Genomic DNA, 57,671 nt, shown 5'->3' with positions numbered 1-57,671 from the left:
TAAAAATATCTGACCAACTAAATTAGAAACCTCAAAAGTTGAAACTTTTTTTGGGTCGTTACTTTTAATAAAAACCATATCGTCTTGAACAGGGTTAGGGTATACCTTATAATAATCGTCTGTTATTGCAACATCAATGGTTTTAATGAAAATATTATCAATAGCTATATCGCCATCCCAACTAGAACCTCTTATAGCTCTAAAACGGACTTTTATAGTTTGATTTGTGTACCCAGATAAATTTATGGATTTAGTTAAAAAAGGATCATCTTGATTATCCTGTTGACTACCATAAAACGCTGGAATAAAATCATTTATATAGCCATCCTCCGTTTTAAGATCTATATGTAATTCGCCAATATGCTTACCGAACATATGATATGAAAACTCTAATTCACTATTCTCATTATTAACAGTAAAACATGGTGAGATAAATTCTGCTACATCGCCAGGATTTGCTCCAGAAGCTTCTGCGTACATATATGTGTTTAATGAGTTTTCAGCATTTCTATAATCTGATGGCCCCGTAGTTTCAGATTGTGTATCACCGATATTAGTATACCAAAGGTAGCCACTACCAGAAGCATCGTTACTTGTCCAACCATGGTCTCCTAACATTTCAAAATCTTCAAAATTTTCATCTAAAGGAGCAGTTTGTGTACCTACTTTAATAAAATTAGTAAAGGTTTTTTTTATGGTCTTAGATTTGTTTGAAACCTTAAGTATAACACTATAGATACCATTTTCATAGGTGTGTGAAGGATTTTTTGAAGTATAATCAATAATGCCATCAGCATCTATATCCCATTCCCAATTAGTAATGTTTTCACTTAAGCCCTCAAAATTTACAGTTAGAGTTTCTTCGCAGGTTTCGCTTTCATTTACTGAAATATTAGCATTGAAGGTAGGACACGCCAAATAATTTTTTGTTGTCATATAAAACGCGTACATACGTGCTAATTGCTGCTGCGAAAATTGTGTTCTACAGTTTTTATCTGAATAAGACATCATGTTGCTGGTGTCCGGTTGAAATAGGTCGCCATTAGCATCAGTTTGAGTACCCATATAATTGCACAAATCATCAATTTTTGAATTTGTCAATTTTGGATCAGCAGGTGTATCGCAAATACTATCTCCATCGGTATCACAATTACTACCATCAACTAGTTCAGTAGTTAATTTGTCGTTATCAGGACCATGAGTATGTAATAAAGAGAAAAAATGACCTAATTCATGTGCTAATGAAGAATCATTAGTGGCACAGCTATTATTCATAACAACAATATCATTTCGCCCTATATTATCACTGTAGCCACAAATGCTTTGTTCAGATTCATTTTCAATATAATCTGTAAAATAAATATTTATTAAACCAGAAACGTAGTTTGCTTCGGTTAATGTGTTTTCATCTCCTTTTTTAAAATTATTTAAACCGTCATCGTCTATATAATCAATGCCATCACACAAGAAGAACTCTAGATAGGCCTCAGCATATAAGGTGTTTAGGTTTGTAATAGCGTTGTTTAAACTAGCTTGACTAAGCCCGCCAGAACCGTCTGAACGTCTAATGATATGTGCTTTAACCGGTATAGAGTTTATGGTTGTAGAAGGTATTGATCCTTTGTTATATCTATAACTAAAAAACTCTTGCTCGTATTTTTTTAAATCAGGCTTTAGGCTTTTGTAATACGCAATAGTTTCAGAGGAAGTAATATTGCCACAACTAGCCTTAATTTTGTTTTGAGAAAACATGCAAGCGCTTAACGATAAAAATATCGAAAAGATTATATGGTTAAGTCTTGAAGTTAAAATATTCATTTGGGGTAAAACATTTTATGTTTCAAATGTATACCTAAATGAATATGCGCTATAATAAAGACGTTATAATGTTAAAATTTTCGATTATTTAACAATTTGGAGATGAATTTTTGTAATTAGTATGAATATAATGCCTTACAGTTAGAATCTTTTACTTACTTGATTACAAGTTTTTGAGTTTTACTAGCACCATCAATAGCTTTAATTTGTACCAAATAAATACCTTTATTTAAGCTGGTTAAATCCATAGTTACTTTAGTAAATCCCGATTTAATAGACCTTTCTTTTACCAATCTTCCTAAAACATTAAAGATTTCAATAGCATTTAATTCATTGTTTTTAATATTTGAAATGCTAATTTGCCCATTGGTAGGATTAGGGTATAGTTTTATGTTTTCAAGCGTATCAATTTGGTTGGTACTTAAGGTAGAAGTATTCAGTGTGAAAGTAATAGTTCCCATTTTGTTTCCATTAATAGGAAAACCTGTTATCATAGATATGGGTTGTCTTGGAGAACTTGCTGAATTTCCAGATCCATAATCTGTACCATCATCTGTACCTGCATCATACGCGAAAACATCAATAGTAAAAGTCTTTTCCCATCCGTTAAAATCAGGGTCATTTCCAGATCTTAAGTCTAAATTATTAACAGCAATAAACCAATCCGGACTAGGGGCAACCATAGATACAAGTGTAATTAATGGAAAATTTTCACTTACAGTAACATTATTAATGGTTGCGTTACTGTTATTACCCGCAAAAGGAGAAAACCCTTGTTGTAAATATTGGTCAGCATTACCTGCGGTAATAATATCATTTATTTCATTGTTAAAATTTGTCGTATTACCTGTTTCTGCAATATCTTTAATGCCATTGGTCATTGGGGCTGTTGCACCAAATACAAGAATATCATTAAGGTTCTTATGTGTAGCACCAGCTAAAGGAGACCAGTGCGCATTGCTAGGAAGAGATGAATGATCAGTTGTATTCCAAATAGTGGTTAATGATATGTTATAATTAGCAAGGCTTTGGCTAAAAGCTATATTTGATGCCAACAGGACAAATAAACAAAGCGCTAGAGTAATTTTTTTCATAGTAAAAAAATCTTAAATTATTATTGTTTTTCATGTGTCGTTTTGGATTATTAAAACTTACTCGGATATTGTAATTTTTATAAAATGTTATATTTAGGTATTTTCTAAGTTCAAGTAATAAGTGCAACACGAATATTGAAAATGATATTCAATTATAGCCATACTTTCGTTAAACATAATAGTGGTAAGCTTTTCAGAAAAATAGTAGTATTTTTATCATCTTAAATTTTGATTAAATAATGTCAAAACCAATAAAAATTATTGAATGCCCACGAGATGCTATGCAAGGTATAAAACAGTTTATTCCAACAGAGCAGAAAGTGCAATATATACAGTCGTTATTGCGAGTTGGGTTTGATACTATTGATTTTGGCAGTTTTGTGTCGCCAAAAGCCATTCCGCAAATGATTGATACGGCTGAGGTTTTAGCACAACTGGATTTAAGTAAGACTACAAGTAAACTTTTAGCAATTGTAGCTAACACTAGAGGTGCCAACAATGCCTCTAAACACAAAGATATAAACTATTTAGGCTACCCGTTTTCTATTTCAGAGAACTTTCAAATGCGTAATACACACAAAACTATTGCGCAATCTGTGGTTACGCTTTCTGAGATATTAGAAATTGCAAATAAATCAAATAAAGAAGTCGTTGTTTATATTTCTATGGGATTTGGGAATCCTTATGGCGACCCATGGAATGTCGATATTGTAGGCGAGTGGACAGAAAAACTTGCTAATATGGGTGTGAAGATTTTATCGCTTAGCGATACCGTTGGGACTTCAAACCCAGAAAGTATTGATTATTTATTTTCGAATTTAATTCCTAAATATCCAAATATAGAATTCGGCGCACATTTACATACCACACCAGCATCTTGGTTCGAAAAAGTTGACGCTGCTTTTAAGGCTGGCTGTAATCGCTTTGATGGGGCCATTCAAGGGTTTGGTGGCTGTCCTATGGCAAAAGACGAATTAATTGGAAATATGCCTACTGAAAAACTATTATCTTATTTCACTTCAAACAAAAATAATAGTTTAAATGCGCTTAGTTTTGAGAGCGCTTATAACGAAGCCTCTAAAATTTTCAAGAATTACCATTAATTTTTTTTAGCTTAAAATGCTGGTTTTATTTTGATTACATCTTAGATAAAAAGTTAATTTAAAATTAATCTAAATAAACTTTGCGTAAGTTATTATGAGTTTTATATTTGCTGCTTCAATTGAAATGTTATTTATAATAAGTCTAAATAAAAACAGTTAACCAATAATAAAATGAGAAAACTAGCCTTAATTTTTTCAATCTTAGGAGCATCAATCTTAGGTGCGCAAACCTCACAAGATTCAATCACTTTTAACCCTCAAAAGCAATTAAACGCAGCACAACGTATACTGTCTGGTAATTATGGAGAAGCTGTTACTGTAGGCGCTTATGGTGAGCTAACCTATAACCAGCCAGAAGGTGATAATGGCGAATTAGACGTGCAACGGTTAGTTTTACTCTTTGGTTACAAATTCAACGATAAAACACAATTTGTAACAGAGGTAGAATTCGAGCATGTAGAAGAAGTGTTTATAGAACAAGCCTTTGTAAATTATAATGTGGCACCTAATGTTAGTTTACGTGGTGGTTTAATGCTGGTGCCAATGGGGATTATAAATGAATTTCATGAGCCAACTACATTTAATGGTGTAGAAAGACCAAATGTAGATAATGCTATTGTACCAACTACCTGGCGTGAAATTGGGGTAGGTGTTACCGGTAGGTTTAATGAAATTTCCTTAGGCTATCAAGCTTATATTTTTAACGGGTTTCAATCAGTTAATGGAACAAAAAGATTAGGCGGGAGTAGCGGATTGAGAAACGGAAGACAAAAAGGAATTAAGTCAACCATAAACTCTCCTAATTTTTCTACTAAATTAGACTATTATGGAATTTCTGGATTACGATTAGGCTTGTCTGGTTATTTTGGCCGTACACAAGCCGAAGATGATGTAGATATGTTAGAAGGTGCAGATGTTGGGATTTCTATGATTGGTTTAGATGCGCGTTATGCATACAAACGTTTTACGGCACGAGGGCAGTTTATTCATGCAAGTCTTAGTGATACAGAAGACTATAATAATTTATATTACGACCTAGTAGCAAATCCAAATCAAGGTTTGGGGAGTGCATTACAGGGTTGGTACGTGGAAACTGCTTATAACTTGTTGCCACAAAATAAAGCACAGCGTTTATTCGCTTTTGCTAGATACGAGCAGTACGATACGCATGCCAGTACAGATGGAGCGCTATTACAAAACGATGCTTATAACAGAAACGATTTTACAACAGGATTAAGTTATCATATTGCTCCAGGAGTAGTATTAAAAGGAGATTATCAGTTTAGAGATAATGCGCAATCCGGTTCAGATGTAGCCAATAGACTTAACTTCGGAATTGGGGTTTGGTTTTAATGGGACTTTTTTATTTCCTTGAAGAAGGAAATCTGAAATAATTTGGGCGTTACCACAAGGGTCGGGCTTTCGGCAGTCGCTCTCTTCGAGGAGCTCCAACAATGCCTCAATCCCTAACGCAAAACTAGCCAAAGGCAATTATCAAAAATTAAGTTTGGTAATTGCCTAATTGGTATTACTTGTAAGAACAATAAAAAACAATACTTTTGCACTATGCATTTTAAACACCTTTTAATATTATTTATAGCTTTAGTCTTGATGTCTTTCGGCTTGCCAAAAAACATTCAGAAAAAAGTAGATAAAGAAATTCAAAAGAGTTTTAATATCGAAACGTTTAATTTTACAGAAGTTACTATCGCTTCAGAAATCACAAAAGACTTACCTTCAAAATTTGAAGCTAACAACCTTTTCAAAATAGAAGCTAACGATTCCCTTTTAGGTTATGCCTATCTTTCTAAAGCCCCTAGTAAAACAGCTCAGTTTGATTATTTGGTATTATTAGATAAGGATTTAATAGTTCTAAAATCAAAAGTTTTAATTTACAGAGAAGAATACGGTGGCGAAATTGGGAGTACACGTTGGTTAAAACAATTTATTGGTAAAAAAGGTGGTGACGAGCTTAAATATGGCGACAATATTATAGCTATTTCTGGAGCAACCATTTCTGTGCGTTCTATGACCAATGCCATGAACGATTTGTTAAAATCATTAAAAATCCTTCACAGTAAAAATATCTTATAAATGCAACTAAACGGATTAATATTTACGCTTCCCAAAGAAATTAAACTATTAATCGGGGCATTTGTAATTGTATTAAGTATAGGCTTTTATACAGGTTTACTATTTGTTGGCGAAACCTCTTCAGCAAATCCAAACGGTATTGAAGAACAGTATTTAGGAAACGAAGACGATGATGCTGCTGCTGTTATGCGCTTCAAAAAAAGCCCTCAAGAAATGCTCACTTTGGTGCATAACCATATACTGTCTATGTCTATTATTTTCTTTTTGGTAGGTTTGTTGGTTTCAATAACCAAACTCTCTAAGGGCGTTAAAACATTTTTAATAGTAGAACCATTTGTTTCAGTAATCCTAACATTTGGAGGGTTGTATTTACTCTGGACAGGATTACTATGGATGAAGTATATTGTTATGCTTTCAGGCATATTAATGGCACTTACTTTTGTAGCTTCAACAGGTATTATTTTTAAACAATTACTTCAAAAAAAATAATTGACAAATTACTAAACAAGCTCTTATAATTTAGTCGTATATTTGCACGCAATTATAACTATAATTGCATCATGACTGCACACGAAAACAAAATAGTAGGAGAAGGTTTAACCTATGACGACGTTCTATTAGTCCCAGCTTTTTCTGAAGTTCTTCCTCGCGAAGTAAGTATTCAAACAAAATTCACAAGAAACATCACTATAAACGTGCCTATAATTTCGGCTGCCATGGATACGGTTACCGAAAGTAAAATGGCTATTGCCATGGCGCAAGAAGGTGGTATTGGGGTGTTACATAAAAACATGTCTATTGAGGCGCAAGCTACGAAAGTTAGAAAGGTAAAGCGAGCAGAAAGCGGGATGATTATTGATCCTGTTACTTTACCACTTACGGCCAAAGTTAAGCATGCCAAAAAATATATGGCCGAATATGGCATTGGCGGTATTCCTATTGTTGATGATGAAGGGACTTTAAAGGGAATCGTTACAAATCGTGATTTGCGTTTTGAACATGATAATAAAAGGCCAATTACTGAAGTTATGACGAGTGAAAACTTAGTAACAGCAGCAGTTGGAACCTCTTTACAAGATGCTGAAAAAATTCTTCAACAGCATAAAATTGAAAAATTATTAATTGTTGATGATAACTTTAAATTATCAGGTTTAATAACCTTTAGAGATATTACAAAACTGAGTCAAAAACCTAATGCCAATAAGGATAAATACGGTCGCTTACGAGTTGCAGCAGCATTAGGAGTTACAGCTGATGCAGTTCAAAGAGCAGAGGCTTTAGTAAAAGCAGGTGTTGATGCTGTTATTATTGATACTGCACATGGGCATACTAAAGGTGTGGTTGGAGTCTTAAAAGAAATTAAATCAAAGTTCCAAGAACTAGATGTTGTTGTTGGTAATATAGCCACTGGTGCAGCTGCTAAATATTTAGTTGAAGCTGGTGCTGATGCTGTAAAAGTTGGTATTGGACCTGGTTCTATTTGTACTACGCGAGTGGTTGCTGGTGTAGGTTTTCCACAGTTTTCTGCGGTATTAGAAGTTGCTGCTGCTATAAAAGGCACAGGAGTTCCTGTAATTGCAGATGGTGGTATTCGTTATACAGGCGATATTCCTAAAGCTATTGCAGCGGGTGCAGATACCGTAATGTTAGGTTCGCTTTTAGCAGGAACTAAAGAGTCTCCAGGAGAAACTATTATTTACGAAGGAAGAAAGTTTAAATCGTATCGTGGTATGGGTTCTGTTGAAGCTATGAAAGAAGGTAGTAAAGACCGTTATTTCCAAGATGTAGAAGACGATATTAAAAAACTAGTACCCGAAGGTATTGTAGGTCGTGTGCCTTATAAAGGCGATTTGTACGAAAGTATTCACCAATTTATCGGTGGTTTACGTGCGGGAATGGGCTACTGTGGTGCTAAGGATATTGAAGCCTTAAAAGAAAACGGACAATTTGTTAAAATTACGGCAAGTGGTATTAATGAAAGTCATCCGCATGATGTAACCATTACTAAAGAATCTCCTAACTATTCTAGGTAGGTTTATATTATACTTTAAAAACACAAAAGCTATACTTTATAAAGTATAGCTTTTGTGTTTTTCGGGAAGTTCGTTTAACGGTTATGAGTAACTTAAGTCAGGGATCAATCTCAAAAGTTGTGTGTGAATCGAAATAAGATTACGATTTTTGTTTAAAAAAGAACCTTGGACAATTATCTAGACTTACTCAAACTCATCTTACCTGAATTTCTAATCAATCACTTTGATTTAGTTAAAAATGGACTTACTATATTAGACTGGACATTATGTTGCGAGATTTAGAGTTACATAAATTAACTTTGAATCATGATAAGGCAATAGAAGCTTTTAAAAAATTAGTTTTAAATAGAAGAAATCCAGATTTAGATGAATACGAAGTTTTAGATAATTTGAGAAAAAATGGTTTAATCGATTCGGCTAATTATCTACATTCGTTGATTTAGAAAACCAGCCTACCAGCAGTTAGGTGTAAACTGAATAGAAAATCCATTAGGATTTCGGAGATTTATTTACATTTTATTTGTTTTATACGCATGTTGGCTGTAGTTTTTTATATTTCAAAATATTCAATTTGGGTGGTCTCTTGAACTTTTTTTGTTCCATTTAAACTTTGGTCTCTTGTTACCCAATTTTGGTGTTTATCGTAGCTGTAAAGATAATTTGTTGTCGATTTTAAATTCATAAATTTCACATATTTTTCTACTTGAATAGGATTGTTATGTAAATCTAGAGTACACTTTTTAGAGGAAAGAAGTTCATTATCTTCCGAGAAATACTTTTCTAGAGTTAAAAACTCCCTAAATTTATACTTAAATCTTCCGATAAAATTGCGTGAGGATTTGTCAAAAATATAGTGGTCTGTTATTTGATATTTTGAATTGTATTTGAATGTTTCAACATCATCATTATAATTAACATATTGTCTAATTATGGCTGTTGTATTGCCTCTTCTATCATATTCATAGTATTCATCATAATTTTTTTGTAGGTTATTATGATATCCGACTATTTTTTCTTCCAATACTCCTAAATTGTTGTAGTGGAAATATTCGGTGCATAAGTTTTTATCATTGCTATCAAAAACTCTTTTTTCTTTTATTAAACCGTTATCATAAAATTCATTCATATAATACTCTTTGGGATTAAATTCTAAAACTATAAAGCCTAATTCATTGAATTCATATTCTTGAATTATTGTGTTGTCACATATAATTTTATAATTTTTAATTTTTCCATTTAAGTTTAATCTCTTTATATCATTTTGTTCTTTTCTTTTTGAACCAAATTTGTATTTGTTGAATAAGTATTCGAGTGTTTTCCTTTGATATAATGAGTAATACATTCTAATTTAGTTTTGTCATAAGGTTCGAGTGTCAAATTACAGCCAACGTGTTTGTGTATGATTTCGTTGCGTGTTTCAGCAACTAATTTAGCAAATACAAACCGAATAGAAAATCCGCGATGATTTTCGTAAGTAGGCGAGTACTAGCAATGAATTATACACGTCTTGTAAACAGTTTTTATTCTCTGATTTTAGTCGGTTCGTATCTTTCATAAAATATCAAATATTCATCTAAATTCCTGCCAATTCTTTGAGCAATTTTATCAAACGTTTTAAAGTCAAGTTTATTTACTTTATCTCGTTTTAAATTTCGCAATGGATTTGATTTTTTTTTCGAATTCTCATTGAACATAAACAAACAATAATCTTTAGATAAAGGCAAATATATTTCTGATTCTATTGGTAAAATCCAATCTTCTTCGCTATTCTGAAAATCAATAAATACTGGATTGTCAGATGTTAGCCAACCATAGTCATTTGGGCATTTAAGAATAACTTTTTTAAAGCTTCTAAAAATATACACCAAATGATTCATTAATGTTCCAATCACAACATTTAGATGAGTTTCAGGTTTTAAAATTTCTAATAGCGTTTCAGTTGTATTGTCCTCTTGGAAAAGTGTGATTTCTTCAAAAAGCTTTTTTCTGACTTTAAGGTCGTGAATTAAAGATTCCAAAAAATTTCGAAAATGACTTGTTCTACATAAAATATTTGGAACAAAATTATTCAGCAAGTCCTTGTCTTTTGGTGTAAGTTGTTTTTGGTTATTAATGTTATTTATTAAGCGATTATAGTCATTTTCGATAATTCCACTTAATGTCTCAAAATGACGTCGAGTTTCAAAGTCTTTGAATGGTAAATCGAAAATATTTACTTCAGCTGTGAATTCTGATACTTTCACATTTTCGGTCTTTTCAGAACCCAATTTCATAACGGAAACCATCCATTCTCCCTCGTGTTGGTGTCCAAATTTTTTTAGATAAACTTGAGATAATCTATGTTGCTTTTGTATTTCGGGATGTTCTTTCAAATTGTTTACAACTCATTATATAGCAACCTTCATCACTCATATCTCATAAATAAGTAAGGATATGGTAAGTTTTTTGTTAACGTTATCCGGTAATGATAAAGTTTCAATTCAGAGGGTTTTATCAATTACCAAACGAATATAGCTGAAATTATTTACAAAACTATATTTAAAACTCATATATCACAAAGTATTTTCTCTCAAATCATTGTTAACAACTCCCTTTTAAATAACTAAAAAACAATTCTGAAAAGACTATTTTAATTTTGTAAATTTGCCTGCGTTTATAAGCGCAACATGACAACTACAACAAAATACATTTTCGTAACCGGTGGGGTTACATCGTCCTTAGGAAAAGGCATCATAGCAGCATCTCTTGCTAAACTTTTACAAGCCCAGGGCTATCGAGTTACTATTCAAAAATTAGATCCTTATATCAATGTCGATCCAGGAACTTTAAATCCTTACGAGCATGGCGAATGTTATGTTACTGAAGATGGTGCAGAAACAGATTTAGATTTAGGGCACTACGAGCGTTTTTTAAACCGACCAACAAGTCAAGCAAATAATGTTACCACAGGGCGTATCTACCAAAGTGTGATTCAAAAAGAACGCCGTGGCGAATTTTTAGGAAAAACGGTTCAGGTTGTACCTCATATTACAGACGAGATTAAAGAACGCGTTCAGATTTTAGGCAAATCTGGCGATTACGATATCGTGATTACCGAGATTGGCGGAACGGTTGGCGATATAGAATCCTTACCGTATATAGAAGCCGTGCGTCAATTACGTTGGGACTTAGGTAAAGACAACGGTATTGTTATTCATTTAACTTTAGTACCATATTTATCTGCTGCTGGCGAATTAAAAACAAAGCCTACACAACATAGTGTAAAAACACTTATGGAAAGTGGGATACAAGCAGATATTTTAGTTTGCAGAACGGAATATGATTTACCTAAAGAATTACGCCGAAAACTAGCCTTATTTTGTAATGTTAAGGAAGAGGCCGTAATTCAGTCTATTGATGCTTCTACCATTTACGATGTGCCTAATTTAATGTTAGAAGAAGGTTTAGACAAGGTGGTCTTGGAAAAGTTAAACCTAAAAAGTACAAAGCCAAATATAGATATATGGAATAAGTTTGTACATCGTCATAAAAACCCTAAAACCGAAATTACTATTGGTTTAATTGGTAAGTATGTTGAATTACAGGATTCTTATAAATCTATTCTAGAATCTTTTATTCATGCAGGTGCAGAAAATGAAGTAAAAGTTAATGTTGAGTCAGTACATTCAGAATATATAAACTGTGATAACGCAAAATTAAAGTTAGGGCATTTAGATGGTGTTTTGGTGGCACCAGGTTTTGGAGAGCGTGGTATTGATGGTAAGATTGATGCGGTTAAGTATGTACGTGAAAACAATGTGCCTTTTTTAGGGATTTGTTTGGGTATGCAAATGGCAGTTATTGAGTTTTCTCGAAATGTATTAGGACTTACTGATGCAGATTCTACAGAAATGAAAGCAGATACCAGTAATCCTGTAATTGATTTAATGGAAGACCAAAAAACCATTACCGATAAAGGCGGCACCATGCGTTTGGGAGCTTGGGCATGCGATTTAAAAATAGGGTCTAAAGTTCGCGATATATATAAAGCTGAAAGTATTACCGAACGTCACAGACACCGGTACGAATTTAACAGTAAATATAAAGCACAAATTGAGGCTGCTGGTATGAAAGCTACAGGTTTAAACCCAGATACTGGCTTGGTAGAGATTGTTGAAATTCCGGAGCACCCTTGGTTTGTAGGGGTGCAATATCATCCAGAATATAAAAGTACAGTTGCAAATCCACACCCTTTGTTTGTGGCATTTGTAAAAGCAGCTTTTACTTATAAGAAAAAAAAGAAAAGTGCCACTATGGCATAATATAAACAGTGGATAGCTTATTGATAAGCTATTGTCATTCCAGCGTAAGCAGGAATCTTTTTAACCGATACGGAAAGAATACATGGAAGAAAAAAAATTAGATATTAATTCGATTATAGGGTTTGTACTTATATTCGGAATATTAGCTTATATGCTCTGGCAAAACCAACCAACGCCAGAAGAACTTGAAGCTCAGGAAAAAGCAAAACAAGAGCAGGTTGAAGCTGAACAAAAAGCCAAAGCGCAAGAACAAACGCTTGTTACAACTGCTGAGGATTATACTGTAGGTACATCGGTTGATTCTCTTCAGCAAATTCAATTAAAAAATAAGTTAGGTGCTTTTGCGTATTCTGCAATACATACTTCAAATGAAGAAACGGTTGTTGAAAGCGATTTATTAGCTTTAAAGTTTAGCAATAAAGGAGGGTATCTTTCTGAAGTTAAATTAAAGCAGTTCGTGGATTATGATTCCATTCCAATTTATATGATTAAGGATAAAAATGCATCCTTCAATATTAATTTTGGAACGACAGATAGTAGAATCTTAAATACTAAAGATTTGCCATTCATCCCTACAGTTACTAAAACGGGTGATGTAACGGTTATTTCTATGAAACTCAAGGTGTCTGAAAGTCAATTTTTAGAATACCGTTATGAGTTGAAACAAGGTGATTACATGATGGGTTTTGCTATTCGCTCGCAAGGATTGAGTCATATTATTAATAGTTCTCAAGCCATTAATTTAGATTGGAAGCTTAAAGGGTATCGTCATGCAAAGAGTATTTCTTATGAAAATAGATATACCGATATCCATTATGATTATGAGGATGGAAAAAGCGATTATACCAGAGATGGCGAAGATGACATAGAGGATGTTTCTTGGATAGGTTATAAGCAACATTTCTTTTCTTCAGTGTTATTAACAGACACACGTTTTAAAAACATTAAGGTAAAAACCGAAAATTTAGTTCAAGATGAAGAAATAGACACGGTTTATACTAAAAGTTTTGCTACAACAATTCCTTTAGAATTACAAGGTGGCGAAATCAATCAAAGTATGGATTGGTATTATGGGCCAAGTGATTTTAAAGTACTTAATAAGTATGATCGAAATTTAGATGAATTAGTACCCTTTGGTTGGGGACTTTTCGGATGGATAAACCGCTATATTTTTATGCCACTATTTGGCTTTTTAGGTGGGTTTATGTCTTATGGTATTGCTATTGTGGTAATGACTATTTTGGTGAAATTTTTATTGTCTTTTGTACAATACAAGCAGTTTTTATCGCAAGCAAAGATGAAAATTCTAAAGCCTGAATTGGATGCCATTAGAGAGAAGCATAAGGATAATAAAATGAAAGCACAACAAGAAACAATGGCGTTACAGAATAAGGCAGGAGCAAGTCCCATGGCGGGTTGTTTACCGGCTTTAATACAGCTGCCTGTGTTTTATGCACTGTTTCAATTTTTTCCATCGGCGTTCGATTTAAGACAAAAATCGTTCCTTTGGGCAGATGATTTATCATCTTACGATGTTATTGCCAACTTACCTTTCAATATTCCCTTTTATGGTAATCACGTGAGTTTGTTCCCAATATTAGCGTCTGTTGCTATCTTCTTTTACATGAGGTTGACTACAGGACAGAATATGGCAACACAGCCACAGCAAGAGGGTATGCCAGATATGGGGAAAATGATGAAGTACATGATGTATTTCTCTCCTATAATGATGTTGTTTTTCTTTAATAACTACGCCTCTGGTTTGAGTTTGTATTATTTCATTTCTAATCTAATTAGTATTGGAATTATATTGATTATTAAGAACTATATTCTAGATGAAGATAAAATCCATGCCGAAATGCAGGAGAAGAAAAAGAAGCCTAAAAAACAAGGGCGTTTTCAAAAGAAAATGGCAGATATGATGGAACAGGCAGAAAAGCAAAAGCAAGCTCAACAAAAACGTAAATAGATTTTGTCATGCTGAACTTGTTTCAGTATCTCATAAAAATTTTAAAGCTGTCAAAAAATAATTTGGCAGCTTTTTTGTTAATTACAATTACAATTTGAAATTGATTTTACCGTTTCAATTTTGTCATTCCTGCCTTTTCGTCTTCGCTCAAGATAGACTCCAGCAGGAATCTACTTTTAAATTTAGATTATGAAATGTTTTAAAATAAGCCTGGTTTTATTCTTAATGGCCAATTTGTTTATTTCTGCTCAGGAAGTCAACCAATTTGATGCTAACGGAAAGCGCCAAGGCACCTGGAAAAAGAATTTTGAAGGGACTAACCTTATTAGATATGAAGGTCAGTTTTCTCACGGAAAGGAAATAGGGCTATTTAAGTTTTATAAAAATTATAAGAAAAAAGCAATTCTGTCTGCTACTAAACAATTTAACGAAAAAGATAATATTGCTGATGTTAAGTTTTTAGCTTCCAGCGGTAAACTTATTAGCGAGGGACAAATGCATGGCAAAACATATATTGGTACTTGGAAATATTATCAAAAAAACTCTGATGAACTTCTAGCTTTAGAACATTATGATGACTCAGGTAAATTATCGGGAGAGCGTTTTGTGTATTATCCTAATGGTCAAATAGCGGAAAAGCAAAACTATAAAGCTGGCAAATTAGATGGTGCTTCTTTCTGGTATTCTGAAAAACATGTGGTTTTAAAAGAATTTATTTATGTGAATGGTGAATTACATGGCTATTCAAAATTTTATAATCCTAGAGGAGAATTAATTTCCGAAGGCACTTATAAAAATGGTAAGAAACATGGCGTCTGGAACTACTATGAAAACGGTAAGTTAGTTGATGAAAAAGATTTCACTTATAAACCTAAGCACATAAAAAAAACTCCTTAATTTCTTAAGGAGTCCTCTTTTTCATAGACAATTTTTAGTGGGAATTTACTAAATGACTGCCTACAATCAACAAACCAAACTAATTTTTCTTTTTCGATAGTTAAATATCATTTGTTTGACATTTGTTATAATTATTGTTTTTTTAAGGAAGTAGTACTTTGTCAATAACGTGTATAACGCCATTAGTTGCATGTACATCAAGTAAGCTAGGTATTAATTTTGCTGCAGGTGCATTTTCTCCTCCATCTAGTATAGTTAAACCACTTATAGTAACGCTTGTTCCATTCATCATTGGTACAGCACCATCAGCCACATCACTAGAGAATACGTATACACTTGGATCTACTACATGGTGTAATAAAATAGGTTGTAACTCAGCAGGAGTTGCAGCATCAATATAATCTTGATTTACTCCAGCGGCAAGGAAAGCTGTATCTGTAGGGGCAAATACTGTAAATGGTCCATCGCCTTGTAAAGCGCCAATTAATCCTGCTTTTGTTAATGCAGCTGCAAGTAATGTAAACTCTGGGTTACTAGCTGTTGCAAAGTCACTTACGATTTCTACTATATCTTTAGATGGTGGAATTAAGGTTCTGTTTATAACGTGAACCACACCGTTTGATGCCGGGATGTTAGCTGCATCCAAAACTACTTGAGTTTTACCATTTATACTAACGCTATCACCATCTTCTTTATTAGTTAAATAAAAGCTAAAACCTTCTAATAAAGTTGGAATTCCTTCGGATGCTATAGTAGTAGTAGGTAAATCAGTAGAAAGAATAGTACCATTTACTACGTGATAAGCTAAAACTTCATTTACAACATCTGCTACGGCTGCCAAATCTGTTATGCCAGCAGCTACAAAAGCATCGTTAGTTGGAGCGAACAAAGTTAATCCTTCGTCAGTTGGTCCGTTGCCTAATAGAAGTGCTAATATACTTGGGTCAGCAGCTTGAACTGCATCTATTAAAGTTGAAAAGTTTTTATTAAAATAAGCAGGAGCCACAATAGTTCCTACTATAGGCAGGATTGACGGTGGAACCATCACATTATCTATAATATGTACAACACCGTTGGTTGCAATACCATCAATCGCAATTACGGTTGCATTTGCAATTGTAACGCTATTGCTATTAGCAACAACATCTGCATCTTCTCCACTAGCCATAGTAATAGTTCCAGATGTTACTTGACTTGCTTCTAATGCGGCTGCAGTGTAAACATGATATTGTAGAACACTTTTTAAAACATCTTCAGGTATGTCATTAATAGAAGCTTGACCTATTGCATTAAGTAAGGCATCGAATGCATCGTCGTTAGGAGCAAAAACAGTAAATGTCCCATCACTACTTAATAAATCTACTAAGTCTGGATATTTTGTAAGCGCTAAAACTAATTGAGATAATTGATTTGTTGACGAAGCAATTTCTACAATGCTTTGAGTTGGAACAAATTCGATGATATCATTATCATCATCGCTACATGAAAAGGTTAATAATGTGAATACAAGTAATGCTGAAAACAGTTTTAAACTTTTTAAATTTTTCATTTTTTTAATTTTAAATGGTTTGTAAATATTTTGTTCACCAAATATAACATAACATTAAACAAAAAACCAAATTTTGTTTCATCTTTTTTTAAAAAAAATAAACAAAAGTGTATTTCATCGATCATCCAGTAGCTGATAATGGGCATTACATATAACAATTATATGTATCTTTGTACACTAATTTTTAAAAATGAAACGAGTAGTTATTGGGCTTTCGGGTGGTGTTGATTCTAGTGTTGCAGCATACGTCTTGCAGCAACAAGGGTACGAGGTTATTGGCTTGTTTATGAAAAACTGGCATGATGATTCGGTTACTATATCTAATGAATGTCCTTGGTTAGATGATAGTAACGATGCTATGTTGGTCGCCGAAAAATTAGGTATTCCGTTTCAAACCGTTGATTTAAGTGAACAATATAAAGAGCGTATAGTAGATTATATGTTCCATGAATATAAAAAAGGAAGAACCCCAAACCCAGATGTGCTTTGCAATAGGGAAATAAAGTTTGACGTTTTTATGAAAATTGCTTTAGAACTTGGTGCCGATTTTGTGGCAACTGGACATTATTGCAGAAAAGGAACCATTCAAAAAGAAGGAAAAGATATTTATCAATTATTATCAGGTGTTGATGGTAATAAAGATCAATCCTATTTTTTATGTCAGTTATCGCAAGAACAATTAGCAAAATCTCTATTTCCAATTGGGGAGTTAACAAAACCACAAGTCCGTGAGATTGCTTCCGAATTAGATTTAGTAACCGCGGAAAAGAAAGATTCGCAAGGCCTTTGCTTTATAGGTAAGGTAAAGCTGCCCGATTTTCTTCAGCAACAGCTAAAACCTAAAGAAGGCGTTATTGTCGAAATTCCAAGAGAACAAGATATATTCAATCAAGTTAAAACAGAATTTAATTCTGAAGAAGACAAACTAGCTTATTTATCTCGAAAAATTGATTACCAAATTGATTATGGTAAAATCGTAGGTAAGCACCAAGGTGCACATTACTTCACTAAAGGACAGCGAAAAGGACTAGCCGTTGGAGGTACCATTGAGCCTTTGTTTGTTATAGATACCGATGTTTCGGCCAATGTAATCTATACAGGCCAAGGAAAAGAACATCCTGGATTATATAAAAAGGCCTTATTTGTTACTAATGAAGAATTGCATTGGGTTCGTGAAGACTTAGCCTTAAATGTTGGTGAAACCATGAATGTAAAGGCTCGGATTCGTTATCGTCAAGCATTGGAAAGCGCCATATTACATAAAGTAGATTCAGGCTTGTATGTTGAGTTTGAAAACCCGCAATCGGCAATTACCGAAGGGCAATTTGTAGCATGGTATATTGGTGACGAATTACTAGGTTCGGGAGTTATTTCTTAACTTAGTTGTTCCAAATCGTTAAATCATGAATTTAAAAGTATTGGTTCTCATCTTTATTAGTTTACCTCTATCGATGCTTGCTCAAGAAGATGCATGGGTGTATTTGTCTGATAAGGAAAATGTATCGGCATCAATAGCAAACCCGATAAGCATCCTTACTCAAAAGGCCATTAATAGAAAAAATAATCACGGTGTCGTTATAGACGAACGCGATATTCCAGTAAATGAAGCGTACATTACTGCGCTCAAAAATAGTACAGGTATAACTGTCATGGCAAAATCCAAATGGTTTAATGCGGTGCATGTTAGAGGAAGTCAGACAGATATTCAAGCATTAACAAGTTTAACTTTTGTAAATACAATTCATTTTGCTGACAAAAGCTTAAACGCCAAAACCACAAAAGCAAAACACAAGCAAAGCCAACCATCTAAATTAGAAAGCACTTTTACAATATTTAACTACGGAAGTGCGGCAAACCAAATAGAGATGTTTAATGGCGATGATTTGCACCTTGCCAATTACACAGGAACAGGAATGACAGTGGCTGTTTTAGATTCTGGTTTCCCTAATGTACATATAATGACATCATTTCAAAGATTACGAGATGCTGGTCATGTATTGGGGAGTTATGATTTTGTGAATAGAGATACTGATGTTTATACCAGCACAACAAGCAGTCATGGTACTTGGGTTTTAAGTGTTATGGCTGGCTATATTGAAAATGAATTTGTGGGTACTGCACCAGATGCATCGTATTATTTATTTATTACTGAGGATGCTCCTAATGAAAACCCCGTTGAAGAAAGTTATTGGGTGGAAGCTGCAGAACGCGCAGATAGTTTGGGTGTAGATGTCATTAATACATCGTTGGGGTATACAACTTATGATAATTCCAATTATAGCTATGCACCAGCCAATATGGATGGAAATACGGCATATATAACCAAAGGTGCAAACATCGCTTTTGAAAAAGGTATGCTCTTGGTTAATTCTGCAGGAAACTCAGGAAGACCAACTGATCCATGGCAGATTGTAGGAGCTCCAGCAGATGCAGCCGGGGTTTTGAGTATTGGCGCCGTTGATGCTATTGGTGTCCTTGCAGATTTTAGTTCAAAAGGCAATGCAACTCAGCCCTCCCATAAGCCAGATGTGGTTGCTCAAGGAGAGGCTAGCTATATTATTACGGAAAATGATGTTATTGCCACAGCCAATGGAACGTCTTTCAGTTCGCCAATTTTAGCTGGAGGTATAGTCTGTTTATGGCAAGCATTACCAAACAAAACCAATGCCGAAATTATGCAATTAGTTAGGGAATCGGGTTCTCAATATACTGCACCAGATTATTTTTTAGGTTATGGCATTCCTGATATGCAATTGGCACTTAATATGGGATTATCCGTTGAAGATAATGAAAATAATGATTTAAATATTTTTCCTAATCCAACAAAAGGTATGATTTATATAAGCTTACCTTCAGATAGCACCGTGTTGTCAGCAAAAATTTTTAATGTTTTAGGTGAAGAAATAAACACGTTTATAATTTCGAATAGCAATAATTCTATTGATGTGTCAAGATTGTCAAATGGTTTATATATATTAAAATTTGAAACAAATAAAACTTCAAAGTTATTTAAGATTATAAAAAACTGATGCCAAATAGAATCACTCAATTATTCAATATTAAATACCCTATCATTCAAGCAGGAATGATTTGGAACAGTGGTTGGAGATTGGCATCGGCATCTAGTAATTCTGGAATATTAGGTCTTATAGGTGCTGGTTCTATGTATCCTGAGGTGTTGCGTGAACATATTCAAAAATGTCAAAAAGCAACCAATAAACCTTTTGGTGTTAATGTACCCATGCTATATCCAAACATCCAAGAGATTATGGATATTATCTTTGAAGAAGGTGTTAAGATTGTTTTCACGTCCGCAGGAAATCCAAAAACATGGACTAATTGGTTAAAAGAAAGAGATATAACCGTTGTTCATGTAGTTAGTAGTGTAAAGTTTGCATTAAAAGCTCAAGAAGCTGGTGTTGATGCCATTGTAGCCGAAGGTTTTGAAGCTGGTGGCCATAATGGTCGTGATGAAACTACAACGCTTACACTTATTCCAATGGTGAAAGAACAAATTCAAATTCCTTTAATAGCCGCAGGTGGTATTGCGACTGGTAAAGCGATGTTAGCCACCATGGTTTTAGGGGCAGATGGCGTGCAAGTAGGAAGCCGGTTTGTAGCTAGCGAAGAAAGTTCAGCACATCAAGCTTTTAAGCAAGTTGTAGTTGATGCTAAAGAAGGCGATACGCAATTAACTTTAAAAGAATTAGCGCCTGTAAGATTAATTAAAAATAAGTTTTATAATACTATTCAAGAACTTTATAAAACATCCCCAACTCCAGAACAATTAAAAGAATTGCTAGGGCGCGCGCGTGCAAAAAAAGGGATGTTTGAAGGCGATTTAGAGGAAGGCGAATTAGAAATTGGACAAATAGCAGGGTTAATTCATGATATAAAACCAGTAGCACAAATTGTTGAAGATATGATGCGTGAATTTGAAATTGCTAAACGTAATATTTTAAACTTATAGTTTTAATATTCAAAATAGTTATTGTAAATACAAATAGATAATAATCTCTAAAAAAAGAGGCTATCTCTAATTCTGAGATAGCCTCTTTAAAATTTAGAAACGATAAGCTTCAATTTCTTTTAAAATCCCTATTATACCAATTATAACTTAAAAGAAGCTTAATAAAACGTCCTTTTTTCCTTTCTTTTTCATTAAAAAAAGAAACCGTAACTAAGGCTATGCTTTATTTTTTTGTAAATCAAATAAAGAAAAAAATAATCATTTTATTTTAATCTCATTTTAAATCATAATTGGTATTAAACAAAAGCTAAATTTATTTCTAATAATAATAGATAAACGTTTAATTAACGTTGAGGATTATAATATACAAAATAAATATCTCCTTTACAGATGTTTATGGGTTTATTTTGTGTTACTAGTATTTAGAAATATCTATTTTTTAGAAATTTTTTATTTAAAACTCGATAAACTAAGAGTCTGTTTAAGAATTTATGATTAGAATTTTTATAGGCTATTTTTGATGCAGTATAAGGCAAAATATTTAAGCGTAGCCATAGTTACGGTTCAAAATTTTAACGAAATAATGCGCAAAAAGGGGCATAAAAAAATAATTGACGGATTTTTAAACAGACTCTAAGGCTAAAGTTTATTTTTGCGCTATGCAATTAAGAGACTATACTAAAGAGTTTAAATACAATTGGCAACTTGCTGCGCCAGTGATGTTAGGCATGTTAGGGCATACTTTTGTTAGCTTTGTGGACAATATTATGGTGGGACAACTAGGTACTGCAGAATTAGCTGCGGTATCTTTAGGTAATAGTTTTATGTTTATAGCCATGTCTTTAGGTATAGGTTTTTCTACTGCTATTACACCTTTAATTGCTGAAGCAGATGCAGCGAATGATTTCGTTAAAGGGAAATCGTCCTTTAAACATGGTCTATTTTTGTGTACGATTTTAGGTGTGCTGCTTTTTTTATTGGTGTTTTTCGCAAAACCTTTAATGTATTTAATGAAACAACCCATTGAGGTTGTTGAGTTAGCTATTCCATATTTGGATTTAGTCGCATTTTCTTTAATTCCTTTAATTATTTTTCAAGGATTTAAGCAATTTAGTGATGGGTTGTCCATGACCAAATATCCCATGTACGCCACACTAATTGGGAATATTATAAACATAATTTTAAATTATTTATTGATTTTTGGAAAGTTTGGTTTCCCTGAAATGGGTATTGTTGGAGCTGCTTATGGCACTTTAGCGTCAAGAATCATAATGGTTTGGTATTTATGGTTTTTATTAAGAGGAAAAGAAAAATCGAAAGCTTTTGTAACACACATTAAATGCTTTGTTTTAGACAAGTTGATGCTAAATAAAATTATCAATTTAGGAGCGCCTAGTGCCATGCAAATGTTTTTTGAGGTTGCCATATTCACAGCAGCAATTTGGCTTAGTGGTTTGTTAGGTAAAAATCCACAGGCAGCAAATCAAATAGCTCTTAATTTAAGCTCCATGACATTTATGGTTGTTATGGGGTTAAGCGTAGCCGCTATGATACGTGTTGGTAATCAAAAAGGGTTACAGGCCTATTTTGAATTGCGTCGTATTGCATTTTCGTTATTTTTAATGGGTATTCTATTTGCCATTGGTTTTGCCATTATTTTCTTTGCATTCCATAATTACTTGCCAAAAATTTATGTGGATTATGATGATGCTAAAAACTTAATGGATAACACCGAAGTCGTTAGTATAGCTTCAAAATTATTAATTGCTGCTGCAATTTTTCAAATAAGCGATAGTATACAGGTTCTTGTTTTAGGAGCGTTACGCGGATTGCAAGATGTTAAAATCCCAACTATTATTACTTTTATTTCTTATTGGTTAATAGGCTTCCCAATAAGCTGGTTTTTAGGAAAAGAAGATGCTTATGGTAGTTTTGGTATTTGGTTGGGTTTATTGGCCGGATTAACTACTGCTGCTATTTTGTTATATATTAGGTTTAATTATTTAACTAAAAGGTTAATTCAAAAAAGTTTAAAGTGAACTAAAGTGCCTTAAGTATTTAAAATTAAAAAAGTAATCTATAACAAATAAAGAATTTGCTGTAAAACTTGAAAAAAGAACCGTTAAATTTGCAATAGAAATTATAAATTTATCGACAAGTTTACCAAATACAACAGAAGCTTTGGTATTAAGAAATCAATTGACTAAATCTGGAACTTGCGTTGGTGCTAATTATAGGGAAGCAAACCGGTAAAGAAGTCCGAGAGATTTTTTAAATAAAATTAAAATTAGTTTGGGTGAAGCCAGCGAGTCTGACTATTGGTTAGAAATAATTGAAGAATTAAAATTGGGAAATAATACAGCTTTAAAGGATTTAAGAAAAGAAGCAAAAGAACTTTTAGCAATTTTCACTTCAATAGCAAACAAACTATAAACTTTAGTGCACTTTAGGCACTTATAACTTAAAACTATAATTAATGAGTCTTCCAAAATTTATACTAGGTGATAACACTGAATATCCAAATGCTATTTATGTAATCCATACGGAATTTCCGAGGTTTATTATAAATCTTGAAAATGATGAAGTAGAATGGTTTGAGGATTTTGATGCTGAAGACCAAAAAGAATTAGAAAAAGAAACAGAAAATGCCATAAAAGACGCTACTGACTTTTATGATAGCGAAGTAGCTAAATACGAAGATTAATATGATTAGCACATGATTGAAAAACTTTTGCAAAGCGATACTGAATTATTCCTTTTTTTGAATAGCTCAGGTTCTGAAACGTGGGATAACTTATGGCTAATTATAACCCATAAACTCACTTTCATTCCTTTATATGCTTTGTTGTTATTTTTGCTTTACAAAAAATACGGCTTAAAATCATTATTGGTTTTTGTTGTGGTTGTTGCTCTAATGATAACATTTACAGACCAGATAACAAATGTATTTAAGCGCGGTTTTCAAAGACCAAGACCGTGTGGTGAAGCTGACTTAATAGATCAGATGCGTTTTATAGCAGTACGTTGTGGTAAATATGGGTTTTTCTCGGGGCATTCTTCAAACTCAATGGCGGCAGCCGTTTTTGCTGGTTTAATGCTAAAACCGTATTATAAAAACTTAATATTTGTATTATTGTTTTGGAGCTTAGTCGTAGCTTATAGTAGGATTTATGTTGGCGTACATTATCCTATAGATATTGTTAGCGGATTAACTTTTGGTGCAATTTCAGGATTTTTGTTTTATAAATTAAGTCACTATTTGTTAAAGCGATTTGTGACTAAGTAATGGTATGCTTTAATTTCAATAAATAATCAGCAGCAGCAAAAGGTGTGGTTTGATTGGTTTCAATAAGTCGTAATTGTTTTTTTAGTTCTTTTTTGATTTTAGGTGTGTTGAAAAAATCCGATTTCAATTGTTCTTCTATAGTTTGAATGAGCCAAAATTTATTCTGTTCGTTTCGTTTTGTATTGAAATAATTATTTTTAGAAGTGACTTCAACATACTCCAAAATAATATCCCAAATGGCATCAATGCCTTCATTTTGTATTGCGCTGCAAAGCGTTACTTTAGGTTGCCAATTTGACGATTTTTTAGGGTAGAGGTGAAGCGCTCTACTGAATTCTGCTTTGGCAAGTTTTGCTTTTTTTAAATTGTCGCCGTCTGCTTTATTAATAGCTATAGCATCTGCCATTTCAATAATACCGCGTTTTATGCCTTGTAGTTCGTCGCCAGCTCCAGCTAACTTCAACAGTAAAAAGAAATCGACCATACTGTGTACCGTGGTTTCACTTTGACCTACACCAACCGTTTCTATAATAATCACATCAAAACCTGCAGCTTCACATAAAATGATAGTTTCTCTGGTTTTTCTGGCTACACCACCTAAAGAATCGCCCGAAGCCGACGGACGAATAAAAGCATTATCATCTTTTACCAAATCTTCCATTCTAGTTTTATCGCCTAGAATACTACCTTTAGTAATAGTACTACTAGGGTCTATGGCAAGTACGGCAACTCGTTTTCCTAGAGTTGTTAAATGCTTCCCAAATGCTTCTATAAAGGTGCTTTTTCCAACCCCGGGAACACCTGTAATCCCAATACGAATAGCATTGTTAGCATAGGGTAGGCATGCCTTTATAATGGTGTTTGCTTTTTCTAGATGTTTGGGGTTTTTGCTTTCAATAAGGGTGATAGCACGACTTAATGCTGTAATATCCTTATTTAAAATAGATGCTATTAGTGTGTCTATATCAACTTCAGCCTTGCGTTTAGCCTTAATAGATTTAATTGAAGCTGAATTAGTGATTTCTGAAATAGAAATACCTTTCTTTTCTTCTAAAGCCGATTTAGTTTTTTTTGCCATAGCCTGTCCCGATTCTTTATCCAGGAATACATAAATGTTTGACTAATTTACAATTTTATTTTCTTTAGAATTGAACTCAACTTTACTTTTTAAATTTCTAAATAACGGTTAAAATATCCTGAAATAGTAGCTAAAGTCTTGTATTTATAATATTATTATAAGCTGAGCCAAAGGTGTAAGTAAGCCCAACAGTGAAACCTAAATCAAAATCTGTGGCTATTTGTTTTTGTTGAAGCAGGACATCTTCTAAGGATGCATTGCCGGCAGGTAAATTAATTTGGTCTCTGATAAATTGTAAGTCACCAGAAAATCGAACTGAAAATCCCTTTAATACACGAATTGATAAACTACTATTAACTTGCAGTCTATTCTTAGAAAAGTTTTCTAAAAAAGTAGAGGCTCTAATTCTGGAATACACATTTCCCCATGGTTGCCTGTATCTTACTTGCATTTCAAAAGAGTGGTTAAGGATAAGTTCAGAATTCTCATTGAAAATTGTAGTTTCAATATAGTCGTTATAGTTAAATCCAATTTTGTAAGCAAATACTATTTCTCTTTTCAGTACTTCGCTATAAGGAAAAATATTGTACTCTATGGCTGGAGAAACACCTGTAGAAAAATCTATATTGGCAAAGGTGTCATATCTAAAATGAGTAAATATACCTGTAGACCAATGGTCGGACACGCTGCGCACAACACTGGCTGCTCCCCAATAGCGTTTTCTTTCACTTGTAAAAGTTTCGTCATTACGGACAAACTCACTATGTAATTGACTCAGCTGAAAATCTGCTCTTACACGCCATTTATCGGTAACACGATCGCTTTCTAGACCTATTTTGTATTCGAATTTTTTACGACTAGACTCTTTATTGAATTTTGCTTGTCCGAAAACTTCGAATATCCAGTTGCGCCAGGGGTCATAAAAATCAGATTCTTTAGTCTCTGTTTTTCCTTTTATCCTATAAGTAACTCTATTAGCTAAATCGGATTCAAGAATATATTTGAGTAGCCCCTTTTTTATACGCCAGACTAATCGTTTGCGGACATCATCTGCTGTCATGTTAGCATTAGAATCAAAAGTTAGTGTATTGGTTATACCTTCAAAAGAAGAAGTGCCTGTAAACTCTAGCTTGTATGTTTTCCCTCCGCTACCATTAGCAATATCATATATAAATATCTGTATGTTAGCCAAGCCTTGGTCTCGAACGTGACTGATATTCTTAATTTCTTGTCTTATGTAATTTTTATCGCAGTTACATTCTACAAATAACTTTATGCTTTCTTTTTCTCCTGATTGCCCAAAAGAAAACAGTGGGCTTAAAAATAAAATTATAAAGAAGTAATTAAAATTGTAAGTTCGTATAATCATAAATATATTTTGATAAAATTATTAAGGAATGTATTGAGAAATATTCAGCATTATCTTTCTGTTGTTTGTATTCAGTTGCTTGCATTGTTTGTAAAGAACTTAATCTTGCTGTGTGAGCATAGTTACTTGAGTATGAATAAAAATTTTTAAAGTAATTTTCTTCAAATCCAGCGTTAATAGCTAGTTGGTTCTAATTGAAATTTATTTTCCACTTTCCTTTTTCAATTTTTGTTTTTTGTTTTTTGTTTTTCGGGGTTTTTAATAAAATAAGGGCTTTTTTTAATTATTTTTAGTTTTTCTTCTATAAATTTAGCTAAAATTTTCAGTTTGAAAGGTTCGCTGTAATGTCTAATTACTTTGCCAATTTTAAACATAATGTTTAAAATTATGTAGCCTTTATTCAGGACGGGTCAGAAGTTCGTTTAATGTGTTTTGGAATATGAATCCGTTTTAATGATTTATGTTCAACATTACTGAAACAAGTTCAGCACATGTAAACGAAGGTAGTTGAAATTTTTCACAACGTTAAGTTTCAATTAAAACAAAAAACCACCTCATTTGAAGTGGTTTTTAAATAAAATCATGTGCTTTATCAATTAAGACTTAGCAGCCTTAACCATAATTTTTAATTCAATATCATCATTAATAAATTTATCCCCTAAATTATCAAAGAAGGATTTAGAACCATATTTCACATTCCATTTACTTCTATCAATAGTAAAAGCATCACTAGTAAGTGTAAGTGCACCATCTATATTGCTAACAGTTACGGGAAAGGTAATATTGTTCTTCGTTTCTTTAAGCGATAAATTTCCAGAAAGCATCAATTTTCCATCAACTTCTTTTAAGCCAGTAATAGTAAAACTAGCATTTGGATATTTTTCAACATCAAAAAAGTCAGCACTCGATAAATGACCTTGGAGCTTGGCATTGTCTTTGTCATCAGCAGGGATATCGCTAACAACAATAGAAGTCATATCAATAATAAATGAGCCTCCAACAATTTTTCCGTTAGCAACATTAAATGAGCCACGCTCAAGAGTAATAGTTCCATGATGTGAGCCTGTTGGTTTAAAACCTTTCCATTCAATAGTAGACTCCGCTGTGTTTACTAAATAAGCTTCATGATCTATGGTTGTTTCAGTTGTAGCAGGTGTTTCAGCTTCAGTTGTAGTGGCTTCTTTCGCTTTGTCTTTACATGCCGTAACAGAAATTATTAAAGCCGAAATAAATAAAATAGTTGCAAAATTCTTTTTCATTTTAAAATATTTTAGTGTTATCCAGTAAAATTAGGGATTCGATATCAAAAAAAAAAGTAAAATTATTTTAATGACATTATGACATTTTTATAATATTGGCAGTACTTTTGTCAACTAATTTTAGTGTTTGATAAAATTGAATTTTGATGGGTAAAAAAGATAAGAAAGATATAGAAAACGAGCAAGTAGAAGCTGCACAAACTGAAACTGTTGAGGTTGATGAGCAAGTTATTGAAGAACAAACGATTGAGGAAAAACTTGAGACGGAATTAAAACAAGAAAAGGATAAGTTTTTACGCTTGTTTGCAGAGTTTGAAAACTATAAAAGACGAACATCTAAAGAGCGTATTGAATTATTCTCTACGGCCAGTGAAGGGGTTATGAAAACCTTATTGCCAGTACTTGATGATTTTGAGCGCGCATTAAGTCATATCGACGATGATAAAGAAGCAGAGGAGTTGCGTAAAGGCGTATTATTGATTTACAATAAATTGGTATCTACTTTAGAGCAAAAAGGTTTAAAGGCAATGAAGGTTGAAAAAGGAGATGTTTTTAACGCTGATAACCATGAGGCTATTACTCAAATACCGGCACCTACAGACGATTTAAAAGGAAAAATAATTGATATTGTTGAAAAAGGATACCTTTTAGGCGATAAAGTTATTCGTTTTCCAAAAGTAGTTATAGGGCAATAGAAAGATTAAATAGCATAAATATTAATTAAAAAAGTCCTTCCGAGTTTGTGCTCAGTGCAGTTAAAGTGGAAGGGTTGAAAAGGGATGGCTAAAAGAGATTATTACGAAATATTAGGAATTGGCAAAGGCGCTAGTGCCGCAGAAGTTAAAAAGGCATATAGAAAAAAAGCTATTGAATTTCACCCAGATAAAAACCCTGATGATAAAGAAGCGGAAGCTAAATTTAAAGAAGCAGCGGAAGCTTATGAAGTATTAAGCGACGACAATAAAAAAGCCCGTTACGACCAATATGGACATCAAGCCTTCGAGAATGGCGGCGGTGGCGGCTTTGGTGGCGGCGGTATGAATATGGACGACATATTCAGTCAGTTTGGCGATATCTTTGGAGGTGGCGGCTTTGGTGGCGGCGGATTCTCTGGTTTTGGAGGTGGCGGTGGTCAACGTCGTGTAAAAGGGAGCAACCTTCGTATTCGCGTAAAACTAACTTTAGAAGAAATAGCCAATGGCGTTGAGAAAAAAGTGAAAGTTAAACGTAAAGTTCAAGCGCCAGGAACCACTTATAAAACTTGTTCTACTTGTCATGGTAGCGGTCAAGTAACACGTATTGCAAATACTATTTTAGGAAGAATGCAAACGTCTGCACCATGTAATGTGTGTGGAGGTGCAGGACAAACTATCGATAAAAAACCAAGTGATGCAGATGCTCAAGGTTTAAAAGTTGCTGAAGAAACCGTATCCATTAAAATACCTGCCGGTGTTGTAGATGGTATGCAACTTAAAGTATCAGGTAAAGGTAATGAAGCCCCAGGAAATGGTATTTCAGGAGATTTGATAGTGGTTATCGAAGAAGAAACACACGATAGATTACAGCGTGAAGGCGATAATTTACATTACGATTTGTATGTAAGTTTCCCAGATGCTGTTTTAGGAACTTCTAAAGAAATTGATACTGTAACAGGTAAAGTGCGTATTAAAGTTGAAGCAGGTGTACAGTCTGGTAAAATTTTACGCTTACGCGGAAAAGGAATCCCAAGTATCAATGGTTATGGTAAAGGTGACCTTTTAGTACATGTTAATGTATGGACACCAAAAACATTAAACAAACAACAAAAGGAATTCTTTGAGTCTATGCAAGACGATGAGCATTTTTTGCCTAAACCAGAAAGTTCAGATAAGTCATTTTTTGAAAAGGTAAAAGATATGTTCTCTTAGTGAAACTCAATTTTGAGAAGCCTTTTAGGCGCATTCAAAATTGTAAGTTGTCCCGATAGCTATCGGGATAATCCCAACTAAAGGACGAGCTTAGCTTTGTTACTTATGAAATTATAAAATCCGCTTTAAAAAGCGGATTTTTTTTATTTACAGGTGAAGATATTTAATAGTTTTGCTATTAGTATTAAAAAAAAAACTATATTTGACTATCACTAAATTAATTTAGTGATAATTTTTCTTTTTCATAGCAATTTTTTTCCCATCCTTAATTTATTGAGGGTGGGTTTTGTTTTTAGTGAAACCCTAATTTGACAAGCATGAAATGCGCAGTCAAATTAGTTGGTTGAACTAACCCCGCAGAAATGCGGGGTCTCATAATCGAAAGCAGATACATACTAAGTTTTCGTAACTTGAATGAAAGTTACGATCATGAAATGCGCAGTCAAATTAGTTGGTTGAACTAACCCCGCAGAAATGCGGGGTCACATTAAATCCAGAATGTATTGTGGTGTCTTTTTTGTATTATATTTATCTCTAAAGAACTAAACTTCTCGCACAACATTTAATATATTTACCAATTACAAGACACTACATAGAAAAAAAGTCAATGAGTAACTTACTAGAAGTCAATAATGTTTCTAAAAATTTTGGAGATTTTAAAGCCCTAAATAAGGTGTCAATTGCGGTACCTAAAGGCAGTATTTTTGGTTTGCTTGGGCCAAACGGTGCAGGAAAAACAACACTAATACGGGTTGTTAATCAAATTACCATGCCAGATTCTGGTACAGTACTATTGGATGGCGAATCACTAAATGAAAACCACATTAGAGATATAGGTTATTTACCAGAAGAACGTGGTTTATATAAATCTATGAAAGTTGGCGAGCAAGCTTTGTATTTAGCACAATTAAAAGGTTTGAGCAAAGCAGAAGCTAAAGCGCGTTTAAAATATTGGTTTGAACGTCTGGAAATTGGAGATTGGTGGAACAAGAAAATCCAGGAGCTTTCAAAAGGGATGGCTCAGAAAATCCAGTTTGTTGTAACCGTATTGCATCAACCTAAACTCTTGATTTTTGATGAACCCTTTTCAGGCTTCGACCCGATAAATGCGAATTTAATTAAAGATGAAATTTTACGCTTGCGCGAAGAAGGTGCAACCGTTATTTTTTCAACACATAGAATGGAATCTGTTGAAGAGTTGTGTGATGATATTGCACTAATACATAAATCAAATAAAATATTAGATGGTAAATTGGTAGATGTAAAACGCCAATACAAAATAAACACTTATGAGGTTGGTGTTAGAACGCATAACAAAGACATTTTAAAACAAGAATTGTCGCAAAAATTTAATGTTTCAGATGCTAATTTTAAAACTTTGGAAGACGAATTGAAACTAAATATTAAACTTCAACAAGACGATAAACCAAACGATTTACTAAGTTATTTAACCTCAAAAGGGGAAGTGTCTCATTTTGTAGAACTCATACCTAGTGTGAACGACATTTTTATTCAAACAGTAAAGAATAATTAAGCTTTATGAACCATTTACCACTCATTATAAAACGCGAATATTTAACTAAGGTTAAAAATAAATCGTTTATAGTCATGACGTTTTTAAGTCCAATTATTGTAATTGTACTGATATCTGTTGTTGCGTATTTATCACAACTGAATAAGGATAAGATTCGAACGATTTCTATTTTAGATGAATCAGGTTTTTTACATGGTGTATTTGAAAATTCAGATAATACAACCTACAATATTTTAGAAGGCATGTCTTTAGAAGATGCTAAATTATTAACAAAAGAAACATCAGCCTATGGGGTATTACATGTTGATAAATTAGAGGATATCGATGCTGTTTCAAATCATATTAAGTTTTATTCAGAAGAGTCGCCATCCTTGTCTTTAATTTCAGATTTAGAAGGTCAAATAGAAAAGAAACTTACGGATACAAAACTCCAGCAAAACGGAGTGGATGTGGCTATGATTAATGCATCCAAGGTATGGGTGGATATTGCACAAGAAAGCTTTGAAGGGGAGAAGACTTCTAAAATAGATAGTATTGTTAAACTCATTTTTGGAGGTGCTGCGGGGTATTTGCTGTTCATGTTTATTATTATTTATGGCAACATGATTATGCGTAGTGTTATTGAAGAAAAAACAAGCCGAATTATAGAGGTTATTATATCTTCTGTAAAACCGGTACAATTAATGCTTGGCAAGATTATTGGGACATCATTGGCAGGTATAACTCAATTTGTTATTTGGTTAATACTTGGCGGTGTTTTAATGTCCGTTACATCGCTAATTTTAGGGATTGATATGACTCAAATGCAGACACCACAGCAACAAATGATGCAACAAGCTATGGAAAATCCAGAGTTGAGCATGAAAGTGCAAGATGTTATGACTGCTTTTTATAATTTACCATTAGCTAATTTAATGGCGGCATTCATCATGTTTTTTATAGGCGGCTATTTATTGTATAGCTCTCTATATGCCGCTATTGGAGCAGCAGTAGATAATGAAACGGATACGCAACAGTTTATGCTGCCCATTTTAATGCCTTTAATTTTAGCGGTTTATATTGGTATCTTTACAGTAATTGAAGATCCTCATGGAACAGTTTCAACCGTATTTTCGTTTATACCGTTAACATCGCCAGTGGTTATGCTCATGCGTATTCCTTTCGGAGTCCCCATATGGCAACAAGTGTTGTCGTTATTATTATTAATTGGTACATTTATGTGTACGGTTTGGTTTGCCGCAAAAATATATAGAGTTGGTATTTTAATGTACGGTAAAAAACCGAGTTATAAAGAACTCATTAAATGGATAAAATACTAGAATGGAAGATTTAAAAAATATTCTTAATCATACCTTTAAGTTATCAGAGGATATAAGTATTTCTGTTAGGGGGCTTTTGTTGGTAGCTGTTGTTATATTTTTCACTTCAATTATTCTTAACGTATTTAGAAGAGTACTCACTAGGCACTTACCAGATGAGGATAAAACTAAATTTAAGATATTATTTGGTTATGGCAAATGGATTGTTTACTTAATTATATTGTTAATTACGTTTAATGCTATTGGCGTTAATGTAACCGCCGTATTCGCAGCCTCCGCAGCCTTATTAATAGGTGTTGGTTTGGCATTACAAACCTTGTTTCAAGATATTATTGCTGGTGTTTTAATACTTGTTGATCAAACTATTCATGTGGGAGACATTATTGAAATTGATGGGAAAGTAGGGCGAGTAGACGAAATAAAATTACGCACTACTAGAGCCGTAACTATAGATAACAGGGTCCTTATCCTTCCACATCATTTATACTTAACAAATAGTTTGTATAACTGGACACAAAATGGTTCAACAACTCGCGAATCGGTTTTGGTTGGAGTAGCTTATGGAAGCGATGTACAGCTGGTTAAGAAATTATTGTTACAGGCAGCGGTAAGTAACGAATTAGTTATGAAACACCCAGTGCCATATGTGTTTTTTACAAATTTTGGCGACAGCGCTTTAGAATTTAAATTGGTGTTTACATTAAATGATAGTTTTCAAGGTGCCATTCCTAAAAGTGAAATTCGTTTTGAAATAGATAGATTATTTAGAGAAAATAATATCAGTATCCCTTTCCCACAAAGAGATATTCATATTAAATCTGGGAAATAATTATAAAGAAAAAAAGAAGAGTATAGTTTTTGTTATCTATGTTCTAAAATCTAAAAAAAAATATGTCAAAAATATTAGTAATAGAAGATGAAGCCGCTATTAGACGTGTGCTTGTTAAAATTCTTTCAGAAGAAAATGAAGCCTATAAAGTTGATGAAGCAGAAGATGGGTTATTGGGAATTGAAAAAATTAAAAACGAAGATTTCGATTTGATTCTTTGCGATATTAAAATGCCAAAAATGGATGGTGTTGAAGTCTTGGAAGCTACAAAAAAGATAAAACCAGAAATACCAATGGTTATGATTTCGGGACATGGCGATTTAGATACTGCTGTAAATACCATGCGATTAGGTGCGTTTGATTATATTTCAAAACCACCAGATTTAAATCGTTTGTTGAATACCGTTAGAAATGCATTAGACCGAAAAGAATTGGTTGTAGAAAACAAAATACTCAAGAGAAAAGTAAGTAAGAAATACGAAATGATTGGCGATAGTGACGCTATTTCTCAAATTAAAGATATCATAGACAAAGTAGCGCCAACGGATGCCCGTGTGCTAATAACTGGACCAAACGGAACTGGAAAAGAACTTGTTGCGCATTGGTTACATGAAAAAAGCGCACGTGCAAAAGGAAGTATGATTGAAGTGAACTGTGCTGCAATTCCATCAGAGTTAATTGAAAGTGAGTTGTTCGGTCATGTAAAAGGCGCATTTACAAGTGCAGCAAAGGACAGAGCAGGAAAATTTGAAGCAGCCAATGGTGGTACTATTTTTCTAGATGAAATAGGCGATATGAGTCTGTCGGCTCAAGCTAAAGTACTTCGTGCTTTACAAGAAAGTAGAATTCAACGTGTTGGTAGCGATAGAGATATTAAAGTAGATGTTCGCGTTATTGCAGCAACAAATAAAGATTTAAAGAAAGAAATAGCTGAAGGTAGGTTCCGTGAAGATTTATATCACCGACTTGCCGTTATTTTGGTTAAAGTGCCTGCTTTAAACGAAAGGCGTGATGATATTCCTTTATTAGTAAAGCATTTTTCAGAAAAAATAGCAAGCGAACAAGGCACAGCAAAAAAAACATTTTCTGATAAAGCCATAAAACTGCTTCAAGAGTACGATTGGACTGGTAATATTCGAGAATTACGCAATGTTATTGAACGCTTAATTATACTAGGAGGAAATGAGGTTAGCGAGCAAGACGTTAAATTGTTTGCTAGTAAATAAAAAAGAAAAGGCTGTTTTACAAAAACATAGTTTTGTCAAACAGCCTTTATTAAATCATGTTCTTAATGACAAGAATTTAATTCAGATAAATAATTTGAAGCCAATTTTTTAAGATTGTTTGTGTAAAAGTTCCTAATGTCCTCAACACTTTTTGTTGAAACATCTACAGAAGATTCAATATTTTCTATGGCTTCATGCTTACAGTTGCAAATTTTTAAAACGTCGTTATAGGTTTTAATGTTTGATGTGATGGCACTATTATAAGAAAGAATTAATTGTTCCTTTTTAAGCTTTAATTCCTTTTCCTTTTGTTCCGCTAATTTACTTTTTATTTGTTTTTCTTTAAGTTTTAGAGCTTCTTGTTGCTTTTTTAATAGCAACTGTTCATTTTCTAAATCGGAAAGTACTTCGTTACCAGCAGTGCTATCACTATCGTGATAGATTACTAAGGCACATTTGTCAATTTCTATAACACTTTCTTTACTAATATCTCTAGCGCGTTTAACATAAAAACGGCCATCTTCAAAAGTTTCAACATGTTCAATCTTGGCAAGTAAATAGATACCTTTGTTGGCTAAATCTAATGCCGTTTTGCAACCACAAGAAATTAATGTCTTTTTAGAAAGTTTGAATGATTCAACAGATCTATTGGCGTAATATTTTAAATGGCTGATATTATTTGAATCATAAGCATCTTTAACATGCGAATATGCATTTACAAGGTACGAGTTGGCATCATCACAATTGGTTTGTGCATTCATGGCTACAGTAGCCATGAAAAAGCATAATAGGTAGTAGTTTTTCATAAAATTTGTGGGTTAAGAACATAGATTTGGTAGGGCTAATGTAATAATAACAAAACAGTTTGGTGTGCCGTTCGTCGAAATTATGGATTTACTATATTTATGGAATATTATTAATTGAAATTAACTTATGAAAAAGATAGATCTAAAAGACTTTAAAATCACTTCTAATATTAAGATATCAAACCAGCCAACAAAAATAGATATACAAGCCGATAAAAAAGAACTTGAAGGCGCATTGAAATCCGTAAGTAAAAAACTGAGCAATTTACAAAACACCATGTATGCGCATGACAAGTATGCCGTTTTGGTATGTTTACAAGGTATGGATACTTCAGGTAAAGACAGTTTGGTACGAGAAGTGTTTAAATATTTTAATGCAAGAGGCGTTGTGGTACATAGCTTTAAAGTCCCTACAGATTTAGAATTAAGCCATGACTATTTATGGCGTCATTATATCGTACTTCCACAGCGTGGAAAATTTGGTGTTTTTAACAGAACGCATTATGAGAATGTATTGGTAACCCGTGTGCATCCTGGATATATTTTAGGCGAAAATATACCAACAGTCAATACCGTTGAAGATATAGATGAATCCTTTTGGGATAAGCGTTTTGAGCAAATAAATAACTTTGAAAAACATATTTCAGAAAACGGCACTATCATTTTTAAATTCTTTTTAAACCTTTCAAAAGAAGAACAAAAAAACAGGTTGTTACGTCGTTTAGAAAAGCAAGAAAAACATTGGAAATTCTCGCCAGGCGATTTAAAAGAGCGTAAACTTTGGGATAATTACCAAGCATGTTATGAAGATGTTTTAAACAGAACTTCTAAGCCACACGCGCCATGGTTTAACATTCCTGCCGACGATAAGCCAACGGCGCGCTATCTGGTTGCCAAAATCATGTACGACACACTAAGCAAATACAGCGATATTCAGGAACCAGAGCTGGACGATGATGTAAAATCAAATCTTCAATTATATAGACAACAGCTTAATAACGAATAGATTTTGGATGCGGTATTAACACAACTTTATGCATCAGTAGTGCATGAGAATTAACAGAAATACTATATTTATCTTTAAAAATAATCTATGAAAGTTTTAAAATCAGCGTGTCTTTTATTTTCATTATTTACATGTTTAAATGTCATTTCTCAAACCGATGAAGCCAGTCTAAAAAAAATATACGCACAGTCGCTAACCAATGGTAAAAGTTACGATTGGCTAAACCATTTATCAAACCAAATAGGAAGCAGGTTGTCAGGGTCTTTAGGTGCGGAAAAAGCCGTTGCTTACACCAAAGAGGAACTTGGCAAATTAGGTTTAGATAAAGTTTGGTTACAACCTGTTATGGTGCCAAGATGGGTACGTGGTGCAAGAGAGTTTGCATTTATTGAAACTGTTCCAGGAAAAACCAATAGCGTAAATATATGTGCCTTAGGTGGTTCGGTAGCGACACCTGCATTAGGTTTAAAAGCCCATGTTGTTGAAGTTAAAAACTTTAAAGAGTTAGAATCACTTGGCAGAGAACAAATAGCAGGTAAAATAGTGTTTTATAACCGCCCGATGCAAGCCGATTTAATTGAAACGTTTAATGCTTATGGAGGCTGTGTAGATCAGCGTTACCAAGGCGCAGTGGAGGCTTCAAAATATGGAGCCGTTGGTGTTATTGTACGTTCCATGAATTTAAGATTGGACGACTTGCCACACACAGGCAGTATGACTTATGAAGGTGTATCAGTTGAAAACCGAATTCCTTCAGCAGCTATTAGTACTAATGATGCCAATCTATTAAGCACCATGCTACAACTTGATAATAATATAAAATTCTATTTTAAACAAAGTTGTAAGCAGTTAAAAGACGTACAGTCTTATAACGTGATTGGAGAAATAACAGGAAGTGAATTCCCTGATGAGTATATGATTGTTGGTGGGCATTTAGATTCTTGGGATTTAGGAGATGGCTCGCATGATGATGGAGCAGGTGTAGTACAATCTATGGATGTTTTAAGATTATTAAAGGAATCAGGAATTAAACCTAAACGGAGTATTAGAGTGGTGTTATTTATGAATAAAGAAAATGGATTACGAGGGGGTAAAAAATACGCAGAAGAAGCCAAGCAAAAAGGTGAAAACCATGTATTTGCTTTAGAAAGCGATGCAGGCGGGTTTACACCTCGTGGCTTTAGTTTCGATTGTAATAATGCTAGTTTTAATCAAGTATTGAGTTGGCAACCCTTATTTAAACCGTATTTAATTCATTATTTTGAAAAGGGTAGAAGTGGAGCAGATGTTGGTCCACTGAAAACAGAAACAAATGTTTTGGCTGGTTTACGACCAGATTCCCAACGCTATTTTGACCACCATCATGCCAGTAATGATACGTTTGATGCCATTAATAAAAGAGAGTTAGAACTGGGGGCGGCAACTATGACGGCATTAGTATATTTATTTGACAAGTATGGTATTAATTAAATTGAAAAATCGATTATTGATGGAATGGCATGAGAAACTAAAAATCTATGATGCATTAGTCGATAAGTGTCCGAGATTTGAAAGAAAAGGAAAATCAATGATTTATACTTCGGCAAATGGTTATATGTTTTCGCTGTAGAATAAAGCTGGCGAAATCGGGATTCGGTTCTCAAAAGACGTTCAAGAAAAGTATATAAAAAAATTTCAATCTTCTATATACAAATCGTATGGAGCGGTTATAAAAGGCTATGTGTTGATACCAGACGCTATGCTGGAAGATTTAGATCTTGTTGCAAAATATTTAAATAAAAGTTATGATTACGTCATGTCATTAGAACCAAAATAGGAGGATGAAAAAATCAATTATAGTATTAGTTTTAATATGTACATCAGTCGCTATAGCACAAAGTGAAGAAACATTACCATATTATGAAATTCCAGAACATCCAGAAACCTATACCGCGGGGACTGTAGCCTCCAGAATGTTGGATGGTTTAGGGTTTCGTTATTATTGGGCTACTGAAGGTTTAAGAGTTGAAGATTTAGAGTATAAACCAAGTGAATCTGGACGAACAAGTGCTGAAACCATCGACCATTTATTTGGGCTTTCTAATTTTATACTCAATAGTATCTCAACAGAAAAAAGGAGTGATACAGATAAAGCACTAACTTTTGAAGAAAAACGTAAACAAACCTTATTGAATATTAAAAAAGCTTCAGAGATTTTAAGAAAAAAAGATGATATTTCTCAGTTTGATAATGATAGATTTCCTTTTTGGAATATTATTAATGGACCAATTTCTGATGCTTTATGGCACTGTGGGCAAGTGGTTATGTTGAGACGTGCTTCAGGAAATCCGTTTAATTCTAAGGTGAGTGTTTTTCAAGGGAAGTTGAGAGAGTAGTTTACAAATAACTCAACCACCATTTATCTTTATTATTTGCTTTATAAACCATGTATGTTTTACTTGGAAAGTAGAGTAGTGTTATAACGCCAATCCATACCATATAAACAACAAAAAGGGAATAACCGTAATCTAAAAGCTTTGCATTTTGGAAGACTTTGGCTGTGAGGATCATATCGCGCCAATTGCCTCCAAAAATCAGAAGACCTATAACGGCAAGTAAATGTATAGCCAAGACGTGTAAAAAGTAATAAAATAATGGTACACGCCCAAATACTAAAAAGAAATCAGTAAGCTTGTTTTTTATGGTTTCAATGGCATAAAGGAATAGAAGTGATGGTCCCATGGTGATTAATAAATAAGCCAAAGATGGTGGGTATTTAGTCACGTTAAAGAAAGAAAGGATTGTGTAAGTGGTGTTCTTTTGAGTCGCCCAAGGCACTAAATCGCCGTAGATATTTATTCCTCTAATAATAAGAAATAGTACAATACAAGATAGACCAATTGTAAGTAGCATTTTTTTTCTAATGGTTACGTCAAAATCTTTTCTGTAGAGTTGTCCAAAACAATATCCTAAAGCCATGAGTCCAATCCAAGGTAAAGCAGGGTAAAATACAAGAATAGCATGGTCTTCTCCTATTTGGATCTTACCCCCTTGGTGTAGTAAATACCATACATAAGATTTAGTACTTGTGCCTTGCATAAGTATGCCATCTAGTAGATTGTGACCAGCGACAAATACCAGCCCAATAATTAAAATTAAATATGTCCGCAAATATATAAGAAGAGATAAGCAGATCATGCTAAACCCAATGGCCCAAATAACTTGTAAAACGGTTCTGCTATAGGTAATATCGAATTTCCAAATTAGGTTATTAACTATAATTTCTAATGCTATTAACCATATACCTCGTGTGATTAAAAACTTAAATAATTCTGGTTTAGTTTTTTTGCTTCCATACAAAAAAGCTGAAGTACCTGCTAAAAACACAAAAACTGGAGCACAGTAATGCGTTATAAAGCGTGTAAAAAATAAAAATGGAGTCGTTGTTTCTAAGTCTGTTGGGTTGGAAAAAAAAGAACCGTAATGAAAATAATCTCTAGTATGGTCCAATGCCATAATCACCATAACGACGCCTCTTAAAATGTCTATGGACTCTATTCTAGTTGATTTTACCAAACTCATTAAAGTGTTTAAAATTGAAAATAAATAAACTGTTCTCCACTACCTTGAGCAATAATGATTAAAAAAGTCATGATAGCCCAAACAACTCCCAAAACCCATGGTGAAGTTTTTAAAGATACTTCTTTCATGGACGTGTTTCGCATAATCCAATGGCTTAAAAATAGAATAGCAATTACAACGGTTACTTTTATGATGCTAAAAGTATCTAGTATTTTGACCGTTTCAGTTTGTGCATAAAACATGGATTTTATCATGTTCCAAGCTGTTTTAAAAGATCTGGCTCTAAAAAACACCCATGTAATATTAACACAGCTAAACGTGATAAAAGCCAAAAACATGCCATTCCATTTGGTTATTTCAAAAGGTAAATAGCGTCTTTGTAAGCGTTCTAAAATTAAATATGTACCATGTAAGCCTCCCCAAACCATAAATGTCCAAGCGGCTCCATGCCAAAGACCACCTATTAGCATGGTAAGCATAAGTGCTACATACAATCTGGTAATTCCATGACGGTTTCCACCTAAAGGAATGTATAAATAATCTTTTAACCAACTAGATAATGATATGTGCCAGCGTTTCCATAAATCTGAAAAGCCTAAAGACGCATAAGGATACCTAAAGTTATCAGGTAATATAATACCCAGCATGAGTGCAATACCTATAGCACAGGTAGAATAGCCAGCAAAATCAAAAAATATTTGTCCAGAAAAGGCAATGGTGCCTACCCACGCATCTACGCCATGTAGTAATTCTTTAGAACCAAATACTTTATCCGCGGTTTCAGATAGCAAGGTATCTGCCATAACCACTTTTTGGAATAAACCGATAGTCAATAAAAATAATCCCCAAATAAATTGTTCTGTTGTCGCTTTTTTCTCTTCATAAAATTGTGTGATTAAGTCTTTAGCTCTAACAATTGGCCCTGCGACTAATTGCGGAAAGAATGTAACATATAAGGCAAAATCAAGAAATGTTCTAGCACGTTCCGTCTTTCTTTTATACATATCAATGGTATACGACATGGTTTGGAAGGTGTAGAATGAAATACCCATAGGTAGAATAATATCCATGGGTTGTGCCTGAAAATCAATACCTATACTATTGACAATTGTAACAAAATTTTCAAGTAAGAAATCTCCGTATTTGAAGAATCCAAGAAAGCCTAAGTTTACAAACATACTTAACACTAGCCACATTTTTCTTTTTTTCTGGTTGTCTTCAACAGCTAATCTTTTACCGGCTGTCCAGTCAATCATAGTAGAAATCCATAGTAAAATAACTAATGGCGGATTCCACAATCCATAGAAAACATAACTAGATAGTAAAAGCATCCTTTTTTTACCTGTCCAATTGAATAATTTGGTGTAATATAGGGTTAAAACAATAACTAAAAATACGACGAAACTTAATGAATTGAATAGCATGATTATTGGTTTTTGGTTGGTTGATATTTTATTAAATGGCCATCACTTATTAGTTTGTTGACCATGTCTTTGGTATAGGTTTTAGCATCTTCTGCATTCATGTGTGACCATTCGGGTAAGGTATACTTTGACATGAATTCGTAGTCTTCAAAATGGTATCCAGGGCAATTCACAGTTTGAATGAATTTGTCCCAGACTTTATCTCGGGCATCATACGGGTAGCATGTTTGTTCCAGCCTGCTTCTGCCTTATGGCGAATAAAGATAACCTGTCCTCCTCTAGCTTTAAATGTATTGATAAGCGCTGAAAGTTCAGTAATTATGGAGTAAGCTTCTTTTTCCACCTTGTCAGAGTAGTCTGGTAACGTAGGGATAACTTTATCCCATTGATCTGTGATTTCTTTTTGATAATAAGGATTGTTAGTCAATCGCGGAAACATGATTAAGTTTCTGTCTTCATCATTATAACCAATGTTAACTAACTTAAAACCGCTAGTTGTTATTCTGCCATCATCAATAGAAATAGTATTAATGAGAGATTTTAAGTCTAAATTATTATAGGCATTCATTTCCGAAGCAGATAGCATGACTAAATGTCGTTTTAAGGGCTTTGAAAGTTTAAAGCCCAATCTTTGTGCATACGTTCTTTCATAATAATGATCTACCCATTGTTTAGCTGCTTTTATTCTAAAATTCCCAAAAATGGCTATAGGTACTACGCCAATGACTAGGGTGCCATTAAAGTCTGTATTATTAACAATGTCTTCAAAAAATGGTGTAAAAGGTTTACCATTGGCAGATAAATTTATGGGTTTTATGCCTTGTGTTTCTTCCCAAACATGGGTGTTAAAATCATACCCTGTTCTTGAAGCGCCTAATAAAATGATATCATTGGACGTAGCGGTTTCAACTTGGGCTCTATGTTCTGCCCATAAATTTCTATCATCCTCAAGATAGGCCGTATAGTAGTCTGTCTGAGTTCTCCAATATGATTCCCATAGTACCAGCCCGATAAGGCTTAACAATATTCCAGTTATTATTGATTTTTTTAAGTTCATATACTGGCTTTTTTAGTTAGACAATTCCCCATCTGCTTTCATGATTTTTACAAGTTCAGTAGTGAAAAACTGAGCATCTTTGGCTGATAGATGAGACCATTCTGGGCAATCTAGGTACTTAAATGCCTTATAATCTTCAAAATGATAGCCTTTGGCATCGTTTTTCTTTAATAATATGTCCCAGAATTCTGGTCTAGAATAAAAATTGTTTTCTTTATTTCTATAGTATCCTGTTGAAGGACTTCTCAATAAAATTAAATTACCCCCTTTTTTCTTAAATTTTTTAGCATCTTTCCTAAAGAATTCTAATACACCTTTTTTATCTATGTTTTTTGGAGGTGTAGTATCTGTGCTTTTATAACTCCATTTACGTTTAATAATATTGGCAAAGGCAGTGTCTTGAGAAGTTTTAATGGTCATTTTTACATTTCTATCAATGTCTATATCAGAAAATGATGGAAAAGACGGTTTATCATTCTTAACCCGCTTGCCAATTTTAATATGATTTAATAGTGCTTTTAGGTTTATACCATCTATACCTTTTTTTTCACTTATAAAGGCTAAGTTTTTTTGCAGTGGTATTGATAATTGATGATTAATACGTTGTGCATAAGTTTGTTCATAATAATAGTCAACTTTAGATTGAGATGATTTCCATGACCCCTTTTTGTCTGATACCGTTGAAAAAAACAAGCTAGGTGTTACGCCTACTAAAATAGTACCTTTAAAATCTGAGTTGTTTACTAAATCATGAAAAACAGGTAGAGGTGTTGAGCCTGGAATTGCCAACTGAATAGGACGAATACCTGTTTCTTTTTCCCATTCATTCAATTGAATATCAAAGAGAACCCTAGATGAGCCAATAAGAACAACATCGTTAGGGTTTGCATTTTCTACTTTTGCTCTTTGTACAGCCCAAAGGGCTTTGTTGCGATCAAAATCAGCATATTTTCCTTGTTGTAGCCAAAAGGACTCCCATAGTACCAGCCCGATAAGGCTTAACAATATTCCAATAATTAATGATTTTTTTAAGTTCATATATTGCTTTTTTTTAGTTGGACAATGCGCCATCGGCTTTCATGATTTTTACAAGTTCAGTAGTAAAAAAATTGGCATCATCTAATGATAAATGTGATTCTTCTGGACATACTAGATCTTTTAATTGCTCATAATCCTCAAAATGGTAACTTTTTACTTTAGCTACTTTAACTAATGAATCCCAAAACTTCTGTCTTGGAAGCCCCATCTTTTCTCCCATTCTTACACCACCACTGGATGGTGGTCTTACTAAAATAAGGTTGCCTCCTTTTTCTTTGAATTTTTCTATATCTTTCATGAAAAATTTGGTGGTGGCATCCTTGTCTGGTGGTGGAGCTCCTTTACCGAAGTAGTGCCATACGTCAATAATGGAGTTAGCAAAAACAGTATCTTTTACCGTTCTGGGCGTCATGCTCATATTTCTTGGTATAGAAGTATCTCCAAAATTAAAGAACGGAGGAGCAGGGGGGATTGTATCCCGCTTACCCCAATCCACACGTTTTAATAAGGCTTTTAAATCAATATCATCATCCCATTCTTCTTCATCGGCAGACATCAAGACTAAATTTTGTTGCAGCGGAACGGACAATAAGAAATTAAGTCGTTGCGCATAGGTTCTATCAAAGTAAAAGTCCACTTTAGATTGTGGTCTTTTCCAAGGAAATGCCTTGGGAAAGGTGGTTGAAAATAGTAACCCTGGGGTGACTCCCACTATAACGGTTCCGTTAAAGTCTGTGTTGTTTACAATGTCATGAAAGGTTGGTAGAGGAGAAGACCCTGTAGAAGCTAATTGTAAGGGTTCCCTTCCAGTAGATTTTTTCCATTGATCTACCTGAATGTCGAAATAAGCCCTAGAGGATCCTAGTATAATAACATCTTCTTTAGTGGCTGTTTCCACCTTGGCTCTGGTCATTGCCCAAAGTGCTTTTTCATCATTTAGGGTTGGATGTAGTCCTTGAGAACGCCAGTAGAGCTCCCAGAAAATTGTCCCTATAATGGCTAAAATAATGGCAATTATTAATGATTGTTTTAATTTCATTTTTGGTTAGGAATTGCGTTGTCTTGTTTTAAAATTTTTATTAGTTCTACAGTAAAGTAATCAGCATGGTCTGCTTTTAAATGAGAATATTCAGGGAGTTCTAAATTTTGTAGCTGTGGGTAATCTTCAAAGTGGTATGCTCTCACATTTGATTTTGCCACTAAATCATCCCAGACCGTATCTCTAGGAGTGATCTTTTTTTCTATTTCTCTAAAATCATCAGAAGACGGGCATCTAAGTAAAATAACACGACCTCCTTTTTCTTTAAACGTTTTCAGGTCTTTTAGAAAAAACGCCATGGTTGATTTTTTGTCTGGAGGTGGCCCGTCACTGTTCATAAAGAACTGCCATACCCGTATTACAGTATTAGCATAGGCGGTGTCTGTTTCCATTCGCTTCCACATTCTAACATTTCTGTCTAGTCTGATGTCAGAAAACTCATGAAAAGGCGGCATTGGATCTGCAGCTCTATCTCCTATTTTTACTTTACCGATAAGCTCTTTTAATTTAAGACCATCAACACCTTGAACTTCGCTTATAAAAGCAAAACTATTTTGAAGTGGTATGGATAGTTTATGATTTAAACGTTGTGTATAAGTTCTATCATGAAAATGATTTACTCTTGCCAACGGCCACGCCCAAGGGTTTGCTTCGGGAAATGTGGTTGAAAAAAATAGAGGCGGAGTTACACCAACTAAAATAGTTCCGTTAAATTTTGAAGTGTTAACAATGTCATGAAAAATAGGTAACGGAGAACAACCTCCACTTGCTAACTGAATAGGTTTTTTGCCAGTTTTTTCTTGCCATATGTCTAATTGAATATCAAAATGAACTCTTGATGAGCCAATGAGAACCACATCATCTTTAGATAATTCATCAACTTTAGCACGTTCTACTGCCCAAAGCGCATCGTTATCATCCAGATTTGGATAATAACCTTGGGTTCGCCAATAAACTTCCCAGACGCCTAGGCTTAATAAGCTAATAGTAAAAGCTATGAGGAGTGATTGTTTTAAATTCATTTTGGTTGGTTTTTGGTTGATTCTTTTATTTATGGTTTAATTAAAATAGGTTTTGAAAAATTTTTAATAGAATTTTTATGTTTAATAAAATTTATAAATTGAATCATTATAATAGTTATTAATGGAGCAATAGCAATTAGTAAAAAAATATGTTCCCAGCTAAAAAGCTCTGATAAAGTACCGACAAGACCTGATCCATAGGCTCTCCCTGAATTTGATATAGCCATATAAAGCGTAAACTGAGTCGCTGCAACGGTTTTATAACTTAATTTCATTGCTGTTGCAAAAAATGCAATACTTATAAAAGTTGCCAATAAAGTTGATAATAGAATAAACCCAAAAACATATTGGTTAAACCCCCAAAGAGCCGATGTTAGACCAATTGCAAAAAGCAAAGTTATCGTTGATAAAAGATAAATAGTAAGCATTTTTTTTTCTCCAAAAAAGTCTACTAAAGCACCGCCTGCAAACATTCCAAACAAACCACTTATCAAAGATGTTATGGAGTATATTTGTGAATAGGACGTATTAGTCCATCCTAATTCTTGAATAGTATAAATTGGTAATAGTGTGTCAATTAATCCATTTAGCATACCATTAAAACATATAGCGATGGCCATAAATATACTAGATGGAAGAATTACTACTTTTAAAAGCCCTTTAAATATTTTTTTCCAACTACCAAGTTGAATAGATTTTGCATATGCCGAAGACTTACCATTTGTCCAAGGCATCAATTTTTCTCCTGGTCTTTCTCTAATAAGCAAGGGAACTAAAATAAAAAAAGCAAAAGCAACAGACATAAATGGGATAGCAGTAGAAAAACCTAGAGCATTAATTAATGCTGTTCCTATAACAAGTGTTAAGGAAACGCCAATAGCTTTAGAGCCCCACATAAGACCATTAGCACGTGCTTGTTCGTTTTCTGGTATAACTTCTACCGCCATGCCATCTGTTGCCACATCTTGGAATGCACCAAAAAAACTAATAAAAAAACCTGCTATCATCAAACCATCCAAATTATTTAAAGGGTCTTGTACAAATCCAATGGACAAAAAACTGATTATTAGGCCTAATTGCCCGATAATAACCCATGGTCTTTTACGACCCATTGATAAAATAGTGTAACGATCCATAATAGGAGCAATAAGAATTTTAAAACTCCATGGAATACTAATAACAGCAACAAAACTTGCAATTTCCATCGGTGTTTTATTATTCATTGCCAACCATGCCGGAATGGCGTAAAATGTAATTCCTTCGGGGGCACCTTGGGCTAAATAAAGTAAAGAAAAATTTAGATATCTTAAAACAGGGTTTTCAGATAAAAAACGATTGTTAAATTTTATGAAATAATTTTTGTTTTTTTGCATAGAAGAGTTTTGTTTTAAATTTTAAATGCCTGTTTCTTGTTATATGTTAAAGAGCGCCAAAGCCATTCCACAGGGCCATAATGAAAGTGTTTTAACCATATAGGGCTAAAAATTAATTGAAGAACCCAAATACCCCCAACGATGTAATACAGTTCAAATCGTTGTAAATCACCAAATAGCGAGAACCCGAATCCATAAAATAATGTGGTAGTGATAACACTATGCATCAAATAATTGGTTAGTGCCATTCTTCCAACTGCGGCCAGAGCTTTTTGAAGAAAATCTAATATTCCAGATTTAATAAATAACATAAACAAACCAATATGCCCAATGGTTGTAAATAAGCGTCCGATTTGATAGGTCATGCCTGCTTTGTGCATCGTTAGTTTGTCAAAATTACTATCTAAAATCGCTGAGGTTTCTAGATAGTTTATTGTTAAACCTATTAGGTAACCCGTAATTAACATGATGAGGTAATATGTATTAGAGCGTTCACCATGAAAAATTTGAAGTTTAAAAAATGCCATACCTAATAACATAAAGCTTAAAATATCCCAACTCCAAATTCTGTAAGGAAACCAAGTTTGCATGAATTGATTCATTTTTACCTTTTCGGTAGCAATTGCCCAATACCCTTGATGCATTTTTTCGATGTATTCATTAACCTCTTCAGGGGTTTTCTTTGTGTTGAGTTTTCCCCAATTCTTCAGGTCTTTTTCTTGTACTTCTGATAATTCCGTGCCTTGGTCTTTAAGTACTTGTGCTTCTAATCCAACTTTTTGAGTTTGTAAATCGGTATTATAATCACTAATATCCCATAAAACTCCAATACAAATTAATAAACAACCTGCTATGATTAGGTTTTTAACACTTGTATTTCTAAAAGGAAATAGCATTAGACCAAAAATGGCATATGGAAATAAAATGTCGCCATGCCATAGTAAAACCCATACGTTGATTAAACCGAAAATTAAAAGCCACAAAATTCTGCGATAATAAATATCTGCGGTAGATATTCCTGCGCCACCGTTTTCAAGTCTTTTTGTTAATAAGATAACTCCAGCACCAAATAATAAGGTGAATAAACCGCGCATAGTGCCTTCAAATAACATTTCATTTACGATCCAAACTTGTAAATTTAGTCCTTCTGAACCACCAGAAACGCTAGGGTCCGAATAAGCGTATGGAAGTCCCATACCATTTATATTCATTAAAAGGATACCTAAAAGCGCTATTCCTCTAATAACATCTAAAGCGTTTATTCGTGATTTTTGTTTTGTAGGTTCGAAATGGGCTTGGTTGGTTTCGTTTCCCATTTCAATATTATTTGTTTATGGCATCATTAAGATGTTTGGTATCAACATATTGCTGAAATGCAATAACTTTCCCGTCATTTAATGACCAAAGATGTGCGACTTGAGCATCGATAACAGCACCATTCTTTTTTAGTTTTCCATTGTAACGTAGAGTAGCAAGAACTTGGTTGTTTGACATATCTAGAAGTTTTAAGTCTGCAACTTTAAAAAACTCATAGTCTTCTCCCACTCTAGCGAAAATGCCATTTAAAACAGCATCGGGTCCTATGTATGGATTACCATCTGCATAAGCATTTCCTTCGGCTTCATTCCACACCACTTTAGGGTCGAGGACCGTAAGTACCGTTGGAATATCTCCAATTCCAAAAGCTTTATATAGTCCATCAATAACTTTAATATTTTCTGGCGAAGACACAATTCCCAATTGTTGCATAAACAGCATATTGTCCATAAAATCTTGTTCTTGAGCAATTTTGCCATCTTTCATCTTAACCAATGTGACTCCCTTAAGATCTACTGTTTTTCCCGTTGCTGGTATTCCAAAGAAATCTCCAGAATGTGTACCTTTATAATGCCAATGCTTTACAAGTTTATCGCCTTGACCAAAGACATCTACAATTGTGAATTTGACATCAGAAAAACCTGTGATAAAATTGTTGTAATAGTCTTTAAAGTTTTCAATACCTACTACGTTTTCTGGATTATAGATAAGTGTAATGTCTTTATCAAAATTTGTGTCATTAATTAGATCTAGTTTACCATTATTAATGATTTCATCCCAGACATTTGAATACATTTTAATGTTGTTTTCAACTTTAGAATTATTACAAGATGTTGTACAAAATAGGAGTGAAAAAATAAAAAGCGTGAATAAATTTTTCATTATGATTGGTTTTTGGTTTGTTAATATGTACGCGTTTATTGATTAAACTGTATGTTTAATCAATAATAAGGTCTGCTATTAGAATGAAATAAAAAAGGGATGAGAATACTAAAGGATAAATTTTGTTTCTTGTTGAAACAACTACAAGAGGATTTTTTCATAAAGTCTTTTATTTAAAGCTATTAATTAAAAAGACTAGGGGGGATTATTTAATAATATTAAGATATTTTTTAAAACATAACAAATATTTTGTGAAAATATTCATAAAATAAGCTGTTAAATCAAAAAATGCTTAACATATGTTAAGCATTTTTATTATTTACTTTTTTGGAGATTTTGTTGCTGTTTGATAGTTAGTGTGCTACCATCATGGCTCCAGCCAGGAGCCCCAAAAGCATACATGAATTTATGATACCAGTTTTTAGTTTTCTTCATATCACTCCATATATCTTTATATTCATGCGTTAGAATAACTAAAGGGTTATATGAATTTGGTGCTTTAGTAACACCATATTTAATATCAATAGTTTCATCTAGTTCTTTCCATGTCCCAAAAAGCTTATCAAAAATATTTAAAAAACCACCATGGTTTTTATCCATATATTCAATGTTCTGAGCATGGTGTACCTGGTGCATGGTGTGTGTATTGAATATTTTTTCGATAATACCCATTTTAGGAACATATACCGAATGCAACTGGAATTGCCACAGCGCCTCAATACCTAAACAGACCACGAGCATTTCTGGAGGGAAACCAAGTGCAGGAATCCACATGTAGAAAAAAGGCTTGTAAAAAATAGTAAACCAACCGTTTCTTACAGCAGTTCCTAAATTAAAATTATCTGATGAATGGTGTACAATATGAGCTGCCCAAAGAAACCGGACATTGTGGTTTTGCCTATGAAACCAATAATAGCTAAAATCGTCTAATAATTGACAAATCAACCATATATACCAAGCATAGCCAAAAGATTTCCATCCCATAATATTAGTACGAATACCATCAATTTCTGGATTAAAAACTTCGTAAACAAAATTAAAAAGTACAATGGCTGCTATAGTTTTAGTAAGCGGAGCAAGAATGGTTGAGCCTATACCCATGGTAAGGCTAGCCGCTAAATCTTTCCATTTATATAAATCTTTTTTTCTTTTATTGTGTTTGCTATAAACTAATTCAAGTAAGATGAGACCAAGAAAACAAGGAACACCATATACTAATGGGTTTGTGAAATTCATTAAAAATTTTTGTTATTTCTCAAAAATAGATGGATTTTTAGAGTAAACCTTGATAAATTTCATTTTTTAAACATAAATGAAAGTAAATCCTATATTAAGCTCCTTGTATGGCTACAAATATGGGTTAAAGACCTCGTTTTTTATAATTTAGCCAGATAAAATTTCGTTCTCAAAAATTACTTTAGGTATTTCTGAGAATGAAATTTTTAAGGTAGCATTAAGCATTTTTACTGCTTTAGTTAGAAGTGATTTGAATTTTAAATTAAGTAAAGATGTAGTTATTAGTTCGATAACTATTTCTGATATTAGTGGTAGACAAATTATAAAACCGAATACAAGCACAAATAGTTTGTAGGTTGAAGAATTAAATGCAGGACTTTATTTAGCAATTGTTACAACAAATAAAGGCATATTGCCTTTTAAATTTGTTAAGGAATAGTATACCCTTTATTTTTAAATAAAAAAAGCGTTTCTTCTATGTAAATGAAGAAACACCTTTTTCGATTTATAAATTTAAAATTTTAAACAGAAACTGCTTTTTCTTTTTTAGTTGAAAAATCAACTTCAATTTGATTTTTTATAATGTCTTCAAAAGTTTCTCTCTTTCTAATTAAATGGGCTTTGTTATTATACCATAACACCTCAGCTGGGCGAAAACGAGAGTTGTAATTACTAGCCATTGAGAAGCAATATGCTCCAGCATTTTTAAAACATAAAATATCACCTTCATTAATTTCATTGATACGTCGGTTATTTCCAAATGTATCCGTTTCGCATATATAACCTACAACGGTATAAAAACGCTCACGCCCTTTTAGGTTTGAAATATTAATAATATCATGATGAGACCCATAAAACATAGGACGTATTAAATGATTAAAACCAGAATCTACTTGAGCAAAAACTGTTGATGTGGTTTGCTTTACAGCATTTACTTTAGTTAAAAAATTACCAGACTCACTTACCAAAAACTTGCCTGGTTCAAAGGCTAAGGTTAAATCTTTACCGTATTCTGCACAGAATTCATTAAATCTAGCAGATAGTTTTTTTCCTAATTCTTCAATATTAGTTTCAATATCACCTTGCTTGTAAGGCACTTTAAAACCAGATCCAAAATCTATGAAATCTAAGTTTTTAAATTGTTTCGCTGTTTCAAATAATATTTCACTAGCATATAAAAACACTTCAATATCTAAAATATCACTACCGGTATGCATGTGAATTCCATTTATTGTCATTTTAGTATTTTCTACAATACGAAGAATATGAGGTATTTGATGAATTGAAATTCCAAATTTAGAATCAATATGACCTACAGATATATTTGCATTTCCACCAGCCATAACATGTGGGTTAATACGAATACATACTGGTGTTTTTGGATGTTTAGTTCCAAATTGTTCTAGGATAGATAAATTATCAATATTTATTTTAACCCCTAATTTTGCAGCTTCTTCAATTTCTAGTAAAGAGACTCCGTTGGGTGTGTAAATAATTTGATCCGGAGAAAAACCTGCCGCTAAGCCCAATTGGACTTCTTGAATAGACACTGTGTCAATTCCAGAACCTAAAGATTTGAAAAGTTTAAGTATAGATATGTTAGACAATGCTTTAACTGCATAATTAAGCTTTAACTTCTTAACGTTTTTAAACGCATCAGTAAGTCGTTTATATTGCCCTTCTATTTTTTCTGCATCATATACATAAACGGGGCTTCCAAAATCCTGTGCAATTTTCAGCAATTGATTTTCTGTCATAATCTTTAATTTTTTGTCAAAGATATTTTTTTAAATCATATAAAAAATTAATAAATAAAAAATTTATACATATTAAACAAAATGTTAATTATTTAACAATTGTTTTTGCTCTATAATTGTTAAAAGTTTTCATAATCAAATATTAGGGTAAGTAAACGCTATTATATACATTTGTGTTTCTTAAAATATTAAGCAAACTATGAATTTACACGAATATCAAGGTAAAGAAATATTAAACAGTTTTGGAGTACGTATACAGCGTGGTATAGTTGCCCAAAATGCTCAAGAAGCAGTTGCTGCTGCAAAACAACTAACAAGCGAAACGGGAACAAGTTGGCATGTTATTAAGGCACAAGTTCATGCAGGTGGCCGTGGAAAAGGAGGTGGTGTAAAACTTGCTAAAAACCTTAAAGAGGTAGAAACCATTGCTGGGCAAATTATAGGAATGGATTTAGTAACACCTCAAACTTCTGCTCAAGGTAAGCGAGTACATCAAGTTTTAGTTGCTGAGGATGTGTACTACCCAGGAGAAACTGAAACTAGTGAGTTCTATATGTCTGTATTGTTAAATAGAGGTACCGGACGTAATATGATTATGTACTCTACTGAAGGCGGCATGGACATTGAAACGGTTGCAGAAGAAACACCTCATTTAATATTTACAGAAGAAATTGACCCAACGGTTGGTTTATTGCCTTTTCAAGCTAGACGTGTTGCTTTTAATTTAGGCTTGTCTGGTTTGGCGTTTAAAGAAATGACAAAGTTTGTTGCTAATCTTTATACGGCTTATGTAAAATCTGATTCATCTTTATTTGAAATTAATCCTGTTTTAAAAACAAGCGATAATTTAATAATGGCGGTTGATGCTAAAGTAACTATTGACGATAATGCACTTTATAGACATAAAAATTATGTTGATTTGCGTGATGTACGTGAAGAAAGTGCTATTGAAGTTGAAGCTGGAGAACTTGGTTTGAATTATGTTGACCTAGACGGAAACGTTGGTTGTATGGTTAATGGAGCTGGTTTGGCTATGGCAACAATGGATTTAATTAAACAAGCAGGAGGAGAACCAGCTAACTTTTTAGATGTTGGAGGTACTGCTGATGCTGCTCGTGTAGAGGCTGCATTTAAAATCATATTGAAAGACCCAGCGGTTAAAGCTATTTTAATTAATATTTTTGGAGGTATTGTGCGATGCGATCGTGTAGCTCAAGGCGTTATTGATGCTTATAAAAACATGGGGACTATTAATGTACCAATTATTGTACGTTTACAAGGAACCAATGCCGATATAGCAAAAGAATTAATTGATAATTCTGGATTGGATGTTATGAGTGCTACCGAGTTTCAGGAAGCTGCTGATAAAGTACAACAGGTATTATCTTAAGATATTTTGTCATACTGTCCCGATAATTTTCGGGGTTGTTTTATTATACCCTATAAAAAAAGAGCAACAATTTAATTGTTGCTCTTTTTTTGTGTTTTATTTTCACCCTTCTTTGGCATTGGTCCACGGAGGTGAATGACTAAGCCATTCAAGAAATTACGCAAAATTTGATCTCCACATTCCATATATTTAGGATGATCTTCTCTTCTGAAAAAAGCACCTAATTCACTTTTGGAAATTCTAAAGTCTACCAGTTCTAAAATTTTCACTATATCATCATCTCTAAGTTTTAGTGCTACTCTTAATTTTTTTAAAATATCATTGTTTGTCATATCCATAATTTTAGACACTTTTAGCCATTGCATTTCATCGATTTCACTTATAAGTGTATGCTTTTCTAGCGTTTTTTTAGTTTTTGTAAAGATAATTTAAAAATTGATTATTAGTATAACAATTTTAAGTGAAATAAATATATATAACACATTGTTTTTCAGATGGTTGTGATTGTTTTTGTTTTAGTGCAATGTGATGTGCTAAAATGATGAAGTGCAATTTTTTTAGTTGAATAAAAGGCGATTATTGATGAAGTAAATAAAATTCACGATTAACGGCGTCCTATTTTTCGATAAGATACACCATATACACGATTATTAAAGGGCTGTTCTGTGTAACTTTATAATGAAGTTAAATTAATCCCTCAGAATATGGTTAATAGAGTAGAGAAATTAAGTCTTTTATCAGAAATGATTGCCTTTGCAAAATACGATAAGGACATAAAAAACATAGAGTATAATTTTTTGCTTGGAGTAGCAAAACAGCTTGATATCTCACGTGAAGATTTTGAGTATTTAATAGAGCACCCTGTTACTTACACGCATTTAAAATCTCATAGTGAGCGTATCGTTCAGTTTCATAGATTGGTTTTGTTAATGAATATTGAGCAAGAATACGGAGAAGAAAACAATTCCGCAGGCGTTATAAAACTATATAATTTTGGTCTTAGAATGGGCTTGAGCCATGAATCTATAACTAAAGTACTGTATTTAATGGAAAGTTTTCCAAATAAAATAGTACCGCCAGATGTTTTAATAGATATTTTTAAAACGCAGTACAATTAAAGTCAAAAAAATAAGTGTTGATTACGATTTACCTAGAGTAAGTTACAGAAAAGCTAAAAGGTTAAACTTTTAGCTTTTCTAATTTATTTTGGTACTTTTTTATATCGTCACGTAATTTTGCTGCTACAATAAAATCTAAGGCTTTAGCAGCTTCTTCCATAAGTTTGCGTTTTTCACGAATTTTCTTTTCAAGCTCAGGCTTACTTAAGTATTCATTTTCTGGTTCAGCTGCTTTTACAGCTTCTAATTCATAACTATAGGTACTCACCGAGTTTTTTGAAAGCGCATTATCTAAACTTTTATTTAATGCCTTAGGGGTAATATTGTTTTCAGTATTGTATGTTATTTGTTTTTGGCGTCTGTATTCAGTTTCATCAATGGTTTTTTGCATGCTTTTTGTAATCTTATCAGCATACATAATAGCTTTACCATTTAAGTGTCTTGCTGCTCGACCTACCGTTTGTGTTAATGAACGCGCAGAACGTAAAAAACCTTCTTTATCGGCATCTAGAATGGCAACTAAGGATACTTCTGGTAAATCTAAACCTTCTCGTAGTAAGTTTACGCCAACCAAAACATCAAACAAACCTTTACGCAAATCTTGCATGATTTCAACACGCTCTAAAGTGTCCACATCGCTATGAATATACCGGCAACGAATTTGAATTCTATCTAAATATTTAGTGAGTTCTTCAGCCATACGTTTTGTTAGTGTGGTAACCAATGTACGTTCGTCTTTTTCAATGCGTTGTTGGATTTCTTCAATTAAATCATCAATTTGATTTAAACTAGGACGCACCTCTATTATAGGATCCAACAGTCCCGTTGGACGTATAACTTGCTCCACATAAACACCGCCTGTTTTTTGTAATTCATAATCAGCTGGCGTGGCACTTACATAAATAACCTGATTTTGAATGGCTTCAAATTCTTCAAACTTCAAAGGTCTGTTATCCATAGCCGCTGGTAGCCTGAAACCATAATCAACCAAGTTTTCTTTTCTGCTCCGGTCACCGCCATACATAGCATGAACTTGTGAAATGGTAACATGGCTTTCATCTACAACCATTAAATAATCATCTGGAAAATAATCCAATAAACAGAAAGGCCTCGTGCCTGGAAGTCTTTGGTCTAAATAACGAGAATAATTTTCTATGCCAGAACAATAGCCTAATTCACGTATCATTTCTAGGTCAAATTCAGTACGCTCTTTCAGGCGTTTTGCTTCTAAGTGTTTACCGATTTCTTTAAAATAATCATGTTGTTTTACTAAATCATCCTGAATGTCTTTGATAGCATTTTGCAGTACATCTGGAGATGTTACAAACATGTTTGCCGGATAAATAGTTAGCTGATCGTACTTTTCTGTAACTTTATTGGTCTGGATATTAAAGGCTTCAATATCTTCAATTTCATCACCAAAAAAATGAATTCTAAAGGCATCATCTGCATAACTCGGAAAAATATCGACCGTATCACCTTTTATTCTGAAATTACCATGTTTAAAATCTGCTTCAGTCCTTGAGTACAGACTTTGCACCAATTGATGTAATAATTTAGTTCGAGAAATAACCTGATCTCGTTTTAGCAAAATTACATTTTTTTGAAATTCTACTGGATTTCCAATACCATATATACAAGACACGGAAGCTACTACTAATACATCTCTGCGCCCAGAGAGTAGTGAAGATGTTGCGCTTAAACGCATTTTCTCTATTTCCTCATTTATTGATAAATCTTTCTCTATGTAAACACCAGAAACAGGAATGTAAGCTTCTGGCTGATAATAATCGTAATAGGATACAAAATACTCAACTGCATTATTAGGAAAAAACTGTTTAAATTCAGAATATAATTGGGCTGCTAAGGTTTTATTGTGTGCTAAAACCAGTGTAGGGCGTTGCACCTCTTCAATAACATTGGCTACTGTAAATGTTTTTCCAGAGCCTGTAACACCAAGTAGGGTTTGATATTTTTCATTAGAATTAATACCGCTAACAAGTTGTTTTATGGCTTGTGGCTGATCCCCTGTGGGCTTAAATTCTGATTCAATTTTAAACTGCATGTTCCTTTAAATACCTAAACTAGTTAAAGTGTCTAAATTACTTAAAGTAGTTGGAATTTGGAATTTTAGAATTGAAAATTTAGTATTTATCGCTTTAAAGTAAAATGCCCTTTTAATTCAAATTGATCACCTTTATAAAAAATATTGGCATTATACCAATAATCATCAGCAGGCATATTTTTTCCATTATAGTTGCCATCCCAGCCGTAAGAGGTGTGAGTTAGGGTTTTCATTAGTTTTCCATAGCGGTTGTAGATGTAGATAATGGTTCCTGTTAATTGATTGACTCCAGTAATGTGCCAAGTATCAAAGTATCCATCATTGTTTGGTGTTACAAATTTAGGAATATCAAAAATCATTACTTTTTTAGATACAGAAAGACAACCATTAACATCTATAACAGTTATTGTGCGTTCACCAATAGGAACATAGGTAAAAAAATTGGAACGTTGTGGCTCGCCATCATCCAATTGATATAAATAATCGCCAATACCGCTAACCGTAATGGTAATGTTATTTGGGTCTGAAAAATCTACGGTTTCTTCAAATTCTATGGTGGCTTGTTCGGATTCTATTACGTTAAAGGTTTTTGTTGTAATACAACCATAACGTGATGTAATGGTTAAATTATACTCACCTATTACAGAAATATCGATAGTTGCGTTAGTTTCGCCGTAAGGCATCCATAAGTACGAATCGGTAAAATATCCTGTTTCTCCAGATACTCGAAGCGGGAAATTTTCTAAACATATCACTTGGTCTTCAATATTGTTTATTGGTTTTCTTCTAACAAAAGCCGAGAAGTTTGTTGTGCTAAAACAACCTGTTTTTTTGTTTTCAATTCTGGCGTGTATTACACGTTCTGTATCTACATTGTGGATAGGGCTTAAAGCATTGGTATTCAAATTAGCATCGTTTTCACTTAAATAATAATTTATAGTATAG

50 protein-coding genes and 1 pseudogene (2 of these 51 only partly in view) are annotated in these 57,671 nt (G+C 33.4%); 27 read left to right on the top strand and 24 right to left on the bottom strand.

What is annotated here, in order from left to right; translation table 11 throughout:
- Both ABD935_RS15910 and ABD935_RS15905 read right to left on the bottom strand, forming a co-directional pair.
- Positions 1-1,752 carry the 5' portion of a T9SS-dependent choice-of-anchor J family protein gene (locus ABD935_RS15910; protein ID WP_345193765.1) on the bottom strand. It extends 111 nt beyond the left edge of the window, so only the first 1,752 of its 1,863 coding nucleotides appear in the window; its start codon is at positions 1,750-1,752; the stop codon falls past the left edge of the window.
- A gap of 221 nt (positions 1,753-1,973) precedes the next feature.
- On the bottom strand, positions 1,974-2,912 hold the full coding sequence (locus tag ABD935_RS15905; RefSeq protein ID WP_345193763.1) for a T9SS type A sorting domain-containing protein: 939 nt from the start codon (positions 2,910-2,912) through the stop codon (positions 1,974-1,976).
- Between the two features lie 239 nt (positions 2,913-3,151).
- On the opposite strand from ABD935_RS15905, the gene ABD935_RS15900 reads away from it, so the two are divergent.
- From ABD935_RS15900 to ABD935_RS15875, 6 genes are all read left to right on the top strand, one after another.
- Entirely contained in the window at positions 3,152-4,015 is an 864-nt protein-coding gene (locus tag ABD935_RS15900; protein ID WP_345193761.1) for a hydroxymethylglutaryl-CoA lyase, read from the top strand.
- 171 nt (positions 4,016-4,186) lie between these two features.
- On the top strand, positions 4,187-5,368 hold the full coding sequence (locus ABD935_RS15895; protein WP_345193759.1) for a hypothetical protein: 1,182 nt from the start codon (positions 4,187-4,189) through the stop codon (positions 5,366-5,368).
- Positions 5,369-5,581: 213 nt separating this feature from the next.
- Positions 5,582-6,109 (top strand): FMN-binding protein, encoded by a 528-nt coding sequence (locus ABD935_RS15890; RefSeq protein ID WP_345193757.1) that lies wholly within the window; start codon positions 5,582-5,584, stop codon positions 6,107-6,109.
- Positions 6,110-6,598: a hypothetical protein gene (locus tag ABD935_RS15885; protein ID WP_345193755.1), complete on the top strand. Its 489-nt coding sequence runs from the start codon at positions 6,110-6,112 to the stop codon at positions 6,596-6,598.
- Positions 6,599-6,669: 71 nt separating this feature from the next.
- On the top strand, positions 6,670-8,142 hold the full coding sequence (guaB, locus tag ABD935_RS15880; RefSeq protein ID WP_345193753.1) for an IMP dehydrogenase: 1,473 nt from the start codon (positions 6,670-6,672) through the stop codon (positions 8,140-8,142).
- A 266-nt stretch (positions 8,143-8,408) separates the two neighbouring features.
- Positions 8,409-8,585 (top strand): VapC50 family PIN domain-containing toxin, encoded by a 177-nt coding sequence (locus tag ABD935_RS15875; RefSeq protein WP_345193751.1) that lies wholly within the window; start codon positions 8,409-8,411, stop codon positions 8,583-8,585.
- Positions 8,586-8,692: 107 nt separating this feature from the next.
- Here the strand turns inward: ABD935_RS15875 and ABD935_RS15870 are convergent, their stop codons facing one another.
- Complete coding sequence (locus tag ABD935_RS15870; RefSeq protein WP_345193749.1) at positions 8,693-9,484, bottom strand: hypothetical protein; 792 nt, start codon at positions 9,482-9,484, stop codon at positions 8,693-8,695.
- 178 nt (positions 9,485-9,662) lie between these two features.
- Positions 9,663-10,514, bottom strand: a complete 852-nt coding sequence (locus ABD935_RS15865) for a DUF4238 domain-containing protein (RefSeq protein ID WP_345193747.1) — start codon at positions 10,512-10,514, stop codon at positions 9,663-9,665.
- Positions 10,515-10,808: 294 nt separating this feature from the next.
- Between ABD935_RS15865 and pyrG the strand changes: the two genes are divergently transcribed.
- The 3 genes from pyrG (at position 10,809) to ABD935_RS15850 (ending at position 15,309) form a co-directional block, all read left to right on the top strand.
- Entirely contained in the window at positions 10,809-12,443 is a 1,635-nt protein-coding gene (gene pyrG / locus ABD935_RS15860) for a CTP synthase (RefSeq protein WP_345193745.1), read from the top strand.
- Positions 12,444-12,525: 82 nt separating this feature from the next.
- Positions 12,526-14,412, top strand: coding sequence for a membrane protein insertase YidC (yidC, locus tag ABD935_RS15855; protein ID WP_345193743.1), 1,887 nt, complete (start codon positions 12,526-12,528; stop codon positions 14,410-14,412).
- Positions 14,413-14,601: 189 nt separating this feature from the next.
- Complete coding sequence (locus ABD935_RS15850) at positions 14,602-15,309, top strand: toxin-antitoxin system YwqK family antitoxin (RefSeq protein ID WP_345193741.1); 708 nt, start codon at positions 14,602-14,604, stop codon at positions 15,307-15,309.
- Between the two features lie 142 nt (positions 15,310-15,451).
- Here the strand turns inward: ABD935_RS15850 and ABD935_RS15845 are convergent, their stop codons facing one another.
- On the bottom strand, positions 15,452-16,858 hold the full coding sequence (locus ABD935_RS15845) for a fasciclin domain-containing protein (RefSeq protein ID WP_345193739.1): 1,407 nt from the start codon (positions 16,856-16,858) through the stop codon (positions 15,452-15,454).
- Positions 16,859-17,048: 190 nt separating this feature from the next.
- Here ABD935_RS15845 and mnmA point away from each other — a divergent pair, with 190 nt between their 5' ends.
- The 7 genes and pseudogenes from mnmA to ABD935_RS15810 all read left to right on the top strand — a co-directional run bounded on the left by mnmA (position 17,049) and on the right by ABD935_RS15810 (position 24,114).
- Entirely contained in the window at positions 17,049-18,236 is a 1,188-nt protein-coding gene (gene mnmA / locus ABD935_RS15840) for a tRNA 2-thiouridine(34) synthase MnmA (protein WP_345193738.1), read from the top strand.
- 25 nt (positions 18,237-18,261) lie between these two features.
- Positions 18,262-19,887 carry a S8 family serine peptidase gene (locus tag ABD935_RS15835; RefSeq protein WP_345193737.1) on the top strand — a complete coding sequence of 542 codons (1,626 nt, stop codon included), beginning with the start codon at positions 18,262-18,264 and terminating at the stop codon, positions 19,885-19,887.
- Complete coding sequence (locus tag ABD935_RS15830; protein WP_345193735.1) at positions 19,887-20,828, top strand: NAD(P)H-dependent flavin oxidoreductase; 942 nt, start codon at positions 19,887-19,889, stop codon at positions 20,826-20,828. The genes ABD935_RS15835 and ABD935_RS15830 overlap by 1 nt, the downstream gene beginning before the upstream one ends.
- Positions 20,829-21,487: 659 nt before the next feature.
- Positions 21,488-22,867, top strand: a complete 1,380-nt coding sequence (locus ABD935_RS15825) for an MATE family efflux transporter (protein ID WP_345193732.1) — start codon at positions 21,488-21,490, stop codon at positions 22,865-22,867.
- A 40-nt stretch (positions 22,868-22,907) separates the two neighbouring features.
- Positions 22,908-23,261, top strand: a pseudogene (locus ABD935_RS15820) (four helix bundle protein).
- A gap of 43 nt (positions 23,262-23,304) precedes the next feature.
- Positions 23,305-23,532, top strand: a complete 228-nt coding sequence (locus ABD935_RS15815) for a hypothetical protein (protein ID WP_345193730.1) — start codon at positions 23,305-23,307, stop codon at positions 23,530-23,532.
- A 12-nt stretch (positions 23,533-23,544) separates the two neighbouring features.
- Positions 23,545-24,114: a phosphatase PAP2 family protein gene (locus ABD935_RS15810; RefSeq protein WP_345193728.1), complete on the top strand. Its 570-nt coding sequence runs from the start codon at positions 23,545-23,547 to the stop codon at positions 24,112-24,114.
- Here the strand turns inward: ABD935_RS15810 and meaB are convergent.
- From meaB to ABD935_RS15795, 3 genes are all read right to left on the bottom strand, one after another.
- The gene (meaB, locus tag ABD935_RS15805) at positions 24,107-25,192 is read right to left on the bottom strand and encodes a methylmalonyl Co-A mutase-associated GTPase MeaB (RefSeq protein ID WP_345193726.1); all 1,086 of its coding nucleotides are present in this window, start codon (positions 25,190-25,192) and stop codon (positions 24,107-24,109) included. The two genes, ABD935_RS15810 and meaB, sit on opposite strands and share 8 nt — an antisense overlap.
- Before the next feature lie 130 nt (positions 25,193-25,322).
- Positions 25,323-26,561: a hypothetical protein gene (locus tag ABD935_RS15800; RefSeq protein WP_345193724.1), complete on the bottom strand. Its 1,239-nt coding sequence runs from the start codon at positions 26,559-26,561 to the stop codon at positions 25,323-25,325.
- A gap of 596 nt (positions 26,562-27,157) precedes the next feature.
- The gene (locus ABD935_RS15795; protein ID WP_345193722.1) at positions 27,158-27,820 is read right to left on the bottom strand and encodes a YceI family protein; all 663 of its coding nucleotides are present in this window, start codon (positions 27,818-27,820) and stop codon (positions 27,158-27,160) included.
- A gap of 146 nt (positions 27,821-27,966) precedes the next feature.
- Between ABD935_RS15795 and ABD935_RS15790 the strand changes: the two genes are divergently transcribed.
- From ABD935_RS15790 to ABD935_RS15765, 6 genes are all read left to right on the top strand, one after another.
- Entirely contained in the window at positions 27,967-28,515 is a 549-nt protein-coding gene (locus ABD935_RS15790) for a nucleotide exchange factor GrpE (protein ID WP_345193720.1), read from the top strand.
- Positions 28,516-28,599: 84 nt separating this feature from the next.
- On the top strand, positions 28,600-29,727 hold the full coding sequence (gene dnaJ, locus ABD935_RS15785; protein ID WP_345193718.1) for a molecular chaperone DnaJ: 1,128 nt from the start codon (positions 28,600-28,602) through the stop codon (positions 29,725-29,727).
- A 607-nt stretch (positions 29,728-30,334) separates the two neighbouring features.
- Entirely contained in the window at positions 30,335-31,261 is a 927-nt protein-coding gene (locus ABD935_RS15780) for an ABC transporter ATP-binding protein (RefSeq protein WP_345193716.1), read from the top strand.
- A 5-nt stretch (positions 31,262-31,266) separates the two neighbouring features.
- On the top strand, positions 31,267-32,580 hold the full coding sequence (locus tag ABD935_RS15775) for an ABC transporter permease (protein WP_345193714.1): 1,314 nt from the start codon (positions 31,267-31,269) through the stop codon (positions 32,578-32,580).
- Between the two features lies 1 nt (position 32,581).
- A complete protein-coding gene (locus ABD935_RS15770; RefSeq protein ID WP_345193712.1) occupies positions 32,582-33,409 on the top strand; it encodes a mechanosensitive ion channel family protein in 828 nt (275 codons plus the stop codon).
- Positions 33,410-33,471: 62 nt separating this feature from the next.
- Positions 33,472-34,635 (top strand): sigma-54-dependent transcriptional regulator, encoded by a 1,164-nt coding sequence (locus ABD935_RS15765; RefSeq protein WP_345193710.1) that lies wholly within the window; start codon positions 33,472-33,474, stop codon positions 34,633-34,635.
- Positions 34,636-34,697: 62 nt separating this feature from the next.
- On the opposite strand, the gene ABD935_RS15760 is transcribed toward ABD935_RS15765, so the two are convergent.
- The gene (locus ABD935_RS15760; RefSeq protein ID WP_345193708.1) at positions 34,698-35,441 is read right to left on the bottom strand and encodes a hypothetical protein; all 744 of its coding nucleotides are present in this window, start codon (positions 35,439-35,441) and stop codon (positions 34,698-34,700) included.
- A gap of 127 nt (positions 35,442-35,568) precedes the next feature.
- On the opposite strand from ABD935_RS15760, the gene ABD935_RS15755 reads away from it, so the two are divergent.
- From ABD935_RS15755 to ABD935_RS15745, 3 genes are all read left to right on the top strand, one after another.
- On the top strand, positions 35,569-36,447 hold the full coding sequence (locus tag ABD935_RS15755; RefSeq protein ID WP_345193706.1) for a PPK2 family polyphosphate kinase: 879 nt from the start codon (positions 35,569-35,571) through the stop codon (positions 36,445-36,447).
- A gap of 87 nt (positions 36,448-36,534) precedes the next feature.
- On the top strand, positions 36,535-37,917 hold the full coding sequence (locus ABD935_RS15750; protein WP_345193704.1) for a M28 family peptidase: 1,383 nt from the start codon (positions 36,535-36,537) through the stop codon (positions 37,915-37,917).
- Between the two features lie 350 nt (positions 37,918-38,267).
- Positions 38,268-38,822 carry a hypothetical protein gene (locus ABD935_RS15745; RefSeq protein ID WP_345193702.1) on the top strand — a complete coding sequence of 185 codons (555 nt, stop codon included), beginning with the start codon at positions 38,268-38,270 and terminating at the stop codon, positions 38,820-38,822.
- A gap of 1 nt (position 38,823) precedes the next feature.
- Here the strand turns inward: ABD935_RS15745 and ABD935_RS15740 are convergent, their stop codons facing one another.
- The 12 genes from ABD935_RS15740 to lysA all read right to left on the bottom strand — a co-directional run bounded on the left by ABD935_RS15740 (position 38,824) and on the right by lysA (position 52,153).
- Positions 38,824-40,008 (bottom strand): acetyltransferase domain-containing protein, encoded by a 1,185-nt coding sequence (locus ABD935_RS15740; protein WP_345193700.1) that lies wholly within the window; start codon positions 40,006-40,008, stop codon positions 38,824-38,826.
- An 8-nt stretch (positions 40,009-40,016) separates the two neighbouring features.
- Positions 40,017-41,432, bottom strand: a complete 1,416-nt coding sequence (locus ABD935_RS15735) for an MBOAT family O-acyltransferase (RefSeq protein ID WP_345193698.1) — start codon at positions 41,430-41,432, stop codon at positions 40,017-40,019.
- Positions 41,433-41,434: 2 nt separating this feature from the next.
- On the bottom strand, positions 41,435-41,566 hold the full coding sequence (locus ABD935_RS15730) for a hypothetical protein (protein ID WP_345193696.1): 132 nt from the start codon (positions 41,564-41,566) through the stop codon (positions 41,435-41,437).
- A 35-nt stretch (positions 41,567-41,601) separates the two neighbouring features.
- Positions 41,602-42,489, bottom strand: a complete 888-nt coding sequence (locus ABD935_RS15725) for a hypothetical protein (RefSeq protein WP_345193694.1) — start codon at positions 42,487-42,489, stop codon at positions 41,602-41,604.
- A gap of 12 nt (positions 42,490-42,501) precedes the next feature.
- Positions 42,502-43,527, bottom strand: coding sequence for a hypothetical protein (locus ABD935_RS15720; protein WP_345193691.1), 1,026 nt, complete (start codon positions 43,525-43,527; stop codon positions 42,502-42,504).
- Between the two features lie 13 nt (positions 43,528-43,540).
- A complete protein-coding gene (locus tag ABD935_RS15715) occupies positions 43,541-44,566 on the bottom strand; it encodes a hypothetical protein (protein WP_345193689.1) in 1,026 nt (341 codons plus the stop codon).
- Positions 44,563-45,588 carry a hypothetical protein gene (locus ABD935_RS15710; RefSeq protein WP_345193687.1) on the bottom strand — a complete coding sequence of 342 codons (1,026 nt, stop codon included), beginning with the start codon at positions 45,586-45,588 and terminating at the stop codon, positions 44,563-44,565. Before ABD935_RS15710 ends, ABD935_RS15715 begins: the two co-directional genes overlap by 4 nt.
- Before the next feature lie 29 nt (positions 45,589-45,617).
- Positions 45,618-46,961 (bottom strand): MFS transporter, encoded by a 1,344-nt coding sequence (locus ABD935_RS15705; RefSeq protein WP_345193685.1) that lies wholly within the window; start codon positions 46,959-46,961, stop codon positions 45,618-45,620.
- Between the two features lie 14 nt (positions 46,962-46,975).
- The gene (locus ABD935_RS15700; protein ID WP_345193683.1) at positions 46,976-48,277 is read right to left on the bottom strand and encodes a DUF418 domain-containing protein; all 1,302 of its coding nucleotides are present in this window, start codon (positions 48,275-48,277) and stop codon (positions 46,976-46,978) included.
- A 7-nt stretch (positions 48,278-48,284) separates the two neighbouring features.
- Positions 48,285-49,160: an ester cyclase gene (locus ABD935_RS15695; RefSeq protein ID WP_345193680.1), complete on the bottom strand. Its 876-nt coding sequence runs from the start codon at positions 49,158-49,160 to the stop codon at positions 48,285-48,287.
- A 315-nt stretch (positions 49,161-49,475) separates the two neighbouring features.
- Positions 49,476-50,396 (bottom strand): sterol desaturase family protein, encoded by a 921-nt coding sequence (locus ABD935_RS15690; protein ID WP_345193678.1) that lies wholly within the window; start codon positions 50,394-50,396, stop codon positions 49,476-49,478.
- A 521-nt stretch (positions 50,397-50,917) separates the two neighbouring features.
- On the bottom strand, positions 50,918-52,153 hold the full coding sequence (lysA, locus tag ABD935_RS15685) for a diaminopimelate decarboxylase (protein WP_345193676.1): 1,236 nt from the start codon (positions 52,151-52,153) through the stop codon (positions 50,918-50,920).
- Positions 52,154-52,352: 199 nt separating this feature from the next.
- Between lysA and sucC the strand changes: the two genes are divergently transcribed.
- On the top strand, positions 52,353-53,543 hold the full coding sequence (gene sucC, locus ABD935_RS15680) for an ADP-forming succinate--CoA ligase subunit beta (protein WP_345193674.1): 1,191 nt from the start codon (positions 52,353-52,355) through the stop codon (positions 53,541-53,543).
- A 71-nt stretch (positions 53,544-53,614) separates the two neighbouring features.
- On the opposite strand, the gene ABD935_RS15675 is transcribed toward sucC, so the two are convergent.
- Positions 53,615-53,881, bottom strand: coding sequence for a DUF1456 family protein (locus ABD935_RS15675; RefSeq protein WP_345193913.1), 267 nt, complete (start codon positions 53,879-53,881; stop codon positions 53,615-53,617).
- A 366-nt stretch (positions 53,882-54,247) separates the two neighbouring features.
- Here ABD935_RS15675 and ABD935_RS15670 point away from each other — a divergent pair, with 366 nt between their 5' ends.
- Positions 54,248-54,661, top strand: coding sequence for a TerB family tellurite resistance protein (locus ABD935_RS15670; RefSeq protein ID WP_345193672.1), 414 nt, complete (start codon positions 54,248-54,250; stop codon positions 54,659-54,661).
- A 61-nt stretch (positions 54,662-54,722) separates the two neighbouring features.
- Here the strand turns inward: ABD935_RS15670 and uvrB are convergent, their stop codons facing one another.
- Together uvrB and ABD935_RS15660 are read right to left on the bottom strand one after the other, a co-directional pair.
- Complete coding sequence (gene uvrB / locus ABD935_RS15665; RefSeq protein WP_345193671.1) at positions 54,723-56,726, bottom strand: excinuclease ABC subunit UvrB; 2,004 nt, start codon at positions 56,724-56,726, stop codon at positions 54,723-54,725.
- An 86-nt stretch (positions 56,727-56,812) separates the two neighbouring features.
- Positions 56,813-57,671 carry the 3' portion of a choice-of-anchor L domain-containing protein gene (locus tag ABD935_RS15660; protein WP_345193669.1) on the bottom strand. 4,826 nt of this gene lie beyond the right edge of the window, so 859 of the gene's 5,685 nt are visible here — the last part of the coding sequence; the start codon falls outside the window, past its right edge; its stop codon occupies positions 56,813-56,815.

The organism is Algibacter agarivorans (genome assembly GCF_039543245.1).
GTDB classification, from domain to species: Bacteria; Bacteroidota; Bacteroidia; order Flavobacteriales; family Flavobacteriaceae; genus Algibacter_G; species Algibacter_G agarivorans.
The sequence above is the reverse complement of the archived record's forward strand: the minus strand, read 5'-3'. Positions and strand labels throughout refer to the sequence as shown.

Bases quoted from the DNA above. Each gene is read 5' to 3' on its own strand.
- ABD935_RS15905 (WP_345193763.1), bottom strand. From the start codon at position 2,912: ATGAAAAAAATTACTCTAGCGCTTTGTTTATTTGTCCTGTTGGCATCA.
- ABD935_RS15900 (WP_345193761.1), top strand. From the start codon at position 3,152: ATGTCAAAACCAATAAAAATTATTGAATGCCCACGAGATGCTATGCAA.
- ABD935_RS15895 (WP_345193759.1), top strand. From the start codon at position 4,187: ATGAGAAAACTAGCCTTAATTTTTTCAATCTTAGGAGCATCAATCTTA.
- ABD935_RS15890 (WP_345193757.1), top strand. From the start codon at position 5,582: ATGCATTTTAAACACCTTTTAATATTATTTATAGCTTTAGTCTTGATG.
- ABD935_RS15885 (WP_345193755.1), top strand. From the start codon at position 6,110: ATGCAACTAAACGGATTAATATTTACGCTTCCCAAAGAAATTAAACTA.
- guaB (WP_345193753.1), top strand. From the start codon at position 6,670: ATGACTGCACACGAAAACAAAATAGTAGGAGAAGGTTTAACCTATGAC.
- ABD935_RS15875 (WP_345193751.1), top strand. From the start codon at position 8,409: ATGTTGCGAGATTTAGAGTTACATAAATTAACTTTGAATCATGATAAG.
- ABD935_RS15870 (WP_345193749.1), bottom strand. From the start codon at position 9,484: ATGTATTACTCATTATATCAAAGGAAAACACTCGAATACTTATTCAAC.
- pyrG (WP_345193745.1), top strand. From the start codon at position 10,809: ATGACAACTACAACAAAATACATTTTCGTAACCGGTGGGGTTACATCG.
- yidC (WP_345193743.1), top strand. From the start codon at position 12,526: ATGGAAGAAAAAAAATTAGATATTAATTCGATTATAGGGTTTGTACTT.
- ABD935_RS15850 (WP_345193741.1), top strand. From the start codon at position 14,602: ATGAAATGTTTTAAAATAAGCCTGGTTTTATTCTTAATGGCCAATTTG.
- ABD935_RS15845 (WP_345193739.1), bottom strand. From the start codon at position 16,858: ATGAAAAATTTAAAAAGTTTAAAACTGTTTTCAGCATTACTTGTATTC.
- mnmA (WP_345193738.1), top strand. From the start codon at position 17,049: ATGAAACGAGTAGTTATTGGGCTTTCGGGTGGTGTTGATTCTAGTGTT.
- ABD935_RS15835 (WP_345193737.1), top strand. From the start codon at position 18,262: ATGAATTTAAAAGTATTGGTTCTCATCTTTATTAGTTTACCTCTATCG.
- ABD935_RS15830 (WP_345193735.1), top strand. From the start codon at position 19,887: ATGCCAAATAGAATCACTCAATTATTCAATATTAAATACCCTATCATT.
- ABD935_RS15825 (WP_345193732.1), top strand. From the start codon at position 21,488: ATGCAATTAAGAGACTATACTAAAGAGTTTAAATACAATTGGCAACTT.
- ABD935_RS15815 (WP_345193730.1), top strand. From the start codon at position 23,305: ATGAGTCTTCCAAAATTTATACTAGGTGATAACACTGAATATCCAAAT.
- ABD935_RS15810 (WP_345193728.1), top strand. From the start codon at position 23,545: ATGATTGAAAAACTTTTGCAAAGCGATACTGAATTATTCCTTTTTTTG.
- meaB (WP_345193726.1), bottom strand. From the start codon at position 25,192: ATGGCAAAAAAAACTAAATCGGCTTTAGAAGAAAAGAAAGGTATTTCT.
- ABD935_RS15800 (WP_345193724.1), bottom strand. From the start codon at position 26,561: ATGATTATACGAACTTACAATTTTAATTACTTCTTTATAATTTTATTT.
- ABD935_RS15795 (WP_345193722.1), bottom strand. From the start codon at position 27,820: ATGAAAAAGAATTTTGCAACTATTTTATTTATTTCGGCTTTAATAATT.
- ABD935_RS15790 (WP_345193720.1), top strand. From the start codon at position 27,967: ATGGGTAAAAAAGATAAGAAAGATATAGAAAACGAGCAAGTAGAAGCT.
- dnaJ (WP_345193718.1), top strand. From the start codon at position 28,600: ATGGCTAAAAGAGATTATTACGAAATATTAGGAATTGGCAAAGGCGCT.
- ABD935_RS15780 (WP_345193716.1), top strand. From the start codon at position 30,335: ATGAGTAACTTACTAGAAGTCAATAATGTTTCTAAAAATTTTGGAGAT.
- ABD935_RS15775 (WP_345193714.1), top strand. From the start codon at position 31,267: ATGAACCATTTACCACTCATTATAAAACGCGAATATTTAACTAAGGTT.
- ABD935_RS15770 (WP_345193712.1), top strand. From the start codon at position 32,582: ATGGAAGATTTAAAAAATATTCTTAATCATACCTTTAAGTTATCAGAG.
- ABD935_RS15765 (WP_345193710.1), top strand. From the start codon at position 33,472: ATGTCAAAAATATTAGTAATAGAAGATGAAGCCGCTATTAGACGTGTG.
- ABD935_RS15760 (WP_345193708.1), bottom strand. From the start codon at position 35,441: ATGAAAAACTACTACCTATTATGCTTTTTCATGGCTACTGTAGCCATG.
- ABD935_RS15755 (WP_345193706.1), top strand. From the start codon at position 35,569: ATGAAAAAGATAGATCTAAAAGACTTTAAAATCACTTCTAATATTAAG.
- ABD935_RS15750 (WP_345193704.1), top strand. From the start codon at position 36,535: ATGAAAGTTTTAAAATCAGCGTGTCTTTTATTTTCATTATTTACATGT.
- ABD935_RS15745 (WP_345193702.1), top strand. From the start codon at position 38,268: ATGAAAAAATCAATTATAGTATTAGTTTTAATATGTACATCAGTCGCT.
- ABD935_RS15740 (WP_345193700.1), bottom strand. From the start codon at position 40,008: ATGAGTTTGGTAAAATCAACTAGAATAGAGTCCATAGACATTTTAAGA.
- ABD935_RS15735 (WP_345193698.1), bottom strand. From the start codon at position 41,432: ATGCTATTCAATTCATTAAGTTTCGTCGTATTTTTAGTTATTGTTTTA.
- ABD935_RS15730 (WP_345193696.1), bottom strand. From the start codon at position 41,566: ATGTCAAAGTATACCTTACCCGAATGGTCACACATGAATGCAGAAGAT.
- ABD935_RS15725 (WP_345193694.1), bottom strand. From the start codon at position 42,489: ATGAACTTAAAAAAATCAATAATAACTGGAATATTGTTAAGCCTTATC.
- ABD935_RS15720 (WP_345193691.1), bottom strand. From the start codon at position 43,527: ATGAACTTAAAAAAATCATTAATTATTGGAATATTGTTAAGCCTTATC.
- ABD935_RS15715 (WP_345193689.1), bottom strand. From the start codon at position 44,566: ATGAAATTAAAACAATCATTAATAATTGCCATTATTTTAGCCATTATA.
- ABD935_RS15710 (WP_345193687.1), bottom strand. From the start codon at position 45,588: ATGAATTTAAAACAATCACTCCTCATAGCTTTTACTATTAGCTTATTA.
- ABD935_RS15705 (WP_345193685.1), bottom strand. From the start codon at position 46,961: ATGCAAAAAAACAAAAATTATTTCATAAAATTTAACAATCGTTTTTTA.
- ABD935_RS15700 (WP_345193683.1), bottom strand. From the start codon at position 48,277: ATGGGAAACGAAACCAACCAAGCCCATTTCGAACCTACAAAACAAAAA.
- ABD935_RS15695 (WP_345193680.1), bottom strand. From the start codon at position 49,160: ATGAAAAATTTATTCACGCTTTTTATTTTTTCACTCCTATTTTGTACA.
- ABD935_RS15690 (WP_345193678.1), bottom strand. From the start codon at position 50,396: ATGAATTTCACAAACCCATTAGTATATGGTGTTCCTTGTTTTCTTGGT.
- lysA (WP_345193676.1), bottom strand. From the start codon at position 52,153: ATGACAGAAAATCAATTGCTGAAAATTGCACAGGATTTTGGAAGCCCC.
- sucC (WP_345193674.1), top strand. From the start codon at position 52,353: ATGAATTTACACGAATATCAAGGTAAAGAAATATTAAACAGTTTTGGA.
- ABD935_RS15675 (WP_345193913.1), bottom strand. From the start codon at position 53,881: ATGGATATGACAAACAATGATATTTTAAAAAAATTAAGAGTAGCACTA.
- ABD935_RS15670 (WP_345193672.1), top strand. From the start codon at position 54,248: ATGGTTAATAGAGTAGAGAAATTAAGTCTTTTATCAGAAATGATTGCC.
- uvrB (WP_345193671.1), bottom strand. From the start codon at position 56,726: ATGCAGTTTAAAATTGAATCAGAATTTAAGCCCACAGGGGATCAGCCA.